Raw genomic sequence first — 57671 nt, 5'->3', positions numbered from 1 at the left:
CCCATCTTTGTGGTATCCTGAGGTATTACCTGTGCATTAGCCGACAGAGTGACAAATAGACAAAACAACAAAAAATTAATTAGCTTCATATAGGAAAATTTAATTGCCAAAATTATACATTATATACACAACTGTAATGCCAAATTTATAATTTAGCAAAAAAATAATTTTATGAGCACTAAATCAATATTAAACAAGTCATCGCTTGAGTTTTTAGAAAACTATCTTAATAATGCATCACCTACCGGATATGAAAGTGGTGGACAGAAATTATGGATGGACTATTTAAAACCTTATGTGGATACTTTTATAACGGACACTTATGGTTCTGCTGTTGGAATTATAAATCCGGATGCACCTTATAAGGTAGTGATCGAAGGGCATGCTGACGAAATTTCATGGTATGTAAACTATATCACTGATGATGGGTTAATCTATGTGATTAGAAACGGTGGTTCAGATCACCAAATTGCACCTTCAAAACGTGTCAATATTCATACTAAAGCAGGAATTGTAAAAGGTGTTTTTGGTTGGCCGGCTATTCATACTCGCAATAGAGGAAAGGAAGAAGTGGCAAAAGTTGACAATCTATTTATTGACATTGGTTGCGAAACCAAAGAACAGGTTGATAAAATGGGTGTTCATGTAGGTTGTGTAATTACGTATCCTGATGAATTCATGATTTTGAACGATAACAAATTTGTTTGTCGCGCAATTGACAACCGTATGGGTGGTTTCATGATAGCCGAAGTAGCTCGTTTATTGCACGAAAACAAAATAAAACTTCCTTTTGGATTGTATATCACGAATTCGGTTCAGGAAGAAGTAGGTCTTCGCGGTGCCGAAATGATTACCAAAACCATCAAACCAAACGTAGCTATTGTTACTGATGTTTGTCATGACTCCACTACTCCAATGATCGAAAAGAAAATTGAAGGTGACACAAAAATTGGTAAAGGTCCTGTAGTTACGTATGCGCCTGCTGTTCAAAATAATTTGAGAGAATTAATTTTAGAAACTGCTATGGCAAAAGAAATTCCGTTCCAAAGATTGGCTTCGTCACGTGTAACGGGTACAGATACCGATGCTTTTGCTTACAGTAATGGTGGCGTGGCTTCGGCTTTGATATCCTTGCCGTTGCGTTATATGCATACCACGGTTGAAATGGTACATCGTGATGACGTTGAAAATGTGATTAAATTAATTTATGAAACCTTATTGAAATTAGAAAACGAAGAAACATTCTCTTATTTCAAATAGCTTTTGGAGCTAATCCCGCTATCCGTTATAATCTTTTCCTTTAAAAAAAAAGGAAAAGGATTTCCACTTTTATCGGGGCTAAAAACCGCAGTTCAAATTATGAATTGCGGTTTTTTTATTAACTTTACTTAAACAATTCTTAAAAATGCAATCAACCGCCACCACAGTTTCCGCTTATTTAGAAGAGATCCCCGAAGAAAGAAAAGATGCTCTTAAAAAACTTAGAGAAATTATTCTAAAAAATATTCCAAAAGGATTTGTTGAACAAATGACATATGGCATGATTGGTTATGTTGTTCCACATTCTATTTACCCAAATGGCTATCATTGCACTCCTGAATTACCGTTACCATTTATAAGTTTTGCTTCCCAGAAAAACTTCATTGCGTTATATCATATGGGTATTTATGCTAATCCTGAATTACTGAATTGGTTTGTCACCGAATATCCAAAACACAGCACACAAAAATTAGACATGGGAAAAAGTTGCATCCGATTTAAGAAGGCAAATCAAATTCCATTTGAATTAATTGCTGAGCTCGCACAAAAAATGTCTGTTCAAGAATGGATTACTTGTTACGAATCTCAAATTATAAAATCAAAATAACCATTAACTTAAAATTAAAAATCATGAACATCATCAAGAAAATTCTTTTAGGATTATTTGGAATCATTGTTTTGGCATTATTAATTGCTTTATTTCTGCCAAAAGAATATGCAGTAGAAAGAGAAATTATAATCAACAAGCCCAAGGACAGTGTTTTCAACTATATAAAATATTTGAAAAATCAAGATAATTTTAGCGTTTGGTCTTCAAAAGATCCTGCAATGAAGAAAACATTCACCGGAACTGACGGAACCGTTGGTGCCACTGCGGGTTGGGATAGCAAAGATAAAAATGTAGGTGTTGGCGAACAGGAAATCAAGAAAATTGTTGAAGGCAAACGCATCGATTTTGAACTGCGTTTCAAAGTTCCTTTTGAGTCTAACGATAATGCGTATATAATAACCGAAGCTATTTCTGCAAATCAAACCAAAGTAAAATGGGGTTTTGAAGGAAAAATGCCTTATCCAATGAATTTAATGTTGCCAATAATGAATATGGAAGAAATGCTTGGAAAAGATTTGCAAGATGGATTGAATAACCTAAAAGCAGTTTTAGAAGAATAACCGTATTTTCAATAAAAAACAAAAACCGTCTCGTTTTTAAAACGAGACGGTTTTTTTATTTGCAAAAAGTATATTATCTATTGGCTAGATATTCCAAAACATTTTTCTCTATTCTTTCATCTATATTGGTGATATCTGCTTTTACAAATTTCTCTCCTAAAATATTTTCGTATAATTCGATGTATCTTTCAGAAACAGTTTCAATGTATTCGTCAGTCATATCTGGAATTTGTTGTTCTTCCAATCCTTGAAAACCATTTTCGATTAACCAACGACGAACAAACTCTTTAGACAATTGCTTTTGTTCTTCACCATTATTTTGTCTTTCTTGGTATCCTTCAGCATAAAAATAACGAGAAGAATCTGGTGTGTGTATTTCGTCAATCAAGACAATTACGCCTTCTTTAGTTTTACCGAATTCATATTTGGTGTCAACCAAAATCAAACCACGGCTTGCTGCAATTTCAGTTCCTCTTTGAAATAAATCTCTTGTAAATTTTTCTAAAACTATATAATCTTCTTCAGTAACGATTCCTTTCGATAAAATATCCTCACGAGAAATATCCGCATCGTGTTCTCCATTATCAGCTTTGGTTGTCGGCGTAATAATAGGTTCCGGAAATTTATCATTTTCTTTCAAATAGTCAGGCATTGTTACTCCACAAATTTCTCTTTTGCCAAGCGCATATTCACGTGCGGCATGACCTGAAACATATCCACGAATTACCATTTCTACCTTAAAAGGCTCACATAAATGACCAACAGCTACATTTGGATCAGGAGTTGCAATCAACCAGTTTGGAACAATATCCTCAGTCAATTCCATGAATTTAGTAGCAATTTGGTTTAAAATTTGACCTTTATATGGAATTCCTTTTGGTAAAACTACATCAAAAGCCGAAAGCCTGTCTGTAGCTACCATAACCAAAAGTTCATCATTGATATTATAAACTTCTCTTACTTTACCGCGGTAAACCGATTTCTGGTTTGGAAAATTAAAATTTGTAGTTGTGATTGTATTGCTCATTATAATAGTTGTGTGTGTTTATTTTTGTTCCTGCAAATTTAAAACTATTTCATAGAGTTACGCAAAGAACAGAACTCTTAAATTTCATTTTTATCTCTAAAGTTATTTTTTAAGCAACGTATCGTTGAATAAATTTAAGATTCGGCTGTATTCATCAACCCAAGAATAGGTTTCTTTAAAACCATGTGCTTCCACAGGAAAACTGGATAAACTCCATTTTTTCTTCCCTAATTCGATAAACCGCTGTGACAAACGAACAATATCTTTGTACTCTACATTGTCATCTACCATTCCGTGAAGCATCAATAAATCTCCTTGCAAATTATCCGCAAAATAGATTGGTGAACTTTTTTTGTAGGCATCCGGATCTGTTTCCGGGAAATTAAGAATGTTTCCGGTATACCCATGATTGTAATGTGCCCAATCAGTTACAGAACGCAAAGCAGCACCCGAAGCAAACTCTTTAGGAGTAGTCAACATTCCCATCAACGTGATGAAACCACCATAAGAACCTCCATAAATCCCAACTCTTGACGCGTCAATTCCATGATTTTCTACTAGATATTTCTTTCCGTCTATGTGATCTGTCAAATCTTTTCCGCCCATAAAACGGTAAATTCCTGTTCTAAAATCACGCCCGTACCCATCACTCCCTCTATAATCAATATCCAAAACGGTATAACCTAAATCAACCAATAAATTATGAAACATGTATTCTCTGTGGTACGTACTCCAATAATTATGCGCGTTTTGCAAATAACCGGCACCATGAACAAACAAGATTGCAGCTTTATTTGCATTGGCAGTTTGTGGCTTGTATAATCTGGCATTTACAGGAGTTCCATCCTGTGCTTTGAAAGTAATTACTTCCGGTTCACGCCAAGAATATCCTTTGAAACTTTCCGATGTTGAAGACGTTATCTGATTTAAATTTGTATTCTTTTTATTAGGCGCTACATACAATTCCCAAGGTTTATTTTTAAACGAATAACGCACCAATAATGTGCTTTCATCTGGAGACAAACTCACTTCATGAGCGCCATCTTTAGTTAAAATAGGTTGTAAAACGGCATTAGAAACTTCCAATTTATAGAAATTTCTGTTTCCCGGTTGCGTAGTCGTTGTGGTCAAATAAAAAGACTTTTTATCTTTTGACAAACTCACGTTACGCACTTCCCAATTTCCTTTGGTCAGCTGTGTTTTCTTTTTTGACTTTAAATTGTAAGTGTACAAATGAGAATAACCGGTTTCTTCAGATTGGAAATAAACAGTTTCGTTGTCGCCCAAAAATCCAAGTGTTCCTCTTCCGTATGAATTTGAAGGGATTCCGGGTCCGCCAATCCAAGCTTCATCATGTTGATAATCTAATTCCTGGAAAGTTCCATTTTCTAAATTTAAACTGACAATCCATCGGTCTTTGTTATCCTGACTCCTGATTTCGGCAATGGCATAAGAACCATTTTCATTGTAAACAGGTTCCTGAACCACAATTAGTTTGTTCTTTTTTTCTGTAGTTTTTGATTTTTCATACAACTCAAAATATTTAGGAACATCCTGAATGTGACTTAATGATGAAAAATTTACGAAATAAACAGAATCTTTGGCGATGTTATACACTCCGAATTTGGTTGCCAACAAATTATCTACTGAAACTTTCTCTTTAGTATCTTCAATTTGATTGTACCCATCGGCAGTAATGAAAAGTTCCATTTTTTCATTCTTACGTTCTGAATCTTCTATTAATCTGAAAGTCGCAAAATTACCTTTTGGATCTACTTTTAAGTTTCCAAAAGTGTTTTTTCCATAATAATAAGGCTTTGGGAAATCAGATTTTGTAGTTTTCGATTTTGCTAAATTCCATTTTTTCAACGCTTCTTGATCTCTGACAAATTGAAATAATTCCTCTTGTTGACTTTTTAAAAAAGATTCTTTTTCCACAGCTGTATCTTCTCCTTTTCCTCTTCTGAAATTAGTGATTTGAATAATCGACCCTTCACTGGTATTGAACTGAAAGAGGTTTTCATTTTGTCTGAAATAAAGTATTCCAGGCACAGCACCCATTTGCAAATTAGCAATCGGACTGCTTTGTTGGTAAAGTTTTTTTGAGGTTTTGCTTTTTAAGGAATACGAAAATAATCTTCCTTTATCGATATAATAATACAAATCTGGATTGGTTGTCTTTTTCAAATCTAATTTTGAAAAAGCAGCTTCATTTGGCGATGCTAATTCGGGTTTTGATAATCCATTTTTCCAAAAATAAGTACTTGTACCCAATTCATTATTTGGATTCCAATCAAAATAAACTTTATGACCATCTAAAGACCATCTTTCATTTTCTGGTTGCGCACCAATAAAAGCATTGCCTTTCATGATTTCTTCCAGTTTTAGCGTTTGGCTTTGGAATGTTATGGAAAACAAGATACAGATAACAAGGATTATTTTTTTATTCATTTTACTGTTTTTATTAAAAAAAGGGATTCTAAAATCATTTTCAAAAGTACTTATTTAAAGACTTTTAACTATTTAATAGTTGCTCTGCTATATATTTTGCAACTCCTTCATTATCATTAGTTGAAATCACTTCTAAATGAGAAAGTTTATCTTTCAAACTATCTGGTGCATTCCCCATAACTAAACCTTTACCCGAAGATTTAAGCATGTTTTCATCATTATATCCATCACCAAAAGATATTGCTTCCTGAAAAACAAAATTTTCTTTTTCTAAAATTTTTGCAATCGCAACACTTTTGTCTACTGATTTGTCCATAAATTCCAAACAAAGCGGAAGGCTAAAAGCATGACTGAAAAGCCCCATGTGATTTTCTAAAATTTGATCTCTTAATTCAATTAATTTCGAATGTTTTTCGTGCGTGAAGAATACTTTTATAGCGCTCAAATCTTCTAAACTATCAAAATCGACAAGTTCAGGATGATAATTTACTTCTGGTTGAAATTTATTTAGTTTTTCATTATTTTTATTCGTTTGCCAAACATTTTCTCTGAACAATACTGTTGTAATTTCAGGGTCAATATCTAAAGACAAGACCGATTTAACAGCGTCACTTTCCATATTAAAAGAAAAAAGAAGTTCTTTCTCAGGAGAATGGATGCGTGCTCCATTTGAGGTAACTAAATAAAGTGGAACATTCAATCCTGCAACGATAGGCATTGCATCCAAGTGATGGCGGCCAGTTGCTACAATTATTAAATAATTTTGATTGTGGAGCTCTTGAAAAACAGTTTTGGTATATTGGGAAATTTTGTGATCTGAATTGAGTAAAGTTCCATCTAAATCACTAATTACTACTTTAATTTTTTCTTTTAAAATCATTTCTTTTCGACTGACATTTTATTAATTCCAAATTTATTGCATTTTGAAGAGATACAAAAGGAATCGATTGATTTTTATTTTAATCCGTAAAGAAAATCCATTTTTACTTTAAAATAGTGAAGCGAAAAACAAATCATTTTTCTATTGAAAATGAACTCGCTTTCCGCTTCATAAAACTTTGTATCTAAGTAACTTATTTTTTCTTAATCGTTATTCTCAATCATCTTATAAGCATCAATCACTTTTTTGACTAATCGGTGACGTACAATGTCTTTGTCATCCAGATAAATGATTCCAATTCCATCAATATCTTTAAGAACCAATAAAGCTTCTTTAAGTCCGGAAATGGTTCTTCGTGGTAAATCAACTTGTCCAGGATCTCCGGTAATCATAAATTTAGCACTTTTACCCATACGTGTTAAGAACATTTTCATTTGGGAATGCGTAGTGTTTTGTGCTTCATCCAAAATTACAAAAGCATTATCTAACGTTCTACCACGCATGAATGCCAATGGCGCTATTTGAATAATTCCCTTTAAAATATAATCTTCCAGTTTTTCGTTAGGTAACATATCGCGCAAAGCATCATACAAAGGTTGCATGTAAGGGTCTAATTTTTCTTTCATATCACCAGGTAAAAAACCAAGGTTCTCCCCTGCTTCAACCGCTGGACGTGTCAGTATAATACGTTTAACTTGTTTTTCTTTTAATGCTTTCACAGCCATAGCAACACCGGTATACGTTTTTCCAGTTCCGGCAGGCCCTACAGCAAAAACCATATCATTCTTTTCCATAGTATCCACCAACAATTGTTGATTGGGTGTCATAGGTTTAATGATTTTTCCTCCTACTCCGTGTACTAAAATTTTATCATGTCCCAAGGCTCTTCTCTCGTCTTGACCGTCACTTAGAATAACACGTTCAATAACATTGTCATCAATAGTGTTGTAACGTGTAAAGTGAAGCATTAACCGCTGAAAACGTTTTTCGAACTCGTCTAAAACCTCTTTTTCTCCAAAAGCTTTTAAAGTTGTTCCCCGAGCGACAATCTTTAATTTTGGGTAGTATTTTTTAATTGTTTCAAGATGAGTGTCTTGAGCGCCCCAAAAGTCTTTTGGAGCGATGTCTATGAGCTCGATTATTCTTTCGTTCAAATGAGGTAGTTTTAAATTAGAATTAATTTTTTTATAAATCAATTGGTTGTCGGGTATATTTCTTGTTTTTAAATAGAAATTGTTTTTTGTTTTTCGTTTTTTGAGTTTACTATTATTAGCTTTGCACTTCTCAAATTTAATAAAATTAGGTTTACATAACACCAAATAGTTATAAACAAATTTATGTCAATAATTACCCTAACTACCGATTACGGCTTGAAAGATCACTTTGTAGGTGCGTTGAAAGGGAAAATTTTGTCTGAGTATTCCGAAGCATTAATTATTGATATTTCACATGATATTGATCCATTCAACACGGTAGAAGCAAGTTACATTATTGGAGCATCCTACGCGAGCTTTCCAAAAGGCACGGTTCATCTTGTAGGAGTGGATATGGAATCGAATAAAGAGAATCAACATATTGTGATGCAATGGAACAATCATTATTTTATTGCCGCCGATAATGGGATTTTAAGTATGCTTTCGCAAAAGATTGTTCCGCAAAAAATGGTCGCAATTAATATTCACGATCGTTTGCCAAGTGAAGCTACTGATCTGGATGTATTTGTAAAAGTAGCCTGCCATTTAGCCAAAGGCGGTTTAATGAACGTCATTGGTAAAGAAATAAATACAATTAAGCAAGTTACAAATCTGCAAGCCACAATTTCGGATGATGGGAATTCATTAAAAGGTAATGTGATTTACATTGACCATTTTGGGAATGTAATTACCAATATTTCTAAAAAATATTTTATCGAAGTTGCCAAAGGAAGACCGTATGAAATTGTTTTGAAAACCAAAAATATCAAAACAATTTTGCCCAACTATTCCGCAATTGCAAGTTCTGATAAATATCCTATCAAGTCCTACGAAGGCGAAAAATTAGCCATTTTCAACGAAGCAGGTTTTCTTGAAATTGCAATTTTTAGAAGCAATCCTTCTAAAGTTGGTTCGGCAAATAGTTTATTGGGATTGAGTTATAGAGATATTATAATTATAAAATTTGTTTAAAGTTTAAGGTTTAAAGTTGAGCAACTTTAAACGTATTGAACTTTAAACTTTAAACAAAAAAAACAATGTTTGTACGAATAGTAAAATTGAGTTTTCATGAGGAACATATTCCTGCGTTTTTAGAAAACTTTGAGTTAATGAAAGATAAAATACGAAATGCGCCTGGAAATCGTTTCTTAGAATTGTATCAGGACAAAAATAACAAAAGCATTTTCTTTACCTACAGCTATTGGGAAACCGAAACTGATTTAGAAAATTACAGAAATTCCGAACTTTTTTACGATGTTTGGACATTCACCAAGAAATTATTCAACGACAAACCGGAAGCTTGGAGCGTGGATAAAATAGTTACTTTAGAATAAAAATAGTTTAAAGTTTAAGGTTTAAAGTTGTTGGATTAGGAACTTTAAACCTTAAACATTTGAAACTTTAAACAAAAAAATAAATGAAATCAATAGTATTACGAGAGATAAAATCCTTTTTCGGTTCGCCTATAGGTTATTTAGTTATTGCCATTTTTCTAATTATTAACGGATTGTTTCTTTGGGTTTTCGAAGGAGAGTACAATATTTTGAATACCGGTTTTGCTGATTTGAGTCCATTTTTCACCTTGGCGCCCTGGATTTTGATATTCCTAATTCCCGCGGTAACCATGCGTAGTTTTTCGGATGAAAAAAAACAAGGAACATTAGAGTTATTGCTGACGAAACCATTGAGTATTTGGCAAATTGTAAACGGAAAATTTCTTGGAGCTTTGCTTTTAATTGTAATGGCAATTATTCCAACATTCATTTATGTAGCCGTTATTTCCAGTTTAGGAATACCGGAAGGTAATCTCGATATGGGAAGCACAATTGGTTCTTATTTTGGATTATTATTCCTGATTGCTGCGTATTCAGCTATTGGAATTTTTACATCAACATTATCTGATAACCAGATTGTAGCTTTTATTGTTGCGGTATTTTTATGTTTCTTCTTCTATTTTGGATTTGAAGGCTTGGCTTCTGTTGTTCCAAATGTATCTTCCATAATCGCGTCTTTAGGAATGCAAGATCATTTCAAAAGCATGAGCCGAGGCGTATTAGACACAAGAGATATTCTTTATTTTACAAGCATAACCGTTGTCTTTCTTTCATTTACTGTTTATAATCTAAAATCTTTCAAATCGTAATGACTACTTCTAAGAAAAATAACCTAAAATCAGTATTGATTATCCTTGCAATTGTAGTGCTTGCGAATGTAATAGGAAGTTCCTTTTTTCATCGTTTTGATTTAACAAAAGATAAAAGATACACACTTTCCCCTACTTCTTTGAATATCATCAAGCAAGTTCAAAACCCGTTGTCTATAAAAGTATATATGCAAGGTGATTTACCGGCTGAATTCAAACGTTTACAACAAGAAACGAAGCAATTATTGGAAGAATTCCAAGCGTATAACAAAGATATTGTTTTTGAATTCGTAGATCCTTTGGAGAACGAAGACGCTAGCATGGACAATATTAAAGATTTGTATCGAAAAGGGCTTACGCCAATAAACATTACCGTTGACGACAAAGGAAAGCAATCCCAAGCAATGGTTTTTCCTTGGGCAATTGCCGTTTATGACAATAAGGAAGTTAATATTCCATTGTTGAAAAACATTATGGGCGCAACAACTACCCAAAAAGTGATTGGATCTGTTCAGCATTTGGAATACTCAATTGCTGAGGCTTTGAATAAAATTACTAAAGCAAAGCAAAAGAAAATCGCTGTTATCAAAGGAAATGGAGAATTGCAAGATATTTTGATGGCTAAATTTCTTTTGCAGGTGCGCGAAAGCTACCATATTGGTCCATTTACATTAGATTCGGTTGCTAAAAGTCCAATAGAAAGTCTGGAAGCTTTAGAAAAATATGACTTGGCTGTTATTGCAAAACCTACCGAAACATTTACTGATGCAGAGAAGCAGGTTTTGGACCAATTTATCATCAACGGTGGAAAAACATTGTGGTTGATAGACCAAGTTACCGCAGAAATGGATAGTTTGTATGATTCATCCGGAGCCACTCTAGCCTATCCAAAAGATTTGAATTTGAATGATATGTTCTTTAAATACGGAATCCGAATCAATCCTGATTTAGTAAAAGATGAACAAGGAAGTCCAATAAAACTGGCCACCGGGGAACAAGGAAGTGCAACTCAATTTCAGGAATTCAACTGGAAATTTGGTCCACAGGTTTATCCAAACAGTTTGCATCCGATTGTGAAAAATTTAGGTGGAATCAAATTTGATTTTGCGAATCCAATTGACACCTTAAAAAACGGAATTAAAAAAACCATTTTGTTGCAATCGTCACAGTATTCAAAAAAAATAGGAACTCCAACAGAAGTCAATTTGAATATCGTTACCGAAGAAACTTCGCCTGCTGATTACCTGAACAAAGGAAAGATTCCATTATCGGTTTTATTGGAAGGCTCTTTTCATTCCATGTTTGAAAATAGAGTGTTGCCATTTGAACAAAAAACATTTCAAGCCACAGGAAAAGAGAACAAAATGATTGTGATATCAGATGGGGATTTGATAAAAAACCAATTGGATAAAAACTTTCAACCGATAGAATTGGGCTACGACCAAAGGTCTGGAAATTTGTATGATAATAAAGATTTCCTCATAAATTGCGTGAATTATCTATTGGATGATACCGGACTTATTAACATTCGAAGCAAAGATCTTGATTTACCTTTATTGGATAAAGAAAAAGTTTATGAAAACTATACCCGAACACAAATCCTAACTATCGGGCTTCCAATTCTTATTTTAGGTCTTTTTGGTATCGTATTTACTTTCCTTCGAAAAAGAAAATACAGCAAATAGATGTTAATAAAAAAGTTTCCAAACTAGAATAGTTTACGATATATTTGTAAAATGTATCGTATTTCTGAATTAAAGAAATACCTTAAAAAATAAAACAAAACAGATGAAATTTATAGTATCGAGTTCGTACTTATTGAAACAATTACAAGTTTTAGGTAACGTTATCAACAGCAGTAATACTTTGCCTATTTTAGATAACTTTTTATTTGATTTAGACCATAATGTGCTAACGGTTTCTGCTTCTGATTTAGAGACAACCATGTCTGCTACTTTAGGAATTGATTCAGAAAGTAAAGGAAGCGTTGCTGTCCCTGCTAAATTGCTTTTGGAAATCCTTAAAACATTCCCAGAACAACCTTTAACTTTCACGGTTGAAGAAAACAGTACGATAGAAATCAGTTCTAATTCTGGAAAATATGCTTTAGCTTATGCTCCTGGAGACGAATTTCCAAAATCGGTAAACTTAGACGATCCATCTGTAACACTTGTTCCTGCTGATGTTTTGGCAACAGCCATAAGCAAAACTATTTTTGCTGCCGGAAATGATGATTTACGCCCGGTAATGTCTGGTGTATTCTTCCAGTTTTCGCCACAAGGATTGACTTTTGTAGCTACTGATGCACACAAATTAGTGAAATATGCGCGTACTGATGTAACCGCTTCTCAAGTGGCTGATTTCATTATGCCAAAGAAACCTTTGAACATCTTAAAAAATATTCTTGGAACTTCAGATGCTGAAGTAAAAATTGAATATAACGATTCGAATGCTACTTTTTCTTTTGACAATTATGTTTTAATGTGCCGTTTAATTGATGGAAAATATCCAAATTACGAAGCGGTTATTCCAAAAGAGAATCCAAATAAATTAATGATAGACCGTTCTCAATTTTTGAGTTCTGTACGTCGTGTAGCTATCTTTTCGAACAAAACTACACATCAGATTCGTTTGAAAATCGCTGGTGCTGAATTGAATGTTTCTGCTGAAGATATTGATTATAGCAATAAAGCCGAAGAAAGATTGACTTGTGATTATCAAGGGGATGATATGCAAATAGGGTATAATTCTCGTTTCTTGACTGAAATGTTGACTAACTTGCAATCGGATATGATTATGCTTGAAATGTCATTGCCAAACAGAGCCGGAATCCTTACTCCTGTTGATGGATTAGAAGAAGGTGAAACTGTTACCATGCTTGTAATGCCAGTAATGCTGAACAGTTAACATTATATTTTGAAATTGTTATATTTTGATTTTTAAAATTGAAATATAATACTTACCATTGCATAACAAATACGCTATTAACCAAACCATTTTTATATTTAAAAAACCGTCTCGTTTAATTACGAGACGGTTTTTTTTTATTCGTTATGAAGGAAATAAAACTTTGTATTCCCTTTTTTCAATGCTTCTTTAGCATCTTTATGATTTTTTTCAAATGTTTCTATATTTGAACCTTTACAAATACCATAGGAATAATGATACTTTAAAATTTCAAGATCTTTATTTCCAAATTCTTTTTTATCTGATTTACAAATTGAAAAATAACTATTGCAATCTGAATTACCCAGTTCTTGATAAAAATAACCTAAAGATCGTATAAAATTAATCTTCAAATAAGTTAATATCTGCTCTTCATTCAGATTTTTTTTCTGGTTAATTTTTAAAGAACAACTATAAATATTTTGTTTATTATTCCATAAAAGATAATAGCCGTCATTACCTCGTATTCTTGCGTCTAAATTGACTTCATTAGTATCGCTTATAGAATAAATAAAATAGTTTGATTTATCTTTATCTTTTACCACAGTAATTTTTAATGAATCAATTTCTTCATCAAGATAATGAATAAATTCACTAAGTTTTTTACTATTGTATTTACTGACCGATTTGTCAAAATAAATTTTCACTTCATCTTTCCAAATTTTCATTGTTGGTTTTAATCGCTCTTCTTTATTTTGATATTTTTTATTAAAAACTAATTGTTTATAGCGTTCTAAAAATATAGAATCTTTTTCTTCATAAAGAACTTTTACTCCTTTCTCTTTATATCCAATAATCATTATTAAAGTATCGTTTTTGATAATATTAAAACCAATTGAATCTATAACTTTATCACCACTTTTTTTCAATGATTTATAATTTTTGTATAGCATGTAAGTTGCTTTACTATACGAATTCAGTTGATTATGCTGAGAAAAAATTAACGAGGAGAAGGCAAATAACAAAAATACAAATATATTTTTTTTCATAAATTTTATCTTTTTTTGAATTATGAAAGTAGTAATTTAAACTTATGCTCTCTATTTTTTTAAGATTTTTTTTATAAAAATGAATTTCTAAATCACTCCCATTTTTTTCATCAGGAACGTAGCGCTTCTGTTTTTACAGATTCCGTCTCGAAGTTTGTAATCAAAATGAAGTTCATTATTGATAATTTCTACTTCAAAACATTTATTAGTCAATATATTTGGGTATTCATTTGTAGTCAGGCAAACTTCAATATCGTGTGTAGCAATGGCTCCAACTGCTTTTTTACCAATCACTTTTTTAACTACTTCGATTGTTCCGTTTCGTTTATCATCTGAATTGGTTCCGCGTAATATTTCATCTAGCAAAACAAAAGCGGGTCTGTCTTCCAGTTCATCCATAATTTGCTTTAAGCGTTTTATTTCTGCAAAAAAATACGATTCACTATCAGACAACGAATCCGATAATCGCATGGACACTAAAACTGGTAACGGATGCACATTTGCTTGGCTGGCACAAACCGGTGAACCCATTCCTGACAATACCATATTGATTCCCAAACTTCTCAAAAATGTACTTTTTCCTGACATATTAGAACCCGTTAAAATCATAAATGATTGCGGTTGAAAACACACATCATTCCCAATTCTGGTTTTTTCATTTAGTAATGGATGACTTAAATCTGTAAAATCAATTTCAAAATTCGTGTTCAATGTTGGATATACAAACTCCGGATTATTATAAGAAAGATTGGCCAAACTGTTCAACATTTCGAATTCACCGATAACTTCTAACCAATCTTCCAACGCCGCCCTATGGTCGTTTTTCCATTGAATTAAAGATTTTAAAACATGCAGATTAAAAAGAAAAGTTCCATTGAATACAACAGCGGTTACTAAATTCGAGATACTGTCCATTCTCGAAAATAAATCGGCTAATTGTTTGAAATGAACGCTGGCATTTTCTTTTTTAAAGGTTAGTTTTTGTTGCAAATCGATTAGTTTTTCCGACTGAAAAGACTCTTCTTCAATCTTCTGAAGCAACAAACTATATTGATGAATGGTTTTATCAATATTAGTAGAATTGGCAATTTCGATTTGAATTCGCTTTATAAATCGACCCAAAACGATTAAATTAAATACAAACAAATACGATAAAACAGAAGCAAAAATGATATTAGAAGTCACTAAATAGACAATCAAAACCCCAAGAAAAAGAAGTGGTGAAAAGTAAGATATAAAAATACTGATTTTGGATAAAGGCGAACTATTAAATATACTCCACTTGAGCAAAGTCTCATAATTCGATTGACTGTCATTACTTATTTTGGCGAAAGCCAAAAATTCCTGACGCCAATCTAATTTTTCGGATAATTCTTTTACTGCTTGATGATTTCTAACAATTTCGTCATTAGGCAAAAGCGTTAAAAGTTGGTTTGCCAATGTTTTTTTACCAATATAAGTAGCAGTTCTATTCAGGTTTTGGAACAAAGAATGTTCTCCGAAAATATCTAAATCATACGCATACGGATGGTGAAAATCATTGAATTCTTGTCCGTTTTCGAAAGGGATTTTGTTTCTTTCCAGATAGGAAATTTCATTCTGATTGATTTCTAATAGCGCTTTATTGACTTGCTTTCGGAAAAGTAATTTGGTGTGAATGCGCATCAAGAACACAAACAATCCAAAAAGAAGCACTGACAAAACAATGAAAATAATTTCACTGTTTTTGATGTAATAATACATGGATACCAAAAAAAATACAATAGCCAGCAATCGTAATATGCTTATACTATTGTACTTTTTATTAATTCCATTTAATACTGTTGAAAACGCTTCTTTTTTGACTTTGTATATTTCCATAATTCATTTGAATGAATGACAAATATAGCAAATTAGATCTCGGGTGAAAACCAATTTAATACACTAATCAACATGAATCGCTAAAATTGGAATATCAAAATTTGTCGCTATTTTTTTTGTCAGACTAGGTTTGAAAATCGCTTCAAAAAAACCTCTTTTATAGGTGAGCATCGTCAAGATATCAATCTCTTTATACATGATAAAGTCCAAAATTGTTTCTTTGACTTCATCGCTCGTTATCACAAAAAACTCTACAGGTTCATTAATAAATTCTTCTTCCCATTTAGCCACAGTATCTTTTGAAACATCAGAATCACTGGTTTTTACATAAAGACATTTCACTTTTGCTTTTGTTTTTTTAGCAATATCCAAAACCATTTTTAGTGCTTTTTTATCTTTGGTTCTAAAACGGGTTGTAAATCCGATGATTTCTATTTTTTTGAATTTTGCTTCAGCTGGTACACATAACATTGGGACATCAATTCCTGAGATTACAGCTCCCGCATTTGTGCCTACAAAAAAAGCATCCCATCCGGTAGCTCCAGAAGTACCCATTATTACAAAATCTATTTTGTCTTCTTTAATCGATCTTTTGATGTTAAAAAGTAAATCTCCATCCATAAGCCTGTGTGCCATTTTAATTTTATCCAAATGATGTTCTTCGGCTATGGCGCGCAATTTTGGGATTTCGTCCTTAAACATATCAAATTGGGACAACTCTAAAGAATCATAAATGACAGCATAATTTTCAGGGAAAAACTGGTTGTCATATATAGGCAATTCAAATGTGTGCAATAAAACGAGTTCTCCCTGAACTATTTTTGCAAATTCTAAAGCATGGACAAAAGCATTTGTGGCGACTTCAGAAAAATCTGTTGGAAATAGAATTTTTTTCATTTTATTAAGTATTAAAATAGTTCATTTACTAAAATAAATTACTGAATTATTTTTTCGATTCTTTGAATATATCAAAATTAAATTCACTCGTGAATCGCCAGAATAGGCACATTGACATGAAATGCTAATTTTTTTGAAAGACTGATTTCAAATAATTTTTGAAAGAAATTTTTATGATACACATGCATTGCAATCATATTAATTTTATGTAAATCCATGAAATTTAATATTATACCTTCAACATCATCGCCTGAAATGGAATGCAAAGCAATATTGTGGTTTTTAATTAAGTCATTCCAATCCTTCATGTAATCATTCTTATTTTCACGATGTGGCGGTTCTACACGCAAACAATCAATATGGGCCTGAAATACTTTGGCCAAAGCCATAACCCGTATAAAGGATTCAATATCTTCAGGTTTATATTCTGTAATGAAAAGTAAATTTTTTATGGGTTGGTATTTACAACGCTCAGGAATAGCTAAAACAACTGCTTTTACGTCATTCATCACTTTTGTGGCGACAGTCCCTAAAAAAGTCTCTTTTAAACCCGTCGCGCCTTTAGTACCCATTACTATAAAATCTATATTTTCATGCTTTGTAATTTTTTGGATTTCATCAATTAAATTTCCTAAAATTAAAACATGGCTAATTTTTACTTTACCCAAATTATTTTCTTCGGCAATATGCCTTAAAATGGGAACTTCATCTTTGTAGTTTTCAAAATTACTCAACTCTGTAACATCATAAATTTCATGTAAGTATTCTGAAACATTAACATAGTTCGCCTGTGGTAATTGATAAACGTGCATAGTAATAATTTCAGCATCTATGGAATCTGCTAATTTTAATGCGTAAATAAATGCATTTTTAGATACTTCTGAAAAGTCTGTTGGAAATAGAATTTTTTTCATAATATTTACTAATTTACTGCAAATCAATAATCTATATAAATTTACGAAAGAAAAAATAAAATAATATGATAATTATCAGTTTGGCTAATTTTTAACAAAAAATAAAGTTAATGGTTTAATAAGCAGGTCTTGTTGCGTTGTCAATTTTACTTACTTTTGCATAAAATTGAATAAAAATATGATAGCTCAAGATTCCATAGTAGCACTGGCAACTCCTTCGGGAGCCGGAGCAATAGCCGTAATTCGAATTTCCGGTGAGGATGCCATTACTATTGGTGATTCTGTTTTTCGATCCATTAAAAACAAAAATTTAATAGCACAAAAAACACATACGTTGCACTTGGGTCATATTGTGGACAATAACAAAACTTTGGATGAAGTCTTGGTGTCTATTTTTAAAGGCCCGAATTCTTATACCGGGGAAAACACGATTGAAATCTCCTGCCACGGCTCAACCTATATTCAACAACAAATTATTCAGTTATTACTTCGAAAAGGTTGTCGCATGGCAGATGCCGGTGAGTTTACGCTACGCGCATTTTTAAACGGAAAACTTGATTTATCACAAGCGGAAGCGGTTGCCGATTTAATCTCATCAGACAATGAAGCATCGCACCAGATTGCTATGCAGCAAATGCGTGGTGGTTTTTCTAATGAAATAGCGAAACTCAGAGAAGAACTATTGAATTTTGCTTCGCTAATCGAACTCGAATTAGACTTTGCCGAAGAAGATGTAGAATTTGCCGACAGAACACAATTTCATGAATTATTAAACAGAATTGAATTTGTTCTAAAACGATTAATCGATTCGTTTGCGGTGGGGAACGTCATCAAAAATGGAATACCAGTAGCTATTGTTGGCGAACCTAATGTAGGGAAATCTACTCTTTTGAATGCTTTATTAAATGAAGAACGCGCCATCGTTTCGGAAATTGCAGGAACCACACGTGATACTATTGAAGATGAATTAGTGATTGGTGGAATCGGATTTAGATTCATCGATACGGCTGGGATTCGGGAAACTCAAGATGTGGTAGAAAGCATTGGAATAAAAAAAACGTTCGAAAAAATAGAACAAGCTCAAGTAGTCGTTTTTCTGTTTGATAGTTCGGAGTTTAAAGTTTCAGGTTTAAAGTTGAAAGTAGAATTGGAGAAAATTAAAAATCAATTTCCATTGAAACCGCTTGTCATTATTGGTAATAAAGCCGACAAACTAGAAGACAGTGAAATCCAAAATATAAAATCTGAAATTCCAGAAATCTTACTTATTTCTGCCAAAGAAAAACTGGGCGTTGAGGATTTAAAAAACCAATTGTTATCATTTGTCAATACTGGATCATTACGTAATAATGAAACAATTGTAACGAATACAAGACATTACGATTCATTACTGAAAGCTTTAGATGAAACACAAAAAGTAAAATACGGACTGGAAACCAACTTATCCAGCGACTTAATGGCTCTGGATATTAAAGAGGCCTTATATCATTTTGGGATGATAACCGGGCAAGTAACCAATGATGAATTGCTTGGTAATATTTTTGCTAATTTCTGTATCGGGAAGTAATTACCCAAATTTAAATGAATTAAGGAATAGTAATTTAGAAACCTTATTCGAAGCAAATGAGAAATCTTTAGAAAAAATCTTTTACCTTAAAAAAAGATATCACAACTACTAAATATTTCTATAAAAAGGTATTAGATTGACCGAAAGAAATTAAAAATTAATATCATTTATTATTCAAATACCATTAAATCTTTACTACTACAAGCAATTTATGCGTAAATTAGCATACCTTATTACTATATTTAATAACTAAATATTTACTATTATGAAAACTTCAGTTCTTTTTTGTTTGCTGTTTGCTTGTATAGGATTCCAAAGCTGTAAAAAAAATCAAAACGAAGAAGTCGTTAAGGCTAAACAAATCCTGGCTGAAAAACCGATAAGTGTCCAATGCTATAAAGCTTTGTATGAAAAAGACACTATAGATTTAAAAATGAACACTTTAAAAAACGGGAAAATAACCGGTGATATGGTGATGAAATTTTTCAATACAGAAAAAAAAGTTGGCAAAATTGCAGGAGAATTCAGTGGAGACACATTATTTGCCAGCTATACCTTCATTCAGGGCGATAATAAAAAAGTAACATTTAAAAACCCAATGGCATTTCTAAAACGAGGTAACCAACTTATTTTAGGTAATGGAAAAATGCAAACCACTATGGGTGCCACTTATTTTGTCAAAGGCTCTCCTATAGATTTTGAACGTGTGAAATTTAAATTCACTACTATTGATTGTATCTCTGAATGATAAAACGGATAAGGGAATTCTATGTTTTTTCTGAAACAGAAAATTAAACTAAACACATAAAAGTACTCTAGAAATAGAAAAAAATTATAATTATACTTCTATTTAGTTTAGTATGCAACTTATTATGTTTATTTTACTGTACTACCAGGCTATTCAATACAAGTCCGCAGGAATAAGTCCATAAAACAAACCCTTAAACGAGCTTCTTACAGTTGCTGTTTAAGGGTTTGTTTTATAAAAGGCCATACTCCTTTACGGGCTTTTCTTTACTATCCTTGACAGAGAAACTGCACACCCAAACAATCTGATTACCATAAAAATCAAATGATCAACCACGAAAAAACAGTATCTTTAGTATATGAAAAAACATCACACTATTATTATAGCCGGAGCCGGTGGCATTGCCGAAGCTGTAGGTTTATTATTGATGGAATGGAGCGAAGTAACTCCTAGTCTTTTTATTGGTGACAGAACCCATTCAAAAGCAAAAAAAGTTGCCCAATGGATTCAAGAAGGAACTACAAAATCGAGATTTATTCAAGATTTTCACCTTGCCGAAAAAGACCTTACGGATGAAATGAAAGCGATCTTCCACCAAGGAGATATCATTCTAGACTGCTTACCGGGTAGCCAAGCACCACGAATAGCTCAGTTTGCCAAAGATTATAAGCTTCATTACGCCAATCTGACGGAATATGTAGCAGAAACAGCAGAAATAATAGCTTTGGCAAAAGATGCCAACACCGGGTTTATACTTCAAACGGGTTTAGCCCCAGGTTATATAGATTTACTCGCAAATGGTCTTTTTCAACAGTTTTGCACTGACTTTGAAGTAGATAAAGTTGATAAACTGGAATTTAAAGTTGGCGCACTGACCAATCATGCCGTTGCACCACATTTTTACGGATTTACTTGGAGTCCGGTGGGCGTAGCTACCGAATATATGGAAGATACCATTGTACTTAGAAACTTTATAAAAACAACCTTACCTTCTTTATCCGAAAGAAAAAACATTATTATTGATGAAGTCACCTACGAAGAAGATTTGACTTCAGGAGGAGCGGCAGATTTGCCTGATGCATTATCTGGAAAGGTTTGTTCACTTGATTACAAAACCTTACGTCATCCGGGACATTATGCTTGGATACAAGAGCAAATTACTAATTTAGGAAACACTGCTGACGCAATTAAAGGTTTACAAGAAAAAATGGAAGCTGTAATTCCACATATTGAAGATGACAAAATTGTTTTATATGCGGCCGTAGAAGGCAAAGATACAACAGGAATTTTGCGCAGACGAGAAATTGCAAAATGCATACTTCCACAAAAAGTGGGAAAACATCAATTGAGGGCCATCCAAACAACAACCGCAGCACCACTAGCGCAAGCAGCACAATTATTACTCGAAACTCCTCATGACGGAGTTATCTTGCAAAGCCAAATAGATTCAAAATCTTTTTTAAACGGTAACTATATTTTAAACGTTTACGGAAACATATAAATGGTAAGGTATGGAAAAACAATATTCTGTTGCGATATATCCTTCGGAAGCAGTTATAGCTTTAGTTAAGTCGATGAAAGAACAATTGGCCGACGAAGTGGGCTGGTTTAACAGTAAAAATTCTGTGGCTCATATTACAATTTGTGAATTCATAGCTAATGACGCTTCAATTGAAATTATCAAAAATAAACTAAACCTGTTATGTGATTCTTTTGAACCTTTTGAAGTTTACCTGAATGATTTTGATTCATATTCCAATGGCGCTTTTGTTATTACTCCCAATGAAGATTCCAAAATCAAGCTAAAAGTGATAATGAAAAAAATTACTCAATCGCTTCGTTCCCTAAAAATGGAAAAAAGTAGTAATCCTCATATGTCAATTGGCCGCAAACTTAAACCTGAAAATCTTGAAATAGCAAAACACTTATTTACGACAATAAACACTTCTTTTTTATGTGATACTATTGTTTTGCGAAAATTTGATGATACTATAAAACAGTTTGTAGTAACTGATTCCTTTAAATTCAACAACAATCCAAAAATCCAAGGTATACAGGGAACACTTTTTTAGGAAAATTAATCACTCTTCAACCAACCTGTAATACTCATTCTGGTATTTTGGGTTAGCAAAACTTCGTGAACCAGTTCATCACTTTTAAAGAAAACAGTTTTTCCTTGTGTAGGAGCAATTTTTTGATTGTTATCTGCTTGATGAATCAGCAATTCGCCACCGTCACTTTCTTGCCAATTGCTATTTAAATAACTAATCATAGAGTATTTTCGGCTGGGATTGTTTTTGAATTGATCCAAATGCTTCAAATAAAAATCACCCGATTCATACAACGAATAATGAAATTCATAACCCGTTATTCCTGCATAACAGCTTTGGTTCAGATAGATAATAAATGCTTCTATTTGCGCAAAAAATTCGTTTTCGAATGCGTTATTGTGCTTTTTATCCAACCAATAAATAGAATCACTTCGTATCGCGCCATCATAAGAAACTTTCTCAGAATTGCCAATTCCTGCTTCCATCAACAGGCTTTTCTGATTCAAAACAATCAAATTTTGTTTTAGATTATTGGCCAAATTGGTACTCAAAAAATGTTCGGATATACCTACCTTATTTTCAATATAAGTAGCAATCAAAGCTTCAAAGCTATTTTCCATGTCTGTTTTATTGACTGCTTAGACGGCCAACGGGACAAGGTAGACTAATAAAAACCGTTAGAGACTGATTATGAAATAAATAAAATTATTTATTTCTAATTCATTCTTTTCATTGTAATAAATTATAAGAAAAAAGGGTTTAGAAATGAATCCAAACCCTTTTAAATACTTATAATTTACTGATGAAGCTTCCGTAAATATCCTTGAACTGATAGCCTTCGGAGAAACGGTCTTTACTCAGTTTCTTGTATTCTACCAATCCCCAAAGAATAAATTCTTTCATGAAAAATTTATCTTCTTTTTCCAATTGCGGTTGGTATTTCTTGATTAAAACTTCAAGAGGCACAATACTTCCAAGGATTCTTTCATATTCCTCATCGGAACAATCATCTAATAATTCGAAACCACTTTCAGCAAAAAACCATTCAATGACATCTGTGTAAGGTGTTTTCTCGTCTTGTTTCTCTAATTTCTCAATTTTTGGAAAATAAGCAGGGAAAAAAGTATGAATGGCATCACCTAATAAATGCTGCGCCACAGCGGCCGCTCCTTCCTGCTCTCCTTCATAAACTAATTCTACTTTACCGGTAATGGCAGGAATAATTCCCATAAAATCAGACAAACGCAATGTAGTTTTATCTGCTCCAGACTTCAAGGCTCTTCTTTCTGCGGTGCTTAATAAATTCTCAAAAGCCGTGATACTCAATCTGGCACTCACGCCACTTTTGTTATCAATGTATTCGCTTTCTCTTGCTTCAAAACTGATTTGTTCCAATAAATCCCTTGCCAAAGAAGGAACGTAAACCATATCATTTTGTACTGCATCCAGTTTAGCTTCTTGCTCCGTAATAGTTCTCGCAATTTTTATTGTATCTGGGTAATGCGTTAAGATTTGGGAACCTATTCTGTCTTTTAATGGTGTTACAATACTGCCACGATTGGTATAATCCTCCGGGTTTGCGGTGAAAACAAATTGCATGTCAAGTGGCATTCTTAATTTGAAACCACGAATTTGTATATCTCCTTCTTGCAGAATATTAAACAACGCTACTTGAATTCTCGCCTGTAAATCAGGCAATTCGTTGATTACAAAAATACAACGATTGGCTCTTGGAATCATCCCAAAATGAATCACACGATCATCAGCATAAGACAGTTTCAAATTGGCTGCTTTTATAGGATCTACATCTCCAATTAAATCTGCAACAGTAACATCTGGTGTGGCTAATTTTTCAAAAAAACGATCGCTTCGGTGCAACCAGGAAATTGGAGTTTCATCACCTTTGATCTCAATTATATCTTTAGCAAAACGCGAAATTGGTTGTAAAGGGTCGTCATTAATTTCTGAACCAGTCACAAACGGAATGTATTCATCCAATAATTCAATCATTTTGCGTGCTAATCTTGTTTTGGCTTGACCGCGAAGACCTAATAAATTGATGTTGTGACGAGACAAAATAGCGCGTTCTAATTCAGGAATTACCGTATTCTCAAAACCGTGAACGCCTTCAAATGTTGGTTTTCCAGATTTTATTTTTTCTCTTAGGTTGGAACGCAATTCGTCTTTGATCGTTTTGCTTTCGTAACCTGATTTTTTTAATTCTCCGAGTGTTTTTATAGTATTCATTTATTATTTTTTATTGATATTGATATTGATATTGCAATTGACGTTTATTTTATCCGCTTCTTTCTATTGGTTTCATAATCTTGAAAAATCATTTCGCCCAAACCTTTCAATCCGGTGTAAAACGCTTTTCCTTGATTGGCTTCGGTAAATCGATCGACAAATTGCTGTAAATACGGATCGCTGGCAATCATAAAAGTTGTTATTGGAATGTGTAATTTTCTTGCTTGTTGCGCTTGGGAATAGCATTTATCCACAATATATTCGTCGAGTCCATTACTGTTCATATAATAGAAACCGTCTTTTTCACGAACACAACTTGGTTTTCCATCAGTAATCATGAAAATTTGTTTGTTCGTATTTCGTTTTCTGCGGAGAATATCCATGGCTAATTGTAAACCTGCAACCGTATTGGTATGAAAAGGCCCAACTTTTAGATACGGCAAATCTCGGATTGCAATCGTCCAAGCATCATTTCCAAAAACTAATATATCTAAAGTATCTTTTGGATAACGTGTCGTAATCAACTCAGCAAGAGCCATCGCTACTTTTTTGGCTGGTGTAATTCTATCTTCACCATACAAAATCATACTGTGGCTGATGTCAATCATCAAAACCGTACTCATTTGGGATTTGAATTGGGTTTCTTCAACAACCAAATCATTTTCGGTCAACATAAAATCGGCAACTCCATTATTGATTTGGGCATTACGTAAACTTTCGGTCAAAGAAATTCGTTCCAGTCCGTCACCAAAATGAAATTCCCGAAATTCTCCCGTATGCTCATCTCCGTTACCGGAATGTTTTGTTTTGTGATTCCCGCTTCCCGATCGTTTTAAGTTACCAAAGATGTTATCTAAAGCTTGTTGCCGAATGGCACGTTCGGTTTTGGCTGTAATGCCAATTCCAGAAGTTCCATCATCTTTGAGTTCATCGCGGATGTATCCTTTTTTCTTTAAATCTTCGATAAAATCATCAATAGTATAATGTTCATCGGTGAGTTTATATTCTTTGTCTAATTCACGCAACCAGTCGATTGCTTCATCAAAATCTCCCGAAGTATGTGTAATTAATTCTTTGAAAATCCCAAAGAGCTTATCAAACGGAGACTGAAATGGGGCTTCGTATTGCTTGAAATAAAATCCTTTTTTATTGTCATTTTTCATAGACTTTAAAATTACATCATTTTAAAATGTTGTCTATACAAACGTTTATTAATTTTTAGTTAAAAACATAAAGACAAGATGTAAACTGGATTTTATTCGAAAAGAAACTAATCAAAAAATTTTCCGTCGACATAAAACCAACTTCCGTTTTCGAGTTTGAAAGTAGAAAATTCGTGATGAATTTGTTTTTGTAGTTTGTTGTCCAAGAAATAAGCTTTGAATTCCACCGTATTCTCTGTAGCAGCGACAATTTCTAATTGAAGCCATTGATTTGAAGTTGCCCAATTTAGAATTTCCGATTTCGAATAGTATTTTCGCTCTGAAATATGGGTTGTTGCCAATAGGTAATCGGCGGAATGGGTTGCGTAAGCCGAGTAACGGGAACGCATTAATTCTAAAGTTGTTGGTGCTTTTTCAGTTCCATTAATAAATGGCTCACAACATTCATCAAAGTTTTTTTGAGAACCACAATAGCATTTTATTTTTGTCATTTTATATCAAAAACTATTAAGAGCTATACATTACACTTGTCCGTCAAGTGCAATTATCTTTTGCTGCAATTGATTCAATAGTACCTGATACTTACTAATTTCGATTAGATCTTCATCTTCTTCTGCAAAATCCAGCAGTTCATCTAAATCTTCACTGACATCAACTAATTTATTATTAGCCTCTCTCACATTTCTACTGGCAATCAAATCAATTATTTCCTGAACACCTTTTTTTAGCTCCGCAAATTTATTGTTTTCCATCTTTAATTATTTTCTAAATCCTTAGTCTCGTTAAACTTTTTGGTAATTTGTTTTAGCTTTTCTTTGCGCAACATTTCTGCTTGTTTTACTTTGTCCTGCGCTTTATGCAACTTGTCATTGTGCTTTTTTATATTTCTTTCGTTATTTCTACCCATGTCATTTTTTTTTTTAAAATTATCAAATTAACTATCTAATCTGAGAACTCTGCAAAGTTCGGGTTATTTATTGAAATTCAAATTGTTTTTAATTGGAGAGTTTAACATTTTGAAAATACTCGGTTTAAACCTCTTTTCTATTGACTCTGATTATTTCTGTTTTTTTTAACAAGACATTATAATTTTTCTTAATAATATTAGTTTTTATATAATTTTTGATCCTGTAATGAATATGAATAATCACATCAAACATTTTAAATGGCTAAAAACTAATAATTTAACTATAGTACTAAATTATTGTTGTGTTCTATTATTTTTATATATATTTATTTATTAAAAAATTAAGCTTTTTCTATCCCTCCAACTAGCACTAATGGACAATAAAAAATACCCTAAATTTATCAGTTGGTTTTTAAATAAACCAAAAACTACGGGCTTCATCACGTTCTTATTCCTCAGCTATGTTGTGGGATTTCTAGTGTATCAGCAATATCAACTTATAAAAGAAGATGAGCAACGGGAAATGAACAATATACTGCACATCGTTAATCAGAATTTAGAGCAATCTCTAAAAAATTGTTACACAACCACCTTAACTTTAGCGTTAACTATAAATGATAAAGGGGTGCCTGAAAACTTTGATTATGTAGGTAAAAAACTAATGGAATCAAATAATAGCATCAGTGCCGTTCAATTGGTTCCAAACGGTGTGATCAAATATATTTATCCTATAAAGGGTAATGAAGCAGCTATGAATTTAAATATCTTAGCAGCTCCTCACCTTAAAGAGGAAGCATTGAAATCCGTTGCAACTCAAAAAATGTATTTTGCTGGTCCTTTACAACTAAAACAAGGCGGAATGGGAATTGTGGGAAGGTTTCCCGTTTTTAGAAATAATGTTTTTTGGGGATTTTCTGCTGTAATTATTAAATTAGACGATTTATTAAAATCTTCAGGAATTAATACTGTCGATGATTCAAAATATTATTTTCAGTTTTCAAAGAAAAACATAATAACCAAAAAGGAAGTTTTTTACTTGCCCAACAAAAGTGATTTTTCTAAAAAATACAATATCTCTACAACCATTCCTGATGGAGATTGGAAATTATACTTAATATCTAAACATCAGAATTATTTTTACGCGCAGATTATAATTCCAGGTATTATAGGTCTGATTTTAGCGGCGCTTTTTGGTGTTTTGATTTATACTTTATTAAAAATCCCAGAAGAACTGCAGTCTCTCGTAAACATTCAAGCCACTAAACTTTTTAATTCTGAAATAAAATTTGAAGCGATTTTTGATCAGGCAGCTGTAGGAATAGCTCATATAGATTCATTTACAGGTAATTTTATTGAGATAAATAATCAATATTGTAAGTTATTGGGGTATACCGAACAAGAAATGAAAGAGATAAATTTTCAATCGATAACGCACCCGGAAGATTTAAAAGAAGATTTAATGAATTTAGAAAAACTCCGAGATGGAAAAATCGCAGCGTATTCTATGGAAAAACGATATTATACAAAAGCTGGTGCAATTATCTGGATAAATCTTACTGTATCACCACTGTTTAAAAAAGATAAAAAAGTAACAACCCATATCTCTATAGTTGAAGATATTTCATTAAAAAAAGAAGCTCAAAAATTAATCACAAAAAGTGAAACCCGATTCAAAAGTCTATTTGAAGACTCACCAATACCTCTCTGGGAAGAAGATTTCTCTGAAGTTAAAAAATATCTTCAAAAATTAAATCTCATCCACGAAACCCCAGAAACCGTTTCGATTTATCTAAAGATGCATCCTGATGTAGTTTATAAATGTATTGATTTAGTTAAAATCATTGATGTAAACACAATGTGTTTAAGCCTACACAAAGTCAAAACTAAAAACGAATTAATTACTAATCTTTCAAAAATCATCGATAAAGATTCGATTCCTGATTTTACAAAACAACTGATTGCCATAACACAAGGTGAAAAACAATTAATTATTGACACCAAAATTAAAAATAAAGATGGTGAATATCGTGACGTAAATTTAAGATGGAATGTAATTCAGGGATATGAAAATTCACTGGAAAGAATCATAGTTTCTACAGAAGACATTACAGACCGGAAATTATCCGAAAACATAATTCTTAGATCGCAACAAAGAATTGAATCCTTAATTAATACTATTGATGGAATCGTTTGGGAATGCGATGCTAAAACATTTACCTTTAATTTTATAAGTCAAAAAGCCGAAAAAATATTAGGATACACCTCAGAAGAATGGCTGGCAAGTAAAACTTTTTGGTCAGACCATATTCATCCGGAAGACAGACAGTGGACAATTGATTATTGTACTTTAAAAACCAAAGAAAATTTAAATCATGATTTTGAATATCGAATGATTGCTAAAAATGGAGCTATTGTCTGGTTAAGAGATATTGTAAATGTAATTTCCGAGAATGACCAAGTTCTTAGTCTCCGTGGCATCATGATTGATATTACTACTACAAAAGAAGCCGAAAAAGATTTAAATGACTCTTTCAATTTAGTGACCGAACAAAACAAAAGACTGCTTAACTTTTCCTATATAGTTTCACACAATTTAAGATCACATACCAGTAACATAGCATCTATCATGTCCTTGATTGAATCTTCGGAATCTGAGGAAGAAAAAGATGAGATGATCCAATTATTAAAATCTGTTTCGAATTCCTTAAACGAAACCATGATTCACTTAAACGAAGTCATCAATATAAGAACTAATATTGGTCTAGTTTCAGAATCATTAAACTTACAGCAATATCTGGAAACTGTTCAAAGTGTTCTTTCGGAACAAATAAATTCAAAAAATGTTTCAATTTCTACTATAATGCCTGATGATGTGATGATAAATTATAATCCGGCATACTTAGAAAGTATTCTTTACAACATTATTTCTAACTCCATCAGATACAGTCATCCAGAACGTAAACCAATAATAATCATTAAATGGATAAATGACGACGAAAATAAAATCCTTCAAATTTCAGACAATGGTGTTGGGATTGACCTCGTCAAGAATGCCGATAAAATTTTTGGAATGTATAAAACATTTACTAATAATGCCGATTCAAAAGGTATAGGATTATTTATTACAAAAAATCAAATTGATGCCATGGGAGGAAATATTACTGTGGAAAGTGAACCCAATATAGGAACAACATTTAAAATCTATATACAATGACAAAAAAAGCAATCTGGGTAATCGATGATGATACAATTTATCAAATCATCATCAATAAAATAATTCAAAGATCAGAATTGTTTTCAACTATTACTTCTTTCAAAAATGGAAAAGAAGCAATAGATGCTTTGTATGACACGATACATACTAAACCAGATAACATTGATGTACTTCCAGATATAATCCTATTGGATATTAATATGCCAATTATGGATGGATGGGAATTCATGGAAAAAATGGGACAGCTAAAATCTAAATTCAGCAAAAACATCATCGTATATATTGTAAGTTCTTCTATTGCAACTGAGGACAAAAACAAATCAAAAACGTATTCTGATATTTTAGGCTACTTGTCTAAACCGGTTACCATGAATGATTTAGAATTAATTACTTCAAATGAATAAAAGACACCTATTTAAATAAATTCATTATTTACATTTATTTCAATTCTCTTTTAATTTCTTCCAATGATTTATTGGTAAAGATTAGTTCATATATGATTTTTTTTCTTAAAACATCCAAATCATCATAATCAAAATACTTAGCCCAAGAAGTAAGTGTAAATAAATTACGAACTTGCTTAATTCTTTTTGTGGTTTCAAAACTAGTTCTAAGAATGGCTTTATTATCATAATTTGGATTCTTTTTATGCTGATAATTAACCGTTTTCTTTAGATAATTTGCCTCTAAATAATATAATTCATCGAGAGCATTGTCAGGATAAAAATTAGTCCAAGGTGCAAAACCTAACTTTATTTTAGAATCGATTTCTGGTTCTAATGGTTCTAAACGCCATTTACTGTTCGCCAATCGTCCCCAATGATTTGACAAACGATACATTCCCTCTTTAGTATAAAAATATTTACTTCCTGATTTGCTGTCATATTGAAGTTCTAATCCTTTTATGCTGTCCAAAGACGCTTCGTGAAAGACACAAAAAGTATTTTTGAATGAATTGGGGTTGGGACGAAATATTTTTTCCATTAAACAAAGGTAATCAGAAAGTCTAAAATTGAACAAGACAAATAATATTTGATTAACTTTGCCAAGTAGAATTAGTAAAAATAAATTGATTATGACCAAAGCTTCTGAAGAAAGAATGTTACAAAAAGGTGTTTACACCGGAATTATGGAAAAAGATGAGAACAACAACTTTTTTTGTGGTGAATATCTTTTAGACTATAAAATGGCCCAAAAACATACTGTTGGTGATTGGATTACAATAAAATCAATAATTGAAAACCCAAGCGATATCAGTTATAACAAATATCCAAAAAAATCTAAAAACTTCGATAAAGCCAATAATAAACCACAGCAATAATATTTTTGCATCCTACTTTTTTAAGCAAAAAATAGAAATCAAATTCTTTTTTTTGAATATTTTTTTGTCACAAACTAAAAATTTAAAAAAAAGTGTACCTTTGCAAAAAATTTGTCGATTTTGAAATCAAATTACATTGATTTAATAGTAAAAGACAAGTAGTTACCTTATTTATGAAAAAAATAGTTGAATACCGCAAACTGCTAAATGTAGATAAAACTGCAGAGCTGAAAGATTTGAAAACGATTTATCGCAACGCTATGAAAGAAGCGCATCCTGACAAATTTCAGGGCGATGAAGATGGATTGAAAGCTGCAGAAGAAAACAGTAAAAAAATCATTGAAGCATACCATTTCTTGGTAAGCATCAATCCTGAAACGATTAAACAAAATTTGCCAGAATATACGGAGACGATCTCAACTTCTACCATTACAGATTATAAATTTGTTGAAGGTAGATTGATTATCAACTTTTCAAATGGTAGTGTTTACGAATACATTAGTGTGCCTAAAGCAACGTATGTAAAAATGGTAAATGCTGATTCTCCTGGAAGATTTGCAAAAAGACATATCCTAAATTCTTTTACTTGGAGAAAAACAATCAACCAAGACTAGTTTTTTACAAAATCAAAAAAACAACTAAGCATCCTTCATCAGGATGCTTTTTTTATTTCACAACTCTGAGTTATTTTAATTTAACTTACTCACAAACAAATAGTTAAAATAATAAAATATACGTTTTGAATCAAAATTTAAAATAAAAGGAATCATCATTTACTTTACAAAACACCTACAAATAAAATACACGATACCTTCTAATTAAGAATGAAAAATTATAACAAAAATTTAGGTTGCAAAATAATTTGTATTTTATATTTTTTAAATACTTTTGCAACCTTAACTTAATTAACTAATTAATAATGAAAAAAATAATTTTATTACTTTCGGCTGCTGTTGTTTTAATTTCTTGTAGCAAAGTTGGCAAAGATGAATTCATCATTTCGGGGACTGCAACAGGAATTGAAAATGGTAAAACAATTATCTTGGAAACACAAGATGCGAGTGGAATGATGTTACCAAAAGATACTGTAAAGGTTGAAAATGGTAAATTCGAAATGAAAGGAACCATAACAGAACCTGCTTTCTACACAATTCAATTAGAAGGAGCACAAGTAAAAATACCTTTCATATTAGAAAATGCAGAAGTAACTATCGCCATTAACAAAGACAGTATCCAAAAATCTAAAGTTTCAGGAACTTATAACAATGACGAATACGTAGCATTCAATGAAGAAATCACTAAAGTTCAAAAGAAACTTATGGATTTCCAAAACAAGAACATGAAAGCTATGGAAACTGCTCAACAAACTAAAGATACAGTTGTTATCAATAAGTTGATGCAAGAATTTTCTAAAATTCAAGAAGAAGTTGGTGTAGCTTCAAAAGCTAAATATGTAACTTATGCTGAAACACATCCTAAAGCATTCATTTCTGCTTTGATTATCCAAGGTATGTTAAATGATCCAACTGCTGATGTTGCAAAATCTGAAAAATTATACAACAGCTTAGAAGAGTCATTGAAAAAAACAAAACCAGGTATTGCGATCAAAGCTAAACTTGCTGAATTGAAAATGCCAGCTGTAGGAGCTGCTCCAGTTGCACCAGCACCAGCTGCTGAAGCTAAATGAAGAACAGATTTTTCTGGTCCTAATCCTCAAGGGAAAACAATTTCTCTGAAAGAAAATTTAGGAAAGGTTACAATCGTTGATTTTTGGGCTTCATGGTGCGGACCTTGTAGACAAGAAAATCCAAATGTTGTAGCAATTTACAAAGAGTTACATAGCAAAGGTCTTAACATAATTGGCGTATCTTTAGATAAGGATGCAAAAGCTTGGAAAGATGCTATTGCAAAAGATAAGCTAATTTGGATTCATGTTTCAAATTTAAAATTTTGGGACGAACCAATAGCTGCTCAATATAAAGTAGAATCAATACCGGCTACTTTCATTCTGGATGCGTCCGGAAATGTAGTCGCAAAAGATTTAAGAGGTGATGCGCTTAGAGCAAAAGTTATTGAACTTCTAGCAAAATAATTGCATTTATACCTATAAAATAAAAAATCTCCCTAGTGGAGATTTTTTTATTTTATTCAATACCAATGCATTAAAAATAATAGTAAAATTAAGTGTAAAATTAGTTTGCAGAAACCAAAACTGTTTCTATATTTGCAACCGCTTACAACAAATAAGTGTTGTACTCAAAGGCTTCGGGGAGATACTCAAGCGGCCAACGAGGGCAGACTGTAAATCTGCTGTGTAAACTTCGCAGGTTCGAATCCTGCTCTCCCCACTAAAACGTTTCAAGCAATTGAAACGTTTTTTTTGCAAACAATTTAGCAGGTTCTCCCGAAGCTTCGGGACTGCTCTCCCCACGAAAACTCTTCAAGCAATTGAAGAGTTTTTTTATTTACCCTAATTGATACTTTTATCACACTTAGGATATAGTTGATTCAAAAAAAATCCCATCTCATTTTTATCTGAGATGGGATTTTTAAAATATAATTTACAGCTTCTTTATTCTAAAATAAAACTCACTGTCACATTAGCCGTAATATTGATCTCTCCTACCGCTAACGTTTCTCTTGGAGCACTAGCATCACTACTTTCCATTGTTTTCATTGCTGCATACATCGGTTGCGGATAATAGGTTTGTGAATTATCCGATATAGTCATGGCACGCCCTACTTTTTGTCCTAAAACAGAAACATAATCTTCTGCTTTCAATTTTGCATCCTTCATCGCTAATTTTCTAGCTTCAGATTGATATTGTGCTAATTTTGAAGATTGGAAAGTAACATTATCAATTCTATTAATTCCTTGATCTACCAAACCTTCCATCAATTCATCATATTTAGATAAATCTCTCAATAGAATTTCAATTGTTTGAGTGGCATTATAACTGTGTTTCTTTTTTTCATAATCGTATTGTGGATTCAATGAAACACGTTGCGTCTTATAATCTGCCGGCGCCAAATTCATTTTTTTGATAAACTTTAGAACAGCATCTATCTTTTCATCATTTTGTTTTTTTACATCTTTGGCATTATTCCCTTTTGTTTCAACTGTAACTGCTATGGTAGCCTGATCCGGAATAACTTTTACTTTTCCTTCTCCACTTACATTTATTTGAGGAACTTGCTTAACTTCTTGTCCATAAGACATTGAAATAAATAGAACAGACAGAATTAATAGTGCTTTTTTCATTTTTATATAATTTAATTGTTTGTACTAATTCCTTTTCAAAAGTTGTGCCATTATAGTTTTCCCATTTTTTCCATCACGAAAAGAATGACTATTGGAATAGCTAATAATATCACCATTAAAGTATGATCTACTAATAAAGTAGGTTCTTTTAGTAAAGTAATCAAATAACCTCCTACAGCGCCTCCAAAATGGGCAGTATGACCAATATTATCATTCTTAGCCTTCATTCCGTAAATAGAATACAATAAATAAAGGATTCCAAAAATGTACGCAGGCATTGGAATAACAAAAAAGATTCCCAACATCATGTCTGGCTGCAATAATATTGCCGAATATAATACTCCCGTTACCGCTCCAGATGCTCCTACAGCTCTGTAACCATAATCATTTTTATGAAAAACCATCGTTAGTAAACTTCCAAAAATCAAACTCCCGAAATAAACCAATATAAAGGAAAAATCACCCAAATAACTAATGACTACCGGAGCAAAAAACCAAAGTGTCAGCATATTAAAAATCAAATGGGTCATATCAGCATGAAGAAAACCAGAGGATAACATCCTAATTTGTTCTCCGGAACGAATACTTCCAACATGGAATTCATATTTTCTAAAAAAAGAAAGGTCATTAAACCCTTTGTAACTAATTAAAACATTTACTACAATTATTGCTATTAAAACGGTATTCATAAAGTATATTTATTGTGAATTGTAAAGATAGTCATTCTCAAATACCGATACAGTAAGCTGTCAAAATTTATATCAGTCTATATTTTTGGCTTATATTTGCAAGAAAAATAACGGCATGCAATTTCTTGTTTTTATCTTAACTTTTCCGTTTTTATGGATTATTTCTATTCTCCCATTCCGGATTTTCTATTGGTTTTCTGACTTCATTTATCTAATTGTTTATTATATCATTGGCTACCGCAAAAAAACCGTAAAGGAAAATTTAGCTCTGGCATTACCTCTTCTTAGTGACAAGGAACGTCTTGTAATCGAGAGAAAATCGTACCACCATTTGTGTGATATGTTTTTGGAAATGATTAAAACGATGACTATTTCAGCTGATGAGATGAATAAAAGATTTGTGGTTACCAATATCGAATTGGTAAAAGAATTCGAGAATAAAAACAAAAGCTCCGTTTTATTAGCCTCTCATTACGCGAGTTGGGAGTGGTTATTATCTATCAACGAGAAAACAAAATTTAAAGGAATTGGTGTTTATAAAAAAATTGCCAATAAATACTTTGATAAACTAATACGAGACATTCGATCCAAATACAATGCTGAATTAGTGGAAACTAAAAAAGCTATTCCGTTGATGGCCGAAAACCAAAAAAATGGAATTCTCAGCATGTACGGACTTGCCAGTGATCAATCTCCTAAATTAAACAGAGCTTTTCATTGGGATAAATTCATGGGTGTAGAAGTACCCGTTCATACAGGAGCCGAAATGCTTGCCAAAAAATACGATTTGACTGTTCTTTTTGTAAAAGTAAAGAAAGTAAAAAGAGGTTTTTATGAAGCTACTTTTGTTCCCATTACAGATAATCCCAGATCAATTCCTGATTTTGAAATTACCAACACCTTTTTACGAGAAGTAGAAAAACAAATTCTGGAAGCTCCTGAATATTATTTCTGGACGCATAAAAGATGGAAACACAGAAGATAATAATTAGTGTTTTCAGTAAAAATAAAAATCCCACATTATAAATGCTATTGTTTATAATGTGGGATTTTTTAGTTTATTAAAACTTCAACTTTTATACAGAAAACCAGTTTTTCACTAATTCATTTTCTAAAGGTTGCGCGTTCTTATCTACAAATTCATTTGTCGCCGAATTATAATCATAATCCAAAGCCCATGTTTTATGGTTTTCAGCCAATGCTTTTATTCCGTTACAAACAAATTCAATTTCAGCATTTGTAGTTGTAGGATGAATACACATTCTAATCCAGCCCGGTTTTGTGATTAAATCTCCAAGACTAATTTCATCAATTAATTTATGGGAGGTTTCTTGGTCTACGTGTAATAAAAAGTATCCGTAAGTTCCTGCACAACTGCAACCGCCACGAGTTTGGATTCTAATTTTATCATTCAGTAATTTTACAGCCGAATTAACATGTAAATTTTCCACAAAGAAAGAAATCACTCCTAGCACATCATAATGCTGCCCTGCGAGAGTTTTAATATTGGAAATAGTTCATAATTCCGAGAATGTATAATCCACTATTTAGCGCTCTCTTTTCAATATATTTTCAATTCCCATTTGCTCTTTCAACTGAGTACTATCAGGAACTAAATTTTGATATAATTTTTTATTAAAGACCAAAACGCCACATGTCCCAGGTCCGCCAAGGAATTTATGTGGCGAAAAGAAAATGGCATCCAAATAACTTTCAGTATCTTCAGGATGCATATCAATTTTTACATAAGGGCCTGAACAAGCAAAGTCTACGAAACAAAGTCCGTTGTTTTGATGCATTATTTTTGCCACTTCATAATACGGAGTTCTAATTACCGTGACATTCGAACATGATGTAATCGAAGCAATTTTAAAAGGTCGCTCTTTATATTTTTCCAATAATAATTCCAGATTTTCTATGCTGAACAATCCGTCTTCCCATGAAGAAATTACCTCAACATCGGCAATAGTTTCTAGCCAAGACGTTTGATTAGAATGGTGTTCCATGTGCGAAATAAAAAAACAATTGGTTTCTTTTCGGCTGGAATAGTGATGACATTTTTTAAGTTTTCGGGTACTTTTAAACCTAAGATTCGTTAGGATTTATTTACAACACCTGTCATTCCTGTTCCAACTGTACAATCAACAATCACAGCAAATAAAGCAAATGAAATGTAAATGGTTAATTATAAAAATTGTAATTATTGATCCTTTCATATCTGTAAGCTTTATTGGTGTGTTTTTTAGACTAAAACTACTTCCAATAAAAAAACTAATAAAGAAATTAATCTTTACTGGTTTTAATAGTTGCAAAAATATGAAATTACTTTATTTTTTTTTCCAAACTCTACCTTCAAAAGCTGCATCAACCTCAGCATTTGTAATGTGATTCGAGTAATTACTCATTAATTTTACTGCAATTCCTGCAATAATACCCAACACATGCACTTCTTCATATCCAGCTGCTAAAAAAGAATCTATGTCGGATTGTGTAGCATTACCACGCGTTGAAGTAAGAATTCGTGTTAATGCAGACAATGCTGCTAGTTTTGCATCAGGAACTTGTTTTCCGTCACGAATAGCATCCGTTATTTCCGTTGGAACTTTTGACATTACGTCCGCAATAAAACTATGAGCTGCAACGCAATACTCACAATCATTCTCGAAGGCTACTGATAAAAAAACAACTTCTTGTTCCACAGCATTAAAACCGGAATTAGCTCTAAAACTATTGTAAGAATAAATATAGGAATCTAATAAAGCAGGGTTTTGTCCCATTTTAGTGTACATATTAGGGATAAAACCTAAACCTTTTTGTGTTTTATCAAAAATTTCCTGTGAGATTGGAGAAATTGAATTATTTTCTAATTTTAAATGTGCCATTTTTTATTTGTTTAAGCTAAATAACTGTTGTGCTATCTAACATTACAAAGTTGGCTTTAATAAGTCGAAAAAAGTTTTGTAATTAGTTCAACAATTTGCCTATTTGGTTCAATCTATAAGCTGAAGGAGCACAATTAAATTTATCATGAAATAGGGTGGAAAAATTAGCCAGATCATTAAAACCGCAATCAAAAGCAATATCCGTGATTCTCTCTTCTGAAATCAACAATAATTCTGCTGCTTTGTCTAACTTTTTATTTCGAATATAATTAGCGGGACTATCATTATAATTTTTTTTGAATTCTCTTTTAAAAGAGGAAAGACTAAGATTTGTCATTTGAGCAAATTCATCGGTGGTAAAATGGGAATATAAGTTGTTCTCAATGACTTGTTTAAAAGAATAACTTGTAGGAGAAAAAAGTTGGGATAAAATTTGCTGAATCACAGGAGCATTTTTGGTCTGACACAATAACAAAACAATCTCTTTTAACTTTATGACCAGAATATCGTCATTTACAAGCGTTGGATTGTCAAAGTAAAACAACATACCTTCAATGTATTTTTGAATTAGAAAATCATTATTGATTTTTCCTAAACTCAAACTTAAATCTCTTTTTACAGGTTCTTGAAAAATCTTTGGCAAATCAGTATCATAAATTTTTTTTAGGATTTCAGGATGAAAATGAACAATAACAATCTCATGATTTTTTGATATTTCGCTATTTCTAATTTGGCTAAAATAATTACCACACTTTAACATTACAGCATCATTAACGGGTATAGTAATGCTTTTATTTTCAATTTCATATTTAATTTGGCCCTCTACCATATAGATGAAACAGGCTTCCTCCGGCATCGGATTTGGTATTTTGAAAGGAGCTTCAATAATCACTTTTTCAAAAATAATTTTTCCAAATAATTCATATCGTTTTCGAAAGAGTATCATTAATTAGTATCGATTTCAGTTTATTGACTACAGAAAGTTGCAATTACAAAATTAGATCTTTTAATGTCAGTTATTACCCCTACTCGTATTATAAACTTAAAACAGGATTTTATCATTCAAAGTTAAATATGTAACGTACTAAACAAAAAGACCTTAAACTACTTAATGAAAGGATTTAGTCTAAAATTATTAATGTAATCAATAATAATAAACAGACCCTATCTTATACAGAAAACCAGTTTTTCACTAATTCATCTTCTAAAGGTTGCGCGTTCTTATTTACAAATTCATTAGTCGCCGAATTATAATCATAATCCAAAGCCCATGTTTTATGGTTTTCAGCCAATACTTTTATTCCGTTACAAACAAATTCAATTTCAGCATTTGTAGTTGTAGGATGAATAGACATTCTAATCCAGCCCGGTTTTCTGATTAAATCTCCAAGACTTATTTCGTCAATTAATTTATGGGAGGTTTCTTGATCAACATGCAATAAAAAGTGTCCGTAAGTTCCTGCACAACTGCAACCGCCACGAGTTTGAATTCCGAATTTATCATTCAGTAATTTCACGCCTAAGTTAAAATGTAAATTTTCCACAAAGAAAGAAATCACTCCTAGCCTATCATGATGCTGTCCTGCAAGGATTTTAATATTGGAAATAGTTCCTAATTCTGAGAAAATATAATCCACTATTTCGTGCTCTCTTTTCAAGATATTTTCAATTCCCATTTGCTCTTTCAACTGAATAGCCAATGCAGTTTTTATTACCTGAAGAAAACCCGGAGTACCTCCATCTTCCCTATCTTCAATATTATCAATGTATTTATGTTCTCCCCAAGGATTCGTCCAGCTTACTGTTCCTCCACCCGGATTATCAGGAACTAAATTTTGATATAATTTTTTATTAAAAACCAAAACGCCACAAGTCCCGGGTCCGCCAAGGAATTTATGTGGCGAAAAGAAAATGGCATCCAAATAATTTTCGGCATCTTCAGGATGCATATCAATTTTTACATAAGGACCTGAACAAGCAAAATCCACGAAACAAAGTCCGTTGTTTTGATGCATTATTTTTGCCACTTCGTGATATGGAGTTCTAATTCCCGTAACATTCGAACACGATGTAATCGAAGCAATTTTAAAAAGTCGCTCTTTATATTTTTCCAATAATAATTCCAGATTTTCTATGCTGAACAATCCGTCTTCAGAAGAAGGAATTACCTCAACATCGGCAATAGTTTCTAGCCAAGACGTTTGATTAGAATGGTGTTCCATGTGCGAAATAAAAACAATTGGTTTCTTTTCGACTGGAATAGTGATAAAATTTTTTAAGTTTTCGGGTACTTTTAAACCTAGTATTCGTTGGAATTTATTGACAACTCCAGTCATACCTGTTCCATCGGTAATCAGAACATCGTCAGCACTTGCATTCACATGATGTTTAATAATGTGACGCGCCTGATGATACGCTTTAGTCATTGCTGTCCCAGAAACTGTAGTTTCGGTATGCGTATTGGCCACAAAAGGACCAAATTGATTCATTAATTTCTCTTCAATAGGACGATACAAACGACCACTGGCTGTCCAATCCGTATAAATAATTTGTTTATGACCGTAAGGAGATTCAAACCCTTGATCTATTCCTATTATGTTATCGCGAAACTGCTGAAAGTATTGCTCTAATTGTGATGGTACTTCTTTAATAATCATTGTATGTTTTATTTGAGTTCAAAGATATTGATTTTTACTAAATAGTCTTTTTCAAATTTAGTGAATACTTATTTTTAAATAAATTTATAAACATGATCCAAATGTAAAGTAGCTGACAAACTATAACTTTCATTCGGTTTATATTTGATTGACGAATCCTAAAATATTCTAGCCATGAAAAAAATTATTTTTATACTACCTATTTTCTTGCTTTTACTATCGTGTGAAGTTGAAGGCGATTTGACCCGTGATGCTGAGTTAAGCACCCCAATTCCAGAAAACACTCCTCCTGTGGCTACCGGTAATTTTACGCCAACCTCAGGAATTAAAGTTACTGGTTCTGCTAAAATTTATTTGAATGGAAATCAAAATGAAGTTCGATTGGAAAATTTCAGTGTTTCCAGTGGTCCAGATTTGAAAGTATATCTGTCTAAAAATGAAACACCTACAGACTTTGTGAATTTGGGGAATTTAACATCTTCAACAGTGTATGCAATTCCAACACAAGTAAATCTTTCAGCTTATAAGTATGTACTAATTCACTGCCAACAATACAATCATCTTTTTGCAGTAGCACAATTATCTCAAAATTAAAATCTGATTTATGAAAAAACTACTGCTAATCATCGCTATTGGAATATACTCTAACTCGTTTGCACAAGGCTGCAGCGATGCCGGAATTTGTTCCATAGGAAACGGTTTTCAAACTACAGATAAGGAATTAAAAAACGGAATTGAAGTAGGAAGTATTTTTGGTGCAGGCGAAGCTGATGTCACTTATTTTTCACCTTACATCACTTATACCAGAACTATAAACGAACGATTGGCGTTAAGTTCTAAAATCACATATTCCGTAGCCAGTGGAAGCTTTGGTCAACGAGGCGCTTTTGGTGATGCCTATTTGATAGGAAATTACAATTGGAAACCAAAAACAAATACACAATGGAGTTCACTTGTGGGTTTTAAAATACCTTTTACGAGTTCAAATCTTAAAATAAATGAGTTTTCTCTTCCTTTAGATTATCAATCCAGTTTAGGAACTTTTGATGTGATCGCAGGATTGAATCTTAACTATAAAAAATGGGATTTTAATACGGCAGTCCAAATTCCCGTTTTTAATAACAATAAAAATTCGTATTTCAAGGAGTTTTCTGATACGGATGATTTTCCTTCCACTAATTTATTCGAAAGAAAATCAGATGCTTTGTTTCGAACAACATATACGTTTCAAACCGCTAATAAAAAATTCACTTTTAAACCCAATGTATTATTCATTTATCATCTAGGAGAAGATAGTTTTGAAAATGCTTTTGGAAATAGAGAAACGATACAAAACTCTGATGGATTGACCATTAACGGGAATATAATTGGCGCGTATGCCATTAATACTAAAAACAGTATCGAATTATCTTTAGCCACCCCGTTTGTAGTTCGAGAAGTTCGCCCAGACGGATTAACCCGGGAATTCACCGCAGGAATAATTTACAAAGTTTCTTTTTAAAAAGATAAATCAGAAATTTCACTTTCGAAAACACATAAAAGAATGCCCAAGAAAATTTCTTGGGCATTCTGCTTTTGATAATTATTTACGATTATAAATCAAATCCTAATGAGAATTGCAGCACTCTGTTTTGAGCTTTGCCTTCATCATATAAATCTCCTAAACCTAAATGATAGCGCACTCCTAAACTAATACCTGAATCCGTTTTAAATCCTCCTCCAAAGTTCATTCCCCAATCAAAATTATTAGGATCATATTCTTGTGAACCGCTAAAAAGTCCATCGTATTCTTCTTTGTGAGAAACTGCTAATCCAATTTGTGGACCCGCTTCCAAAAAGAAATTTTTAGAAGGATAGGCTTTTAACATTAATGGCAAGTTTATGTAATCTAATTTTTGGGTAAAAGTCCCACTGCTATTTGTTATTTCGTATCCTTGTTGCGAATACATTAATTCAGGTTGAATAGAAAAGCTTTCGCTAATAAAGGACTCGCCATAAACTCCTATATGAAAACCATGTCGTTGCTCCGTTTCTCCATCTCCGTCAAAACTTACGGCTGCTAAATTATAACCTCCTTTTATTCCTCCATTCGATTTAGGAATAGTATTGTCCTGTGCATTCATTGATGTTATTACACCAAAGAGTAAAGCTATTGTTATCTGTTTTATTTTCATCTTTTTTGTTTTTGATTAATCAAATTCTACTTTTATTTCCCTCCATTGGCACGAAGATCTGCAATACATTGCGCATCTAATTGTGGAGCTGCACCACCTGAAACCATATTAGAAATACCGCCTCCTGTTTCTGAAGACCAATACATTAAACATGTTTTTTCAATACAATGTTTTGGATGTTCAGCATCTTCATGATTGCTTTGCAAGGCTGTACCAAGATTTGTCAATCCTAATATATGTCCAAATTCATGGGTAATTACTGTTGTTTCTAATAAACTTCTGTTTGGTTCAAATGGACTGTCACTCAAACTATGAATAGTTTGTTCGTAAATAACAAAAGAAGTATTTCTATAAGCCGTTCCAAGAATAACTGATGTATCAGTGTCTTTTGAAGATTTCCCATCTGTAAAAAAAGCCCAAACCGCTATTTGATCCGAAGTATTGTATTTTGTTCTGTTCGCATCTTCAATACTTACAATCTCCTCATTCGTATAAGGCGAAACTCCTGGAGATGGTATGGAACGTTTTATCACACTAATGCCGTTTGGTTTATACGTTCTTGCTGTAAGAAAGTTTACAAAATTATTGATAGCAGTACTGCTTGGCTCAAAACCCGCTACATACACCACTTCAATAACCATACTTTTGAACTTTTTATCAGATAACAAATCGTTCGAAGAACTTCCTGTTTGCTGTTTATTCGTGTTTGGATTTACTGCAACTGGATTATTTAAGGGATCATCTTCTTTTGAACAGGATGCTACTGAGAGGAACAAACCAATCGTTAGTAGAGAAATTACTTTTTTCATTATTATCTTTATTATTAAGTTTCTTTATACAAGAACAGCTACACTATTTTAGGTAGCTGTTCTTACTAAACTGCCAACTTAAATTCAGCTATATTTGTTTCAATACTAATGTTACTGCTGCATTAGTAGAGCTTTGCAATGTGATTGTCGAAGCAGTAAAACTTGTTACTTTCCAAGTATTATTCAATAAAGTAAACGTAGCATTACCTGAAAAATTTAGTTTTAGAAAAACATCTAATTCCGTGCTTACCGCATAAGTTCCATTTACAGTTGTATTCACAAGATTTACAGCTGTTATCGATAAATTGTTTGCAAAATCAATCGTGAAATCTTTATAACTCGTTGCTGAATTTACTCCTGCATTTATATAGGAATCTACCTTAAACTTTCCGTTAACTAAAATCGTTTCTAACTTTTTTCCGTTTTGAACAGCTGCTGCTATCGCTGCTTCTGTTTTTAAAGATGCACTGATGGCTGCTTGCAATTCAGCATCGCTAGAAATCGTCATTTTTGTTCCATCCGCAATTTTCACTGAAATTGGGTAGTTTACTGAAAATAATTCCGTGCTGCTTACATTAGACATATACGTAAATAATTGTTGTTCGGATGTGATAACAATGCTTCCTGTTTGTTGTAAACTTAAATTATACGTTAAAATTGTAATTGGGAAGCTGATATTTACCGAAGAAATAGCATCTTGACTAGAAGCCTCTGCTGATGAACATGCAGTAAGAATTGCATTATACTCAGTTTGATTTGTAATAGTTACTTCTGTATAATTACTTAATTTCACCTTTAAAGGGAATTGTAATACTACAGTATCTTGATCATTGTTAAACTGTCCAAAAATAGAAAGAACTTGTTGGTAATCTAATTGACTTAAAATAGAAACCTGAACTCCGTTGACTTTTGCCGTAGCCGGCAATACTATAGAGGAACATGATGCTCCATCCAAGAAATCATCAAATGAACCATCGTACATCGAAGTACGTTTCAGGTTAGTTGTTGTAGTTGAATTAGCTGAATTCGTATTTGGATTTTCTCCTTGTACGTCATCAATTTCACTTTGGCATGATGTAAAACCTAAGATCGCCATCAATGCAATTCCGGTAACAATTTTTAATTTTTTCATAATTTTCAAATTTAATGTATTTTTATATTTACAAGCGATGTTTTTAACGCCTTTCTATTAGTAAGACAACTACGCTTATTTTTACCCTACGGAAATTTTAAAAAAAATATAAAATATTACAAATAAATTTATATAATACTAAAAATCAATAAATTAAAATTTAAAATAATTTTAACACTAAAAGCAATAATTATTAACACAACTGCTTTTTAAAAAAATATTTTACATTTACAACCTACAAAAAATGAATTAATACTCTATGAGCGACGAAAAAAGTACCCTTTGCGAAGAAAATCACTTTAGAGACTTTTACTTAAAGCACGTGCAATCAGCAAATAATTTTGCGTATTACAAATGTGGAGATGATGAAGCTGCATTAGATTTAGTACAAGATGCGTTTACCAAAATTTGGGAGAATTGCTCCAAAATTGACTTTAGTAAAGTCAAAACGTATTTGTTTACCAGCATTAATAATTTATTCCTGAATAATATAAAGCATCAAAAAGTGGTATTGAGGTATGCTAAAGATGCGCCTAACTTAGATACAAATAATCAAAGTCCCGAATATTTATTTGAAGAAGATGAATTCAAACAAAAACTAACAAAAGCAATCGCATCATTAAGCGAAGTGCAACGGGAAGTCTTTTTATTGAATCGAATAGAGGGAAAAAAGTACCGGGAAATAGCTGAATTACTCGATATTTCTCAAAAAACGGTAGAAAAAAGAATGTCTGGAGCACTCCAAATTTTAAAAGCCCAAATAGAAAATATATAATTAATCATTTAGCTGTAGGGTAATTTAAAAGTTAGTTGTCTTATAAACATAGAGATATAAAATGAAAAACGAAAAAGAGATATTAAAATGGTTCAATAATGAGCTTTCAAGCCAAGAAATTGAAGATTTAAAACAATCTGAAGATTTGCAAACACTTGAAAAGATTGCTCATTATGCATCACAACTGGAAGCTCCAAAAGTAGATGCACACGCTGCTTTGGAAGCTTTTAAGGCCCGAAACCATTCTAAAAAGAAAACAAAAGTAAGAACTTTAAACTTCAAAACATTTTATAGAGTAGCCGCAGTTCTTGCTGTCATGTTAACCTCTACTTATTTCTTGTTTTTTAATAACATTACCTCTTTTGAAACCCAAATAGCGCAAACAAAATCAGTAACGTTACCAGATAACTCTGAAGTAATATTAAACTCTGCTTCAAAATTAAGTTTTAACGAAAAAAAATGGGCTGACAAAAGAGCTTTAACGTTAGAAGGAGAAGCTTTTTTCAAAGTGCAGAAAGGGCAAACTTTTAGTGTAAACACAACTGCGGGAGTCGTTACCGTTTTAGGGACGCAATTTAACGTAAAAGAACGTAAAAACTATTTTGAAGTAAATTGTTACGAAGGTTTGGTGAGTGTAACGTATAATAATGAAACCATTAAATTACCTCCCGGAAAAACCTTCCGAGTTATAAATGGAATTATCGAAAATGCTGAAGATTTTAACGCTCAAAATCCTTCGTGGATTCAACAAGAATCAAGCTTTAATAAGATTCCTTTAGATCAGGTTATTGCAGAATTAGAACGTCAATACGATATAAAAATTAAAGTGGAAGGTGTTGATACTTCAAAATTGTTTACGGGAAGTTTTACACATACTGATAAAGAAATAGCACTTCAAGCAGTAACAATTCCGCTTAAATTAAGTTACAAGATTCAAGGCAAAACCATTATATTTTACAACTATGGTGTTAAATAAATGGCTGATTTCTCTGTTACTTTGTATTGGGAGTATTTGTTACGGACAAAATACAACTAAAAAAACACCTTTAAGTGAGGTTATTGTTTCCCTCGAAAAACAATTTAATATTAAGTTTTCGTACGCAGTTGAAGATGTAGCCACAATTAAAATTGACAAACCAAATACTACATTTACATTACAAGAAACAATTGATTATCTAAACTCAAAAACACTTTTAAACTTTAAAGCTTTAAACGATCGATATGTTACCGTTTCGGTGCTAAACAAAACAATATCGGTTTGCGGAATTGTTTTATCCGATGAAAAGAAATCTCGTTTAGTTGGCGCTTCTGTACTGGTAAACAACGTTGGAAGAAGCACAATCACAGATGAAAATGGTAAATTTAGCTTCACGAATATTCCAATAAATGCAACGCTTACTGTTTCTTATGTGGGTTTTGAATCCAGACAGTTTTCGGCTAACGAATTGTTTTCTGCACAAAATAATTGCAAAGAAATTATCCTTTCCACAAAAAACGAAGAGTTGAATCAGGTTTTGATAAATGTTTATTTAACGCCCGGATTACAAAAATACCTGGATGGAAGCACCGTTTTAAACACTAAAAAATTCGGTATTCTTCCCGGATTAATCGAACCTGACATTTTGCAATCTGTTCAAGCGCTTCCCGGTGTGGAAAGCACTAATGAAAGCATTGCTAATATCAACGTGCGCGGCGGAACTAACGATCAGAATTTAGTGCTTTGGGACAATATCAAAATGTATCATTCCGGTCATTTCTTCGGGTTAATATCTGCTTACAATCCTAATCTTACCAACAAAGTTATCGTCAGTAAAAACGGAACAAGTGCTGAATACAGCGATGGCGTTTCCAGTACGATTAATATGTATACGAAAGATTTGGTGACCAATACCTTTTCTGGTGGCGCAGGAATTAACTCCATTAGCGCCGATGCTTTTTTAGAAATTCCAATAACTAAAAAATTAGAGTTACATATTTCAGGACGTCGTTCGATTACTGATTTATTTAAATCGCCTACGTATACAAAATATTTTGACCGTAGTTTTCAAGACACTGAAATCAATGCCGATAGCGATCAGCATGATACGTCTTCTGATTTTTATTTTTATGATTATACGGCTAAATTACTTTTTGATTTGAATGAAAAACATCAATTTAGAGTAAATATTATTGGTATCAATAACGCTTTGGATTATTCGGAACGTCTTACAAATTCAAACGAAACCCAATCCAAAGCCAGTACTTTGTCCCAGAAAAACATTGGTTACGGCGGCAATTGGAAAGCACAATGGAATTCAAAATTAAGTTCAAACTTCATCACGTACTTTTCCAGATACAATATTGATGCTAATGATTACAGGGTAGAAACGGATCAGCGCTTGACAGAAGCTAATGAAGTACAGGAAACTGGAGTAAAATTAAATACCTATTACAAAACAAATGGCAACCTAAATTTCTTGTTTGGATACCAATTCAATGAAACGGGGATGTTAAATCAAACTACCGTTAGTGCTCCGTTTTATTCCAGTACTAAAAAAGATGTTTTATTGAATCACGCCTTATTTTCAGAAGTGGAATACAATAAAAACAATACGTATTTAAGAGTTGGAATGCGCTTAAATTATTTTCAAAAATTCGAAAAGCTTTTGGTCGAGCCAAGAATAAACATTCGACAAAAATTATCAGATCAATTTGCTTTAAAATTAGAAGGAGAATTCAAAAATCAATCCACTACGCAAATCGTAGATTTTGAAGATGATTTTTTAGGTGTCGAAAAAAGACGTTGGGTTTTAGTAAACGATAAAGACATTCCGATTGCGACGAGTAAACAAGGTTCTTTTGGTGTCGAATTCAATAAAAATAAACTAAATATTGAAGCTACAGGATTTTATAAGATAGTTGACGGCATCACAGCTTCCAATCAGGGTTTCTACAACAGCTTTCAGTTTAATAATGCGAATGGAAGTTACACCGCAAAAGGTTTTGAATTTTTAGCCAATAAAACAGCTCGTCAATACAGCGTTTGGGTAAGTTATACGTTTAGTACAAATGACTATGAATTTGATACTTTTACGCCTTCTACTTTTCCAAATAATGTAGATATAAGACATTCTGTATCGCTCGGTTTTTATTACGATATTCTTAAAAACCTAAAAATAGCGGTTGGTGGTATTTGGAGAAATGGTCAGCCGTATACAAAACCAATTGATGGGAATGAAACCGTTCAAAACGGGAATAATACCATGGTAAATTATGATTCACCAAACAGTGAAAACCTAGATAATTTCATGCGTTTAGATGCTTCTTTAAATTATAATTTCAATCTATCGGAATCTATTAAAGCTTCGTTTACTGCCGGAGTAATTAATGCTACCAATCAAGATAATGATATCAATCGCTATTATAAAGTCAATCCAAATGATTCGAATGATGCTATTCAAGTAGATAATAAATCGCTGGGCTTAACACCAAATGTAAGCTTTAGAGTGAATTTTTAATTTCAATTTTACTGTATTCTAAAAAATAAAACCCTTTCAAAATAGAATTTGAAAGGGTTGTTTTTATAATATGAATGCGAAATTATATTCCGGCAATTGCTTTTATTTCGTCAATGATTCGTAATGCCAAAGCATCTGCTTTTTCTTGTGAAGCCGCTTCGGTATAAATACGTATAATTGGTTCTGTATTCGATTTTCGTAGATGAACCCAATTTTCAGCAAAGTCAATTTTCACACCGTCAATGGTTGTTATATCTTCATTTTTGTATTTCTCCGTCATGGCAACTAGAATCGCATCCACATCAATTTGTGGCGTCAATTCGATTTTATTTTTGCTCATATAATATTCCGGATACGAAGCACGCAAAGCAGAAACTGTCATTTTTTTGTTGGCCAAATGCGTTAAAAACAACGCCACTCCTACCAAACTATCACGACCATAATGCAGTTCCGGATAAATGATTCCGCCGTTTCCTTCACCACCTATTACAGCATTATTTTTTTTCATTAATTCCACTACATTCACCTCGCCCACGGCACTTGCTTCATAGCTTCCGTTATGCAAATTAGTCACATCACGCAATGCACGGGAAGAAGACATATTCGAAACCGTATTCCCCGGTGTTTTACTCAATACATAATCGGCGCAAGCCACTAAAGTGTATTCTTCACCAAACATTTCACCGTCTTCGCAAATGAAAGCCAAACGATCCACATCAGGATCAACTACGATTCCTAAATCAGCTTTTTCTTTTACTACCAATTCTGAAATATCAGTCAAATGCTCTTTCAACGGTTCTGGATTATGGGGAAAATGTCCGTTTGGTTCACAGTATAATTCTACTACTTCAACGCCCATTAATTCCAGTAATCTTGGGATAATAATTCCTCCAGAAGAGTTTACACCATCAACAACCACTTTAAATTTAGCTGCTTTCACTGCATCAACATCAACCAAAGGTAAATTCAATACTTCATCAATATGAATATCCATGTACGCATCATTAATCATAATGGTTCCCAAATCATCCACATCCGAGAAATCGAAAGCTTCCGCTTCTGCAATTTCAAGAATTTTAAGTCCTTCTTCACCATTCAGGAATTCTCCTTTTTCGTTCAATAATTTCAAAGCATTCCATTGTTTTGGATTGTGCGAAGCAGTAAGGATAATTCCGCCTTCGGCTTTTTCTAATGGAACGGCCACTTCAACCGTTGGCGTTGTCGAAAGCCCCAAATCAATCACATCAATTCCTAAACCAATCAAAGTATTCACTACTAAATTGTGAATCATTGGTCCCGAAATACGTGCGTCACGACCTACAACAACAGTAATTTTTTCTTTTCCAATATATTTTTTCAACCAAGTTCCATACGCCGAAGCAAATTTAACTGCATCAACTGGTGTCAGGTTATCCCCAACTTTACCTCCTATTGTTCCACGAATTCCTGATATTGATTTTATTAAAGTCATTGATTATTATTTTAATTTTTGAATTATAAATTTTAAATTGCTCACAAATATAATAATTGACGGTTTATAAAAGTAATTTAAAATTCAAAATTCATCATTTAAATTCCTAAATTAGGCGAATGAATTTTCTAGCACACATCTATCTTTCCGGTGACAATGATTTAATCAAAATTGGCAATTTTATGGCCGATGGAATTCGTGGAAAACATTTTGAAAGTTATCCTTTAGAAATTCAAAAAGGAATCATTCTGCACCGCGCCATTGATACTTTTACCGACGCTCATCCCATTTTTAGACAAAGTACCAAACGCCTTCATGAAAAATACCATCATTACGCAGGTGTAATAGTTGATGTTTTTTACGATCATTTTTTGGCTAAAAACTGGAACACATATTCTGATGAAAAACTGGATGATTTTGTAGCACGGTTTTATCAATCCCTGCACGATAACCATATTAATCTTTCGGAAAGAACTAAGGGAATGATTCCTTACATGATTGAACACAACTGGCTGGTGAGTTATCAAACCGTTGAAGGAATTAACCGGATTTTGACGCAAATGGATCAACGTACCAAAAACGAATCTAAAATGCGATTTGCCACTAATGAACTTTCTGAATTTTATCTCGAATTTGAAGAGGAATTCACCAATTTCTTTCAAGAATTAATCCAATTTTCGAATACTAAAATAATCACTTTATGAAAAAAATACTTTTTCTGCTTGCCTTTGCCGTTTTAGGTTGTAAATCGAATGAAAAAACTGTTGAACCAACAGGTTTAGTAACTTCAAAAGCTATGGTAGTTTCTGCTCGTGAAGAAGCTTCTCAAATTGGAGTTGAAATCATGAAAAAAGGCGGAAACGCTTTTGATGCAATGGTTGCCACGGAACTGGCATTAGCGGTTTCACATCCACAGGCAGGAAATATTGGTGGTGGCGGTTTCATGGTTTTTAGAAAAGCTAATGGTGAAACTGGAGCTATCGATTACAGAGAAAAAGCACCTTTAGCAGCGTCTAAAGATATGTTTTTGGATGAAAAAGGAAATGTAATAGAAGGTAAAAGTAGAGAAACCGCTTTAGCATCTGGAATTCCGGGTACCATTGCAGGAATATTTGAAGTGCATAAAAAATACGGTTCTTTACCCATAAGCGAAATTCTGAAACCTGTAATTGCCTTGGCCGAAAGAGGTGTTGTTGTTACTAAATTTCAAGCCGAAAGCTTGGCTTATTACAGAGCTTCCTTTATCAAAAGCAATGGTAAGAACAGTTTGTTTTCTAGAGCATATAAAGAGAATGACACGATAAAATATACTGCTTTGGCAGCAACATTAAAACGAATTGCACAAAACGGTCGAGATGAATTTTACAAAGGAGAAACAGCTCAAAAGTTAGTTGCTTTTCTTGCTAAAAAAGGCGGAAATACTACATTAGAAGATTTAAACAGTTATAATGCCAAATGGAGAACTCCAATTACTTTTCAGTATAAAAATTTAAAAATCACTTCGATGTCACCTCCAAGCAGTGGCGGAATTTGTTTGAATCAAATCATGAAAATGATAGAGCCTTTCAACCTTTCACAAATGGGACACAACAGCGTGAAAACGATTCAAGTAATTACAGAAGCAGAACGAAGAGCCTATGCTGACAGAAATTATTTCTTGGGTGATCCAGATTTTGTAAAACTTCCGATAAAAGAATTACTAAGTCCATCCTATTTAGAAAAAAGAATGAGTGATTTTTCATTCGATACAGCTTCAAAATCCTCGGATATTGCCCATGGAACAATCAAAGGATATGAAAGCAACCAAACTACGCATTATTCTATTGTAGATTCAAAAGGAAATGCAGTTTCGGCAACAACCACTTTAAATGATAATTATGGTTCTAAAATATATTGCGATGAATTGGGTTTCTTTTTGAATAATCAAATGGACGATTTCAGCGCTAAACCAGGAGTTCCAAACTTATACGGATTGACTGGAAGCGAAGCGAACAGTATTGCTCCCGGAAAAAGAATGTTGAGTTCCATGACACCAACGATTGTTGAAAAAGACAATAAACTGTTCATGGTTGTAGGTACGCCGGGAGGTTCCACCATTATTACATCGGTTTTACAGACGATATTGAATGTGTATGAATTTGATATGAGTATGCAAGAAGCGGTAAATGCCCCACGTTTTCACCATCAATGGTTGCCTGATGAGATTACTTTTGAACCGAATTCTTTCGATAAAGAATTATTAACCAATTTGAAGAAAAAAGGATATTTAATCAATGAAAAAAACAAAGAAATCATTGGCGAAGTAGATGCTGTTTTGATTTTACCTAATGGAAAATTGGAAGGTGGCGCAGACAAAAGAGGTGATAATAAAGCCGTTGGTTTTTAAATTTATAGTATTCGAATGAAAAAAATTATTATTCTATTGAGTATTCTTTCTATTGGTTGTAAAACCCAAAATGGTATGGTTCAGCCTACAGGACTAGTTGCCAATGACGCAATGGTCGTTTCGGCACGTGAAGAAGCTTCAAAAATTGGAGTTGAAATTATGAAAAAAGGCGGGAATGCTTTTGATGCTATGGTGGCAACCGAATTGGCTTTGGCTGTAGCCTATCCGTTTGCAGGAAATCTTGGCGGTGGTGGTTTTATGGTGTATCGAAAAGCAAACGGTGAAGTTGGTTCATTAGATTACCGCGAAAAAGCACCATTAGCAGCCACTAAAGACATGTTTCTTGACGAAAAAGGAAATGTTATAAAAGGAAAAAGTACCGAATCTCCTCTTGCTATTGGAGTTCCCGGAACGATTGCCGGTGTTTTTGCAGTTCATGAAAAATTGGGTTCCTTGCCTATCGAAGAAATTCTGAAACCCATAATTGCATTGGCAGAAAGAGGGGTTATTGTTACCAAAAAACAAGAAGACCGATTGGCAGCTTATCGAGCCAAAATCATAAAAATAAATGGCGACAAAACGTTATTTGCAACTGCTTTCAAAGAGAATGATGTTATAAAATATCCTGCGCTGGCAGCTACATTGAAAAGGATTTCAAAAAATGGCAGAGATGAATTTTACAAAGGGAAAACTGCTGAAATATTAGTTAAATATCTTCAGGAAAAAGGAGCAATAATCACATTGGAAGATTTGACAAAATACGAAGCCAAATGGAGAACGCCACTCACATTTGATTACAAAGATTTAAAGGTTATTTCTATGCCTCCACCCAGCAGTGGTGGAATTTGTCTAGCAGAAATATTTAAAATGATAGCGCCTTTCGACCTGGCTAAAATGGGACATAATTCAACAGAAGCCATTCAAGTTATTGTAGAAGCCGAAAGAAGAGCCTACGCAGACAGAAGTTATTATCTGGGCGATCCTGATTTTGTAAAAATCCCTTTGAAAGCCTTAATGGATGATGATTATTTGAAACAAAGAATGTCAAATTTTAGTTTTGAAAAAGCCACTTTATCATCGGATATAAAGGAAGGAAAAGTAAATTATAATGAAAGTACGGAGACTACCCATTATTCAATTGTGGATCAGTTTGGTAATGCGGTTTCGTCAACTACAACATTAAACGACGGGTATGGTTCTAAATATTACTGTGATGAATTAGGCTTTTTCCTCAACAATGAAATGGATGATTTCAGTGCCAAACCAGGTGAACCAAATATGTTTGGATTAGTGGGAAATGAAGCCAACAGTATTGCGCCACAAAAACGAATGTTGAGTTCCATGACGCCGACTATTGTAGAGAAAAACGGCAAATTATTTATGGTTGTGGGTTCTCCTGGAGGTTCTACAATTATCACATCGGTATTGCAAACCATATTAAATGTTTACGAATATCGTTTGAGTATGCAAGAAGCGGTAAATGCACCACGTTTTCACCACCAATGGTTACCGGATTTAATCACTTTTGAACCTAATACTTTCGATACAAAAACCTTTGAAACCTTGAAATCAAAAGGATATCTTATCAATGAAAAAACAACACCCGTAATAGGAAAAGTGGATGCCATTTTGGTTTTACCAAATAAAAAACTCGAAGGTGGCGCTGATTTTAGAGGAGATGATAAAGCAGTTGGATTTTAAAAAATTAGCAATTTATGAACTTTATACTTGCCTTAGAAACCGATTTTACAGCAAATAAAAATCCTGAAAATGCCTTTGCGATGGCAAAATACATGAAGAATAACTTTCCTTTTTTTGGAATAAAAACGGAAGAACGAAGACGTATTTTTAAGGAAATTTGGAAAGAAAACAAAAACGAGGTTTCAGCAAACGCAAGAGTAATAGTACTAGATTTATATTCAAAACCAGAACGGGAATTTCATTATTGTGCGATTGAAATTTTGATAAAAGAACTCAAAGGGAATTATATAAAAGATGATATTCTACTGATTGAAAAAATTTTAGTCAACAATTCTTGGTGGGATAGTGTGGATACTATTTCGAAATACATTTTGGGCGAATATTTATTGGAATTTCCATTAGAAACTAAAAATGTAATAGAACTATTTTCAGAGTCTGAGAATATCTGGTTGAATCGAAGTGCTATTTTATTTCAATTGGGTTACAAACAAAAAACAAATGCTGATTTTTTATTTTCAGAATGTCTTAAACAAGCACATTCAAAAGAATTTTTTATTCAAAAAGCAATTGGCTGGGCGTTACGGGAATATGCAAAAACAAATCCCGAAACAGTGAAAAATTTTGTTCTAAACAATAATTTAAAACCATTAAGTACAAAAGAAGCATTAAAAAATATTTGTTGAAATTAAAATAATAGTAGTTTTGCACCCCTTTTAAAAATTATCATGTTCAAAAAATATATTTCGAAATTAGAAACCATAATAGCTTTTGCGCAATCTATGTTGACGCCAAAACAGTTTATATTTTTATCAGCGATTTTGGTTGGTATTTCTGCCGCTTTTGCTGTAATCGTTTTAAAAACTTTTGCGCACTGGGTATTTTATTTTGCTACTTATGTTAGTGGAATTTTAAAATTGGGTTTCATCAATAGTATTTTGCCTATAATTGGTATTTTGCTTACTGTTTTTGTTGTAAAAAGAGTTTTGGGAGGAACTATCCAAAAAGGAACTTCGCAAATTTTATATGCTGTAGCCAAAAAAGCGAGTATTATTCCAAAAAAACAAATGTATGCTCAAATCGTCACAAGTTCCTTGACAGTTGGGTTAGGAGGTTCTGCAGGTTTAGAAAGCCCGATTGTAATTACTGGTGCTGCTTTTGGTTCGAATTATGCCCAAAAATATAAATTAAGCTACAAAGACCGAACGCTACTTATTGGTTGTGGTGTAGCCGCTGGAATTGCCGCTGCCTTTAATGCACCAATTGCCGGAGTTTTATTTGCTATCGAAGTGCTGTTGGTTGATGTTAGTATTGCAGCATTTACGCCAATTATGATTGCTGCTGCAACAGGTGCTTTAGTTTCAGTAATTGCATTAGATGAAGAGATTTTGCTTTCGTTCAAACAACAACAAAGTTTTGATTATCATAACATTATTTTCTATGTTCTTTTAGGTTTGTTTACCGGATTTATTTCGGTTTATTATTCCCGTAATTTTCAGAAAGTAGAACATTTTTTCGCAAGACTTAAATTATCACCTTATAAAAAAGCGTTGTTTGGTTCTTCGATTTTAGCTATTCTTATTTTTATTTTTCCGACGCTTTTTGGTGAAGGTTACGAAAGCATTAAAACATTATCTGACAATGATCCCGGGAAATTATTGGAAAACACATTGTTTAGCGGTTTCCGAGACAATAGTTGGGCTTTATTGGTGTTTGTAGGTTTGACCATGATGTTGAAAGTATTTGCAACTGGAATTACTCTGGGAAGTGGAGGAAATGGAGGAAATTTTGCTCCTTCCCTATTTTTGGGATCTTATGTTGGTTTCTTTTTCTCTAAATTTTTAAATCTAACAGGACTTACTAAATTACCTGTCAGTAATTTTACTTTGGTTGGAATGGCCGGAATTTTAAGTGGTTTGTTTCATGCTCCCTTGACTGCGATATTCTTAATTGCTGAAATTACAGGAGGATATAACTTAATGATTCCTTTGATGATTGTGGCTTCCATTAGTTTTGCGATTTCAAAACGATTTGAAAAACATTCTATGGATGTTAAGAATTTAGCCAAAAAAGGGCATGCTTTTACCAGCAATAAAGATACCAATATCCTTTCAACTTTAGAGACGACTTCCATAATTCAAACGGATTATTTAACGGTTTCTCCTGATGAAAATTTAGAAAGACTGGTAGATTTAATTTCGCATTCCAATCAAGTGATTTTTGCAGTGGTAGATACTGAAAAAAACTTATTGGGTATTGTTCATTTTAATGATATTCGAGAAATAATATTCAATACGTACCGAGTAAAATATACTTTAGTTAGAGAAATAATGATAGAACCTTCAGAAATCATTTCTCCTGATGACAGCATGGAAATGGTCATGAATAAGTTCGAAAAATCGAAAAAAGCCTTCTTACCCGTTCTTAAAGAGGGAAAATATTATGGTTTTATTTCTAAATCTGTGGCGCTGGAAGCCTATAGAACAAAACTAAAATCAATGACGATAGAATAATTTTAATACTTCTTTTAACACAATCTTCTAAAGTGTTCTATTGAAAGAATAAATCAAAATGGTAACTTTGCTTTTTTGCGAAAATTATGCTAGACAAAGACAATACCATTGAAGTTCAAGGCGCTCGCGTTCATAACTTAAAAAACATAGATATTTCCATTCCTCGTGAAAAACTGGTTGTAATTACCGGTCTTTCAGGTTCTGGGAAATCCTCCTTAGCTTTTGACACCATTTATGCCGAAGGGCAACGCCGTTATGTAGAAACCTTTTCTGCTTATGCGCGTCAATTTCTGGGCGGTTTGGAGCGTCCCGATGTCGATAAAATTGACGGACTTTCCCCTGTAATTGCTATCGAACAAAAAACAACAAGTAAAAGCCCACGCTCCACAGTGGGAACGATTACTGAGATTTATGATTTCCTGCGTTTGTTATACGCTCGTGGTGCTGATGCATACAGTTACAATACAGGCGAAAAAATGGTTTCCTATTCTGATGAGCAAATCAAGGATTTGATTATTCATGATTTTAAAGGAAAACGCATTAATATTTTAGCGCCAGTTATACGTGCTCGAAAAGGACATTATGCTGAGCTTTTTCAACAAATTGCCAAGCAAGGTTTCCTTAAAGTTCGCGTAAACGGCGATGTGCTGGATATTACTTTAGGGATGAAATTAGACCGTTATAAAACACACGATATCGAAATTGTTGTGGATCGAATGGTGATTGAAGATACGCCAGATAACGAAAAACGTTTGACTGAAAGTATCAATACAGCCAT

Annotated in this window: 54 protein-coding genes, 1 tRNA gene and 2 pseudogenes (2 of these 57 cut by a window edge); 31 read left to right on the top strand and 26 right to left on the bottom strand. The window is 32.9% G+C overall.

Translation table 11 applies throughout. The annotated features are described in order from the left end of the window. Positions 1-89 carry the 5' end (the start) of a DUF4294 domain-containing protein gene (locus QLS65_RS15805; protein WP_282718633.1) on the bottom strand. It extends 589 nt beyond the left edge of the window, so only the first 89 of its 678 coding nucleotides appear in the window; it begins with the start codon at positions 87-89; the stop codon falls past the left edge of the window. Between the two features lie 82 nt (positions 90-171). Between QLS65_RS15805 and QLS65_RS15800 the strand changes: the two genes are divergently transcribed. The 3 genes from QLS65_RS15800 (at position 172) to QLS65_RS15790 (ending at position 2430) form a co-directional block, all read left to right on the top strand. Further along, a complete protein-coding gene (locus QLS65_RS15800; RefSeq protein ID WP_099715419.1) occupies positions 172-1260 on the top strand; it encodes a M42 family metallopeptidase in 1089 nt (362 codons plus the stop codon). A 145-nt stretch (positions 1261-1405) separates the two neighbouring features. Continuing rightward, positions 1406-1867, top strand: a complete 462-nt coding sequence (locus QLS65_RS15795) for a DUF1801 domain-containing protein (RefSeq protein ID WP_282718632.1) — start codon at positions 1406-1408, stop codon at positions 1865-1867. A 23-nt stretch (positions 1868-1890) separates the two neighbouring features. Beyond that, on the top strand, positions 1891-2430 hold the full coding sequence (locus QLS65_RS15790; RefSeq protein WP_282718631.1) for an SRPBCC family protein: 540 nt from the start codon (positions 1891-1893) through the stop codon (positions 2428-2430). A 73-nt stretch (positions 2431-2503) separates the two neighbouring features. Here the strand turns inward: QLS65_RS15790 and QLS65_RS15785 are convergent, their stop codons facing one another. From QLS65_RS15785 to QLS65_RS15770, 4 genes are all read right to left on the bottom strand, one after another. After that, positions 2504-3457: a phosphoribosylaminoimidazolesuccinocarboxamide synthase gene (locus tag QLS65_RS15785; RefSeq protein WP_282718630.1), complete on the bottom strand. Its 954-nt coding sequence runs from the start codon at positions 3455-3457 to the stop codon at positions 2504-2506. 102 nt (positions 3458-3559) lie between these two features. Then, positions 3560-5908: a S9 family peptidase gene (locus QLS65_RS15780; RefSeq protein ID WP_282718629.1), complete on the bottom strand. Its 2349-nt coding sequence runs from the start codon at positions 5906-5908 to the stop codon at positions 3560-3562. Positions 5909-5972: 64 nt separating this feature from the next. After that, positions 5973-6788: a Cof-type HAD-IIB family hydrolase gene (locus tag QLS65_RS15775; RefSeq protein ID WP_282718628.1), complete on the bottom strand. Its 816-nt coding sequence runs from the start codon at positions 6786-6788 to the stop codon at positions 5973-5975. Positions 6789-6991: 203 nt separating this feature from the next. Continuing rightward, entirely contained in the window at positions 6992-7942 is a 951-nt protein-coding gene (locus QLS65_RS15770; protein ID WP_099716327.1) for a PhoH family protein, read from the bottom strand. A 183-nt stretch (positions 7943-8125) separates the two neighbouring features. Here QLS65_RS15770 and QLS65_RS15765 point away from each other — a divergent pair, with 183 nt between their 5' ends. From QLS65_RS15765 to dnaN, 5 genes are all read left to right on the top strand, one after another. Beyond that, the gene (locus QLS65_RS15765) at positions 8126-8953 is read left to right on the top strand and encodes an SAM hydrolase/SAM-dependent halogenase family protein (RefSeq protein WP_282718627.1); all 828 of its coding nucleotides are present in this window, start codon (positions 8126-8128) and stop codon (positions 8951-8953) included. 65 nt (positions 8954-9018) lie between these two features. Further along, on the top strand, positions 9019-9315 hold the full coding sequence (locus QLS65_RS15760; RefSeq protein ID WP_282718626.1) for a putative quinol monooxygenase: 297 nt from the start codon (positions 9019-9021) through the stop codon (positions 9313-9315). An 83-nt stretch (positions 9316-9398) separates the two neighbouring features. Beyond that, positions 9399-10124, top strand: coding sequence for a gliding motility-associated ABC transporter permease subunit GldF (gldF, locus tag QLS65_RS15755; protein ID WP_282718625.1), 726 nt, complete (start codon positions 9399-9401; stop codon positions 10122-10124). Continuing rightward, positions 10124-11809, top strand: coding sequence for a gliding motility-associated ABC transporter substrate-binding protein GldG (gene gldG, locus QLS65_RS15750; protein ID WP_282718624.1), 1686 nt, complete (start codon positions 10124-10126; stop codon positions 11807-11809). The genes gldF and gldG overlap by 1 nt, the downstream gene beginning before the upstream one ends. 103 nt (positions 11810-11912) lie before the next feature. Then, positions 11913-13031 (top strand): DNA polymerase III subunit beta, encoded by a 1119-nt coding sequence (dnaN, locus tag QLS65_RS15745; protein WP_099715409.1) that lies wholly within the window; start codon positions 11913-11915, stop codon positions 13029-13031. A 137-nt stretch (positions 13032-13168) separates the two neighbouring features. On the opposite strand, the gene QLS65_RS15740 is transcribed toward dnaN, so the two are convergent. From QLS65_RS15740 to QLS65_RS15725, 4 genes are all read right to left on the bottom strand, one after another. Beyond that, positions 13169-14059, bottom strand: a complete 891-nt coding sequence (locus tag QLS65_RS15740; protein WP_282718623.1) for a hypothetical protein — start codon at positions 14057-14059, stop codon at positions 13169-13171. An 87-nt stretch (positions 14060-14146) separates the two neighbouring features. Next, positions 14147-15919 (bottom strand): MutS-related protein, encoded by a 1773-nt coding sequence (locus tag QLS65_RS15735; RefSeq protein ID WP_282718622.1) that lies wholly within the window; start codon positions 15917-15919, stop codon positions 14147-14149. Between the two features lie 63 nt (positions 15920-15982). Further along, entirely contained in the window at positions 15983-16816 is an 834-nt protein-coding gene (locus QLS65_RS15730; RefSeq protein ID WP_282718621.1) for a universal stress protein, read from the bottom strand. Between the two features lie 83 nt (positions 16817-16899). Beyond that, entirely contained in the window at positions 16900-17730 is an 831-nt protein-coding gene (locus tag QLS65_RS15725) for a universal stress protein (protein ID WP_282718620.1), read from the bottom strand. A 178-nt stretch (positions 17731-17908) separates the two neighbouring features. Between QLS65_RS15725 and mnmE the strand changes: the two genes are divergently transcribed. The 4 genes from mnmE to QLS65_RS15705 all read left to right on the top strand — a co-directional run bounded on the left by mnmE (position 17909) and on the right by QLS65_RS15705 (position 22117). Next, a complete protein-coding gene (mnmE, locus tag QLS65_RS15720; protein WP_282718619.1) occupies positions 17909-19297 on the top strand; it encodes a tRNA uridine-5-carboxymethylaminomethyl(34) synthesis GTPase MnmE in 1389 nt (462 codons plus the stop codon). Between the two features lie 265 nt (positions 19298-19562). After that, entirely contained in the window at positions 19563-20045 is a 483-nt protein-coding gene (locus QLS65_RS15715; RefSeq protein WP_282713370.1) for a hypothetical protein, read from the top strand. A gap of 358 nt (positions 20046-20403) precedes the next feature. Then, positions 20404-21546 carry a saccharopine dehydrogenase family protein gene (locus tag QLS65_RS15710; protein WP_282718618.1) on the top strand — a complete coding sequence of 381 codons (1143 nt, stop codon included), beginning with the start codon at positions 20404-20406 and terminating at the stop codon, positions 21544-21546. Between the two features lie 10 nt (positions 21547-21556). Next, positions 21557-22117, top strand: coding sequence for a 2'-5' RNA ligase family protein (locus QLS65_RS15705; RefSeq protein WP_282713372.1), 561 nt, complete (start codon positions 21557-21559; stop codon positions 22115-22117). A gap of 5 nt (positions 22118-22122) precedes the next feature. Here QLS65_RS15705 and QLS65_RS15700 read toward each other — a convergent pair whose 3' ends face one another. The 6 genes from QLS65_RS15700 to QLS65_RS15675 all read right to left on the bottom strand — a co-directional run bounded on the left by QLS65_RS15700 (position 22123) and on the right by QLS65_RS15675 (position 26413). Further along, entirely contained in the window at positions 22123-22716 is a 594-nt protein-coding gene (locus QLS65_RS15700) for a 2OG-Fe(II) oxygenase (RefSeq protein ID WP_099715357.1), read from the bottom strand. Between the two features lie 169 nt (positions 22717-22885). After that, on the bottom strand, positions 22886-24343 hold the full coding sequence (locus QLS65_RS15695) for an AAA family ATPase (protein ID WP_282718617.1): 1458 nt from the start codon (positions 24341-24343) through the stop codon (positions 22886-22888). 44 nt (positions 24344-24387) lie between these two features. Beyond that, a complete protein-coding gene (locus QLS65_RS15690) occupies positions 24388-25506 on the bottom strand; it encodes a vWA domain-containing protein (protein WP_282718616.1) in 1119 nt (372 codons plus the stop codon). Between the two features lie 107 nt (positions 25507-25613). Beyond that, positions 25614-25997, bottom strand: a complete 384-nt coding sequence (locus QLS65_RS15685; protein WP_282713375.1) for a YchJ family protein — start codon at positions 25995-25997, stop codon at positions 25614-25616. 30 nt (positions 25998-26027) lie between these two features. Continuing rightward, complete coding sequence (locus tag QLS65_RS15680; RefSeq protein ID WP_282713376.1) at positions 26028-26258, bottom strand: hypothetical protein; 231 nt, start codon at positions 26256-26258, stop codon at positions 26028-26030. 2 nt (positions 26259-26260) lie between these two features. Next, positions 26261-26413 (bottom strand): hypothetical protein, encoded by a 153-nt coding sequence (locus QLS65_RS15675; protein ID WP_282713377.1) that lies wholly within the window; start codon positions 26411-26413, stop codon positions 26261-26263. A gap of 373 nt (positions 26414-26786) precedes the next feature. On the opposite strand from QLS65_RS15675, the gene QLS65_RS15670 reads away from it, so the two are divergent. Both QLS65_RS15670 and QLS65_RS15665 read left to right on the top strand, forming a co-directional pair. Continuing rightward, a complete protein-coding gene (locus QLS65_RS15670; protein ID WP_282718615.1) occupies positions 26787-29627 on the top strand; it encodes a PAS domain S-box protein in 2841 nt (946 codons plus the stop codon). After that, entirely contained in the window at positions 29624-30031 is a 408-nt protein-coding gene (locus QLS65_RS15665; protein ID WP_282713379.1) for a response regulator, read from the top strand. Before QLS65_RS15670 ends, QLS65_RS15665 begins: the two co-directional genes overlap by 4 nt. Before the next feature lie 34 nt (positions 30032-30065). Here QLS65_RS15665 and QLS65_RS15660 read toward each other — a convergent pair whose 3' ends face one another. Continuing rightward, the gene (locus QLS65_RS15660; RefSeq protein ID WP_282713380.1) at positions 30066-30611 is read right to left on the bottom strand and encodes a hypothetical protein; all 546 of its coding nucleotides are present in this window, start codon (positions 30609-30611) and stop codon (positions 30066-30068) included. Between the two features lie 91 nt (positions 30612-30702). Here QLS65_RS15660 and QLS65_RS15655 point away from each other — a divergent pair, with 91 nt between their 5' ends. The 5 genes and pseudogenes from QLS65_RS15655 to QLS65_RS15640 all read left to right on the top strand — a co-directional run bounded on the left by QLS65_RS15655 (position 30703) and on the right by QLS65_RS15640 (position 33296). Beyond that, entirely contained in the window at positions 30703-30948 is a 246-nt protein-coding gene (locus QLS65_RS15655; RefSeq protein ID WP_035672083.1) for a hypothetical protein, read from the top strand. A gap of 173 nt (positions 30949-31121) precedes the next feature. Beyond that, positions 31122-31562 carry a KTSC domain-containing protein gene (locus tag QLS65_RS15650; RefSeq protein WP_099715348.1) on the top strand — a complete coding sequence of 147 codons (441 nt, stop codon included), beginning with the start codon at positions 31122-31124 and terminating at the stop codon, positions 31560-31562. A 305-nt stretch (positions 31563-31867) separates the two neighbouring features. Next, entirely contained in the window at positions 31868-32635 is a 768-nt protein-coding gene (locus tag QLS65_RS15645; protein ID WP_282718614.1) for a DUF4369 domain-containing protein, read from the top strand. An 18-nt stretch (positions 32636-32653) separates the two neighbouring features. Next, a pseudogene (locus QLS65_RS16200) lies at positions 32654-33040 on the top strand (TlpA family protein disulfide reductase); the annotation flags it as partial. Between the two features lie 175 nt (positions 33041-33215). Continuing rightward, positions 33216-33296 (top strand) — tRNA-Tyr (locus QLS65_RS15640). 224 nt (positions 33297-33520) lie between these two features. On the opposite strand, the gene QLS65_RS15635 is transcribed toward QLS65_RS15640, so the two are convergent. Beyond that, on the bottom strand, positions 33521-34210 hold the full coding sequence (locus tag QLS65_RS15635) for an SIMPL domain-containing protein (RefSeq protein WP_282718613.1): 690 nt from the start codon (positions 34208-34210) through the stop codon (positions 33521-33523). Positions 34211-34260: 50 nt separating this feature from the next. Next, positions 34261-34899, bottom strand: a complete 639-nt coding sequence (locus QLS65_RS15630; protein ID WP_099715345.1) for a rhomboid family intramembrane serine protease — start codon at positions 34897-34899, stop codon at positions 34261-34263. 115 nt (positions 34900-35014) lie between these two features. On the opposite strand from QLS65_RS15630, the gene QLS65_RS15625 reads away from it, so the two are divergent. Then, positions 35015-35884, top strand: a complete 870-nt coding sequence (locus tag QLS65_RS15625; RefSeq protein WP_282718612.1) for a lysophospholipid acyltransferase family protein — start codon at positions 35015-35017, stop codon at positions 35882-35884. Positions 35885-35975: 91 nt separating this feature from the next. Here the strand turns inward: QLS65_RS15625 and QLS65_RS15620 are convergent. The 4 genes and pseudogenes from QLS65_RS15620 to QLS65_RS15605 form a co-directional block, all read right to left on the bottom strand. Continuing rightward, positions 35976-37036: pseudogene (locus QLS65_RS15620) on the bottom strand (aminotransferase class V-fold PLP-dependent enzyme); the annotation flags it as partial. Positions 37037-37226: 190 nt separating this feature from the next. Continuing rightward, positions 37227-37781, bottom strand: a complete 555-nt coding sequence (locus tag QLS65_RS15615) for a carboxymuconolactone decarboxylase family protein (protein ID WP_282718611.1) — start codon at positions 37779-37781, stop codon at positions 37227-37229. 82 nt (positions 37782-37863) lie between these two features. Further along, positions 37864-38727: a helix-turn-helix domain-containing protein gene (locus QLS65_RS15610; protein ID WP_282713386.1), complete on the bottom strand. Its 864-nt coding sequence runs from the start codon at positions 38725-38727 to the stop codon at positions 37864-37866. 223 nt (positions 38728-38950) lie between these two features. Then, entirely contained in the window at positions 38951-40438 is a 1488-nt protein-coding gene (locus QLS65_RS15605) for an aminotransferase class V-fold PLP-dependent enzyme (protein ID WP_282718610.1), read from the bottom strand. A gap of 174 nt (positions 40439-40612) precedes the next feature. Here QLS65_RS15605 and QLS65_RS15600 point away from each other — a divergent pair, with 174 nt between their 5' ends. Together QLS65_RS15600 and QLS65_RS15595 are read left to right on the top strand one after the other, a co-directional pair. Continuing rightward, positions 40613-41032 carry a DM13 domain-containing protein gene (locus tag QLS65_RS15600; RefSeq protein ID WP_282713388.1) on the top strand — a complete coding sequence of 140 codons (420 nt, stop codon included), beginning with the start codon at positions 40613-40615 and terminating at the stop codon, positions 41030-41032. A 10-nt stretch (positions 41033-41042) separates the two neighbouring features. Continuing rightward, on the top strand, positions 41043-41939 hold the full coding sequence (locus QLS65_RS15595; protein ID WP_282713389.1) for a hypothetical protein: 897 nt from the start codon (positions 41043-41045) through the stop codon (positions 41937-41939). A gap of 91 nt (positions 41940-42030) precedes the next feature. Here the strand turns inward: QLS65_RS15595 and QLS65_RS15590 are convergent, their stop codons facing one another. The 3 genes from QLS65_RS15590 to QLS65_RS15580 form a co-directional block, all read right to left on the bottom strand. Continuing rightward, positions 42031-42612 carry a porin family protein gene (locus tag QLS65_RS15590; protein ID WP_099715341.1) on the bottom strand — a complete coding sequence of 194 codons (582 nt, stop codon included), beginning with the start codon at positions 42610-42612 and terminating at the stop codon, positions 42031-42033. Positions 42613-42644: 32 nt separating this feature from the next. Further along, positions 42645-43421, bottom strand: coding sequence for a membrane metalloprotease (locus QLS65_RS15585; protein ID WP_282713390.1), 777 nt, complete (start codon positions 43419-43421; stop codon positions 42645-42647). Between the two features lie 88 nt (positions 43422-43509). Beyond that, entirely contained in the window at positions 43510-44553 is a 1044-nt protein-coding gene (locus tag QLS65_RS15580) for a hypothetical protein (protein ID WP_282713391.1), read from the bottom strand. Positions 44554-44812: 259 nt separating this feature from the next. Here QLS65_RS15580 and QLS65_RS15575 point away from each other — a divergent pair, with 259 nt between their 5' ends. From QLS65_RS15575 to QLS65_RS15565, 3 genes are all read left to right on the top strand, one after another. Then, positions 44813-45328: an RNA polymerase sigma factor gene (locus QLS65_RS15575; protein ID WP_282713392.1), complete on the top strand. Its 516-nt coding sequence runs from the start codon at positions 44813-44815 to the stop codon at positions 45326-45328. Positions 45329-45389: 61 nt separating this feature from the next. Beyond that, positions 45390-46304 (top strand): FecR family protein, encoded by a 915-nt coding sequence (locus tag QLS65_RS15570; protein ID WP_282713393.1) that lies wholly within the window; start codon positions 45390-45392, stop codon positions 46302-46304. Beyond that, positions 46291-48825: a TonB-dependent receptor gene (locus tag QLS65_RS15565; protein ID WP_282718609.1), complete on the top strand. Its 2535-nt coding sequence runs from the start codon at positions 46291-46293 to the stop codon at positions 48823-48825. The genes QLS65_RS15570 and QLS65_RS15565 overlap by 14 nt, the downstream gene beginning before the upstream one ends. Before the next feature lie 82 nt (positions 48826-48907). Here QLS65_RS15565 and glmM read toward each other — a convergent pair whose 3' ends face one another. Further along, positions 48908-50296 (bottom strand): phosphoglucosamine mutase, encoded by a 1389-nt coding sequence (glmM, locus tag QLS65_RS15560; protein ID WP_282713395.1) that lies wholly within the window; start codon positions 50294-50296, stop codon positions 48908-48910. Between the two features lie 119 nt (positions 50297-50415). Here glmM and QLS65_RS15555 point away from each other — a divergent pair, with 119 nt between their 5' ends. The 6 genes from QLS65_RS15555 to uvrA form a co-directional block, all read left to right on the top strand. Next, positions 50416-51000 (top strand): acyl carrier protein phosphodiesterase, encoded by a 585-nt coding sequence (locus QLS65_RS15555; RefSeq protein WP_282713396.1) that lies wholly within the window; start codon positions 50416-50418, stop codon positions 50998-51000. Continuing rightward, a complete protein-coding gene (gene ggt / locus QLS65_RS15550; protein ID WP_282718608.1) occupies positions 50997-52682 on the top strand; it encodes a gamma-glutamyltransferase in 1686 nt (561 codons plus the stop codon). Before QLS65_RS15555 ends, ggt (QLS65_RS15550) begins: the two co-directional genes overlap by 4 nt. Before the next feature lie 15 nt (positions 52683-52697). Next, positions 52698-54383, top strand: coding sequence for a gamma-glutamyltransferase (gene ggt / locus QLS65_RS15545; protein ID WP_282718607.1), 1686 nt, complete (start codon positions 52698-52700; stop codon positions 54381-54383). Between the two features lie 14 nt (positions 54384-54397). Further along, on the top strand, positions 54398-55066 hold the full coding sequence (locus tag QLS65_RS15540; RefSeq protein ID WP_282718606.1) for a DNA alkylation repair protein: 669 nt from the start codon (positions 54398-54400) through the stop codon (positions 55064-55066). A gap of 42 nt (positions 55067-55108) precedes the next feature. After that, positions 55109-56893 carry a chloride channel protein gene (locus tag QLS65_RS15535; protein WP_282718605.1) on the top strand — a complete coding sequence of 595 codons (1785 nt, stop codon included), beginning with the start codon at positions 55109-55111 and terminating at the stop codon, positions 56891-56893. An 86-nt stretch (positions 56894-56979) separates the two neighbouring features. Then, positions 56980-57671: the start of an excinuclease ABC subunit UvrA gene (uvrA, locus tag QLS65_RS15530; protein WP_282718604.1), read on the top strand. Its footprint extends 2140 nt past the window's final position; the window shows 692 of its 2832 coding nt (coding positions 1-692); its start codon is at positions 56980-56982; its stop codon lies off the right edge, out of view.

It is taken from the genome of Flavobacterium algoritolerans, from assembly GCF_030010385.1.
Classification (GTDB): Bacteria; Bacteroidota; Bacteroidia; order Flavobacteriales; family Flavobacteriaceae; genus Flavobacterium; species Flavobacterium algoritolerans.
Note: the sequence above shows the minus strand (reverse complement) of the source record. Positions and strands in the feature narration are given on the sequence as shown.

Excerpts from the sequence above, each read along its gene's own strand:
- QLS65_RS15540 (WP_282718606.1), top strand. The coding sequence starts at position 54,398 with ATGAACTTTATACTTGCCTTAGAAACCGATTTTACAGCAAATAAAAAT.
- QLS65_RS15555 (WP_282713396.1), top strand. The coding sequence starts at position 50,416 with ATGAATTTTCTAGCACACATCTATCTTTCCGGTGACAATGATTTAATC.
- QLS65_RS15605 (WP_282718610.1), bottom strand. The coding sequence starts at position 40,438 with ATGATTATTAAAGAAGTACCATCACAATTAGAGCAATACTTTCAGCAG.
- QLS65_RS15795 (WP_282718632.1), top strand. The coding sequence starts at position 1,406 with ATGCAATCAACCGCCACCACAGTTTCCGCTTATTTAGAAGAGATCCCC.
- QLS65_RS15615 (WP_282718611.1), bottom strand. The coding sequence starts at position 37,781 with ATGGCACATTTAAAATTAGAAAATAATTCAATTTCTCCAATCTCACAG.
- QLS65_RS15695 (WP_282718617.1), bottom strand. The coding sequence starts at position 24,343 with ATGAATACTATAAAAACACTCGGAGAATTAAAAAAATCAGGTTACGAA.
- glmM (WP_282713395.1), bottom strand. The coding sequence starts at position 50,296 with ATGACTTTAATAAAATCAATATCAGGAATTCGTGGAACAATAGGAGGT.
- QLS65_RS15600 (WP_282713388.1), top strand. The coding sequence starts at position 40,613 with ATGAAAAAAATTATTTTTATACTACCTATTTTCTTGCTTTTACTATCG.
- QLS65_RS15725 (WP_282718620.1), bottom strand. The coding sequence starts at position 17,730 with ATGAAAAAAATTCTATTTCCAACAGACTTTTCAGAAGTATCTAAAAAT.
- QLS65_RS15660 (WP_282713380.1), bottom strand. The coding sequence starts at position 30,611 with ATGGAAAAAATATTTCGTCCCAACCCCAATTCATTCAAAAATACTTTT.
- QLS65_RS15685 (WP_282713375.1), bottom strand. The coding sequence starts at position 25,997 with ATGACAAAAATAAAATGCTATTGTGGTTCTCAAAAAAACTTTGATGAA.
- ggt (WP_282718608.1), top strand. The coding sequence starts at position 50,997 with ATGAAAAAAATACTTTTTCTGCTTGCCTTTGCCGTTTTAGGTTGTAAA.
- QLS65_RS15760 (WP_282718626.1), top strand. The coding sequence starts at position 9,019 with ATGTTTGTACGAATAGTAAAATTGAGTTTTCATGAGGAACATATTCCT.
- QLS65_RS15670 (WP_282718615.1), top strand. The coding sequence starts at position 26,787 with ATGGACAATAAAAAATACCCTAAATTTATCAGTTGGTTTTTAAATAAA.
- QLS65_RS15800 (WP_099715419.1), top strand. The coding sequence starts at position 172 with ATGAGCACTAAATCAATATTAAACAAGTCATCGCTTGAGTTTTTAGAA.
- QLS65_RS15625 (WP_282718612.1), top strand. The coding sequence starts at position 35,015 with ATGCAATTTCTTGTTTTTATCTTAACTTTTCCGTTTTTATGGATTATT.
- QLS65_RS15730 (WP_282718621.1), bottom strand. The coding sequence starts at position 16,816 with ATGAAAAAAATTCTATTTCCAACAGATTTTTCTGAAGTCGCCACAAAT.
- QLS65_RS15585 (WP_282713390.1), bottom strand. The coding sequence starts at position 43,421 with ATGAAAAAAGTAATTTCTCTACTAACGATTGGTTTGTTCCTCTCAGTA.
- ggt (WP_282718607.1), top strand. The coding sequence starts at position 52,698 with ATGAAAAAAATTATTATTCTATTGAGTATTCTTTCTATTGGTTGTAAA.
- QLS65_RS15680 (WP_282713376.1), bottom strand. The coding sequence starts at position 26,258 with ATGGAAAACAATAAATTTGCGGAGCTAAAAAAAGGTGTTCAGGAAATA.
- QLS65_RS15785 (WP_282718630.1), bottom strand. The coding sequence starts at position 3,457 with ATGAGCAATACAATCACAACTACAAATTTTAATTTTCCAAACCAGAAA.
- QLS65_RS15715 (WP_282713370.1), top strand. The coding sequence starts at position 19,563 with ATGAAAACTTCAGTTCTTTTTTGTTTGCTGTTTGCTTGTATAGGATTC.
- QLS65_RS15700 (WP_099715357.1), bottom strand. The coding sequence starts at position 22,716 with ATGGAAAATAGCTTTGAAGCTTTGATTGCTACTTATATTGAAAATAAG.
- QLS65_RS15790 (WP_282718631.1), top strand. The coding sequence starts at position 1,891 with ATGAACATCATCAAGAAAATTCTTTTAGGATTATTTGGAATCATTGTT.
- QLS65_RS15735 (WP_282718622.1), bottom strand. The coding sequence starts at position 15,919 with ATGGAAATATACAAAGTCAAAAAAGAAGCGTTTTCAACAGTATTAAAT.
- QLS65_RS15590 (WP_099715341.1), bottom strand. The coding sequence starts at position 42,612 with ATGAAAATAAAACAGATAACAATAGCTTTACTCTTTGGTGTAATAACA.
- mnmE (WP_282718619.1), top strand. The coding sequence starts at position 17,909 with ATGATAGCTCAAGATTCCATAGTAGCACTGGCAACTCCTTCGGGAGCC.
- gldF (WP_282718625.1), top strand. The coding sequence starts at position 9,399 with ATGAAATCAATAGTATTACGAGAGATAAAATCCTTTTTCGGTTCGCCT.
- QLS65_RS15675 (WP_282713377.1), bottom strand. The coding sequence starts at position 26,413 with ATGGGTAGAAATAACGAAAGAAATATAAAAAAGCACAATGACAAGTTG.
- QLS65_RS15705 (WP_282713372.1), top strand. The coding sequence starts at position 21,557 with ATGGAAAAACAATATTCTGTTGCGATATATCCTTCGGAAGCAGTTATA.
- QLS65_RS15665 (WP_282713379.1), top strand. The coding sequence starts at position 29,624 with ATGACAAAAAAAGCAATCTGGGTAATCGATGATGATACAATTTATCAA.
- dnaN (WP_099715409.1), top strand. The coding sequence starts at position 11,913 with ATGAAATTTATAGTATCGAGTTCGTACTTATTGAAACAATTACAAGTT.
- QLS65_RS15565 (WP_282718609.1), top strand. The coding sequence starts at position 46,291 with ATGGTGTTAAATAAATGGCTGATTTCTCTGTTACTTTGTATTGGGAGT.
- QLS65_RS15775 (WP_282718628.1), bottom strand. The coding sequence starts at position 6,788 with ATGATTTTAAAAGAAAAAATTAAAGTAGTAATTAGTGATTTAGATGGA.
- gldG (WP_282718624.1), top strand. The coding sequence starts at position 10,124 with ATGACTACTTCTAAGAAAAATAACCTAAAATCAGTATTGATTATCCTT.
- QLS65_RS15580 (WP_282713391.1), bottom strand. The coding sequence starts at position 44,553 with ATGAAAAAATTAAAAATTGTTACCGGAATTGCATTGATGGCGATCTTA.
- QLS65_RS15765 (WP_282718627.1), top strand. The coding sequence starts at position 8,126 with ATGTCAATAATTACCCTAACTACCGATTACGGCTTGAAAGATCACTTT.
- QLS65_RS15610 (WP_282713386.1), bottom strand. The coding sequence starts at position 38,727 with ATGATACTCTTTCGAAAACGATATGAATTATTTGGAAAAATTATTTTT.
- QLS65_RS15630 (WP_099715345.1), bottom strand. The coding sequence starts at position 34,899 with ATGAATACCGTTTTAATAGCAATAATTGTAGTAAATGTTTTAATTAGT.
- QLS65_RS15740 (WP_282718623.1), bottom strand. The coding sequence starts at position 14,059 with ATGAAAAAAAATATATTTGTATTTTTGTTATTTGCCTTCTCCTCGTTA.
- QLS65_RS15650 (WP_099715348.1), top strand. The coding sequence starts at position 31,122 with ATGAAAAAAATAGTTGAATACCGCAAACTGCTAAATGTAGATAAAACT.
- QLS65_RS15690 (WP_282718616.1), bottom strand. The coding sequence starts at position 25,506 with ATGAAAAATGACAATAAAAAAGGATTTTATTTCAAGCAATACGAAGCC.
- QLS65_RS15635 (WP_282718613.1), bottom strand. The coding sequence starts at position 34,210 with ATGAAAAAAGCACTATTAATTCTGTCTGTTCTATTTATTTCAATGTCT.
- QLS65_RS15645 (WP_282718614.1), top strand. The coding sequence starts at position 31,868 with ATGAAAAAAATAATTTTATTACTTTCGGCTGCTGTTGTTTTAATTTCT.
- QLS65_RS15655 (WP_035672083.1), top strand. The coding sequence starts at position 30,703 with ATGACCAAAGCTTCTGAAGAAAGAATGTTACAAAAAGGTGTTTACACC.
- QLS65_RS15535 (WP_282718605.1), top strand. The coding sequence starts at position 55,109 with ATGTTCAAAAAATATATTTCGAAATTAGAAACCATAATAGCTTTTGCG.
- QLS65_RS15710 (WP_282718618.1), top strand. The coding sequence starts at position 20,404 with ATGAAAAAACATCACACTATTATTATAGCCGGAGCCGGTGGCATTGCC.
- QLS65_RS15570 (WP_282713393.1), top strand. The coding sequence starts at position 45,390 with ATGAAAAACGAAAAAGAGATATTAAAATGGTTCAATAATGAGCTTTCA.
- QLS65_RS15595 (WP_282713389.1), top strand. The coding sequence starts at position 41,043 with ATGAAAAAACTACTGCTAATCATCGCTATTGGAATATACTCTAACTCG.
- QLS65_RS15575 (WP_282713392.1), top strand. The coding sequence starts at position 44,813 with ATGAGCGACGAAAAAAGTACCCTTTGCGAAGAAAATCACTTTAGAGAC.
- QLS65_RS15780 (WP_282718629.1), bottom strand. The coding sequence starts at position 5,908 with ATGAATAAAAAAATAATCCTTGTTATCTGTATCTTGTTTTCCATAACA.